This is a genomic window from Pontibacter sp. 13R65 (assembly GCF_047525655.1).
In the GTDB taxonomy this organism is placed as follows: Bacteria; Bacteroidota; Bacteroidia; order Cytophagales; family Hymenobacteraceae; genus Pontibacter.
The window spans coordinates 1-57,671 of the sequence record NZ_JBLIQL010000003.1 but is presented as its reverse complement, the minus strand read 5'-3'; the positions used below and the strand labels follow the sequence as shown (position 1 = coordinate 57,671).

The 57,671-nt window shown below is 46.3% G+C and carries 49 protein-coding genes (1 of these 49 running past the window's edge); 20 read left to right on the top strand and 29 right to left on the bottom strand.

Annotated features, from left to right (window positions below):
* On the bottom strand, positions 1–2,454 hold the 5' end (the start) of the coding sequence (locus ACMA1I_RS04765) for a PAS domain S-box protein (RefSeq protein ID WP_337067147.1). Its footprint begins 2,787 nt before the window's first position; the window shows 2,454 of its 5,241 coding nt (coding positions 1–2,454); its start codon is at positions 2,452–2,454; its stop codon lies off the left edge, out of view.
* Between the two features lie 166 nt (positions 2,455–2,620).
* On the opposite strand from ACMA1I_RS04765, the gene ACMA1I_RS04760 reads away from it, so the two are divergent.
* Positions 2,621–3,712, top strand: a complete 1,092-nt coding sequence (locus ACMA1I_RS04760; RefSeq protein ID WP_337067146.1) for a glycosyltransferase — start codon at positions 2,621–2,623, stop codon at positions 3,710–3,712.
* Entirely contained in the window at positions 3,697–4,614 is a 918-nt protein-coding gene (miaA, locus tag ACMA1I_RS04755) for a tRNA (adenosine(37)-N6)-dimethylallyltransferase MiaA (protein ID WP_337067145.1), read from the top strand. The genes ACMA1I_RS04760 and miaA overlap by 16 nt, the downstream gene beginning before the upstream one ends.
* 268 nt (positions 4,615–4,882) lie before the next feature.
* Here miaA and pfkA read toward each other — a convergent pair whose 3' ends face one another.
* Together pfkA and ACMA1I_RS04745 are read right to left on the bottom strand one after the other, a co-directional pair.
* Positions 4,883–5,854 (bottom strand): 6-phosphofructokinase, encoded by a 972-nt coding sequence (gene pfkA / locus ACMA1I_RS04750; protein ID WP_337067144.1) that lies wholly within the window; start codon positions 5,852–5,854, stop codon positions 4,883–4,885.
* Positions 5,855–5,866: 12 nt separating this feature from the next.
* Positions 5,867–6,157, bottom strand: coding sequence for a hypothetical protein (locus tag ACMA1I_RS04745; protein WP_337067143.1), 291 nt, complete (start codon positions 6,155–6,157; stop codon positions 5,867–5,869).
* A gap of 43 nt (positions 6,158–6,200) precedes the next feature.
* Here ACMA1I_RS04745 and ACMA1I_RS04740 point away from each other — a divergent pair, with 43 nt between their 5' ends.
* Both ACMA1I_RS04740 and ACMA1I_RS04735 read left to right on the top strand, forming a co-directional pair.
* The gene (locus ACMA1I_RS04740) at positions 6,201–6,626 is read left to right on the top strand and encodes a TerB family tellurite resistance protein (protein ID WP_337067142.1); all 426 of its coding nucleotides are present in this window, start codon (positions 6,201–6,203) and stop codon (positions 6,624–6,626) included.
* Between the two features lie 10 nt (positions 6,627–6,636).
* Positions 6,637–6,966 (top strand): hypothetical protein, encoded by a 330-nt coding sequence (locus ACMA1I_RS04735; RefSeq protein WP_337067141.1) that lies wholly within the window; start codon positions 6,637–6,639, stop codon positions 6,964–6,966.
* A gap of 287 nt (positions 6,967–7,253) precedes the next feature.
* Here the strand turns inward: ACMA1I_RS04735 and ACMA1I_RS04730 are convergent, their stop codons facing one another.
* From ACMA1I_RS04730 to ACMA1I_RS04720, 3 genes are all read right to left on the bottom strand, one after another.
* The gene (locus tag ACMA1I_RS04730) at positions 7,254–7,823 is read right to left on the bottom strand and encodes a hypothetical protein (RefSeq protein WP_337067140.1); all 570 of its coding nucleotides are present in this window, start codon (positions 7,821–7,823) and stop codon (positions 7,254–7,256) included.
* A gap of 45 nt (positions 7,824–7,868) precedes the next feature.
* Entirely contained in the window at positions 7,869–9,626 is a 1,758-nt protein-coding gene (locus ACMA1I_RS04725) for an SLC13 family permease (RefSeq protein ID WP_337067139.1), read from the bottom strand.
* A 289-nt stretch (positions 9,627–9,915) separates the two neighbouring features.
* A complete protein-coding gene (locus ACMA1I_RS04720) occupies positions 9,916–11,103 on the bottom strand; it encodes an aspartate aminotransferase family protein (protein ID WP_337067410.1) in 1,188 nt (395 codons plus the stop codon).
* A gap of 630 nt (positions 11,104–11,733) precedes the next feature.
* On the opposite strand from ACMA1I_RS04720, the gene ACMA1I_RS04715 reads away from it, so the two are divergent.
* The 4 genes from ACMA1I_RS04715 to ACMA1I_RS04700 all read left to right on the top strand — a co-directional run bounded on the left by ACMA1I_RS04715 (position 11,734) and on the right by ACMA1I_RS04700 (position 19,268).
* Positions 11,734–14,496: a cation-transporting P-type ATPase gene (locus tag ACMA1I_RS04715; protein WP_337067137.1), complete on the top strand. Its 2,763-nt coding sequence runs from the start codon at positions 11,734–11,736 to the stop codon at positions 14,494–14,496.
* Positions 14,497–15,417: 921 nt separating this feature from the next.
* On the top strand, positions 15,418–17,769 hold the full coding sequence (locus ACMA1I_RS04710) for a TonB-dependent receptor (RefSeq protein WP_337067136.1): 2,352 nt from the start codon (positions 15,418–15,420) through the stop codon (positions 17,767–17,769).
* A gap of 24 nt (positions 17,770–17,793) precedes the next feature.
* Positions 17,794–18,711, top strand: coding sequence for a DUF4249 domain-containing protein (locus ACMA1I_RS04705; protein WP_337067135.1), 918 nt, complete (start codon positions 17,794–17,796; stop codon positions 18,709–18,711).
* A gap of 176 nt (positions 18,712–18,887) precedes the next feature.
* Positions 18,888–19,268, top strand: a complete 381-nt coding sequence (locus tag ACMA1I_RS04700; protein ID WP_337067134.1) for a hypothetical protein — start codon at positions 18,888–18,890, stop codon at positions 19,266–19,268.
* Between the two features lie 65 nt (positions 19,269–19,333).
* Here ACMA1I_RS04700 and ACMA1I_RS04695 read toward each other — a convergent pair whose 3' ends face one another.
* Both ACMA1I_RS04695 and ACMA1I_RS04690 read right to left on the bottom strand, forming a co-directional pair.
* The gene (locus ACMA1I_RS04695; protein WP_337067133.1) at positions 19,334–19,471 is read right to left on the bottom strand and encodes a hypothetical protein; all 138 of its coding nucleotides are present in this window, start codon (positions 19,469–19,471) and stop codon (positions 19,334–19,336) included.
* Between the two features lie 34 nt (positions 19,472–19,505).
* Complete coding sequence (locus ACMA1I_RS04690) at positions 19,506–20,033, bottom strand: hypothetical protein (protein ID WP_337067132.1); 528 nt, start codon at positions 20,031–20,033, stop codon at positions 19,506–19,508.
* 171 nt (positions 20,034–20,204) lie between these two features.
* On the opposite strand from ACMA1I_RS04690, the gene ACMA1I_RS04685 reads away from it, so the two are divergent.
* The gene (locus tag ACMA1I_RS04685) at positions 20,205–20,393 is read left to right on the top strand and encodes a hypothetical protein (protein WP_337067131.1); all 189 of its coding nucleotides are present in this window, start codon (positions 20,205–20,207) and stop codon (positions 20,391–20,393) included.
* A 100-nt stretch (positions 20,394–20,493) separates the two neighbouring features.
* On the opposite strand, the gene ACMA1I_RS04680 is transcribed toward ACMA1I_RS04685, so the two are convergent.
* Entirely contained in the window at positions 20,494–21,573 is a 1,080-nt protein-coding gene (locus ACMA1I_RS04680; RefSeq protein WP_337067130.1) for an MBL fold metallo-hydrolase, read from the bottom strand.
* Positions 21,574–21,933: 360 nt separating this feature from the next.
* Between ACMA1I_RS04680 and ACMA1I_RS04675 the strand changes: the two genes are divergently transcribed.
* The 3 genes from ACMA1I_RS04675 to pepE all read left to right on the top strand — a co-directional run bounded on the left by ACMA1I_RS04675 (position 21,934) and on the right by pepE (position 23,701).
* Positions 21,934–22,164, top strand: coding sequence for a hypothetical protein (locus tag ACMA1I_RS04675; RefSeq protein WP_241738986.1), 231 nt, complete (start codon positions 21,934–21,936; stop codon positions 22,162–22,164).
* A 149-nt stretch (positions 22,165–22,313) separates the two neighbouring features.
* Entirely contained in the window at positions 22,314–22,562 is a 249-nt protein-coding gene (locus ACMA1I_RS04670; RefSeq protein ID WP_337067129.1) for a hypothetical protein, read from the top strand.
* 419 nt (positions 22,563–22,981) lie between these two features.
* On the top strand, positions 22,982–23,701 hold the full coding sequence (gene pepE / locus ACMA1I_RS04665) for a dipeptidase PepE (protein ID WP_337067128.1): 720 nt from the start codon (positions 22,982–22,984) through the stop codon (positions 23,699–23,701).
* An 83-nt stretch (positions 23,702–23,784) separates the two neighbouring features.
* Here the strand turns inward: pepE and ACMA1I_RS04660 are convergent, their stop codons facing one another.
* The 10 genes from ACMA1I_RS04660 to ACMA1I_RS04615 form a co-directional block, all read right to left on the bottom strand.
* Complete coding sequence (locus ACMA1I_RS04660; protein ID WP_337067127.1) at positions 23,785–24,234, bottom strand: hypothetical protein; 450 nt, start codon at positions 24,232–24,234, stop codon at positions 23,785–23,787.
* Between the two features lie 7 nt (positions 24,235–24,241).
* Positions 24,242–24,670 carry a hypothetical protein gene (locus ACMA1I_RS04655; protein ID WP_337067126.1) on the bottom strand — a complete coding sequence of 143 codons (429 nt, stop codon included), beginning with the start codon at positions 24,668–24,670 and terminating at the stop codon, positions 24,242–24,244.
* A 55-nt stretch (positions 24,671–24,725) separates the two neighbouring features.
* The gene (locus ACMA1I_RS04650; RefSeq protein WP_337067125.1) at positions 24,726–25,265 is read right to left on the bottom strand and encodes an RNA polymerase sigma factor; all 540 of its coding nucleotides are present in this window, start codon (positions 25,263–25,265) and stop codon (positions 24,726–24,728) included.
* A 122-nt stretch (positions 25,266–25,387) separates the two neighbouring features.
* On the bottom strand, positions 25,388–26,104 hold the full coding sequence (locus tag ACMA1I_RS04645; protein WP_337067124.1) for a hypothetical protein: 717 nt from the start codon (positions 26,102–26,104) through the stop codon (positions 25,388–25,390).
* A gap of 206 nt (positions 26,105–26,310) precedes the next feature.
* Positions 26,311–27,270: a transketolase family protein gene (locus ACMA1I_RS04640; protein WP_337067123.1), complete on the bottom strand. Its 960-nt coding sequence runs from the start codon at positions 27,268–27,270 to the stop codon at positions 26,311–26,313.
* 89 nt (positions 27,271–27,359) lie between these two features.
* Positions 27,360–28,757 (bottom strand): vWA domain-containing protein, encoded by a 1,398-nt coding sequence (locus tag ACMA1I_RS04635; protein WP_337067122.1) that lies wholly within the window; start codon positions 28,755–28,757, stop codon positions 27,360–27,362.
* Between the two features lie 72 nt (positions 28,758–28,829).
* On the bottom strand, positions 28,830–29,687 hold the full coding sequence (locus ACMA1I_RS04630) for a transketolase (RefSeq protein ID WP_337067121.1): 858 nt from the start codon (positions 29,685–29,687) through the stop codon (positions 28,830–28,832).
* 634 nt (positions 29,688–30,321) lie between these two features.
* Positions 30,322–30,774 carry a thioredoxin-dependent thiol peroxidase gene (gene bcp / locus ACMA1I_RS04625; RefSeq protein ID WP_337067120.1) on the bottom strand — a complete coding sequence of 151 codons (453 nt, stop codon included), beginning with the start codon at positions 30,772–30,774 and terminating at the stop codon, positions 30,322–30,324.
* A gap of 5 nt (positions 30,775–30,779) precedes the next feature.
* On the bottom strand, positions 30,780–32,675 hold the full coding sequence (locus ACMA1I_RS04620; protein ID WP_337067119.1) for a M23 family metallopeptidase: 1,896 nt from the start codon (positions 32,673–32,675) through the stop codon (positions 30,780–30,782).
* Entirely contained in the window at positions 32,662–33,273 is a 612-nt protein-coding gene (locus ACMA1I_RS04615; RefSeq protein WP_337067118.1) for a fumarylacetoacetate hydrolase family protein, read from the bottom strand. Before ACMA1I_RS04615 ends, ACMA1I_RS04620 begins: the two co-directional genes overlap by 14 nt.
* Before the next feature lie 695 nt (positions 33,274–33,968).
* On the opposite strand from ACMA1I_RS04615, the gene ACMA1I_RS04610 reads away from it, so the two are divergent.
* Positions 33,969–34,766, top strand: coding sequence for a M48 family metallopeptidase (locus tag ACMA1I_RS04610; protein WP_337067117.1), 798 nt, complete (start codon positions 33,969–33,971; stop codon positions 34,764–34,766).
* Positions 34,767–35,084: 318 nt separating this feature from the next.
* Positions 35,085–35,684: a hypothetical protein gene (locus ACMA1I_RS04605; RefSeq protein WP_337067116.1), complete on the top strand. Its 600-nt coding sequence runs from the start codon at positions 35,085–35,087 to the stop codon at positions 35,682–35,684.
* Positions 35,685–35,809: 125 nt separating this feature from the next.
* On the opposite strand, the gene ACMA1I_RS04600 is transcribed toward ACMA1I_RS04605, so the two are convergent.
* Entirely contained in the window at positions 35,810–36,622 is an 813-nt protein-coding gene (locus ACMA1I_RS04600; protein WP_337067115.1) for a 3'-5' exonuclease, read from the bottom strand.
* 20 nt (positions 36,623–36,642) lie between these two features.
* The gene (locus ACMA1I_RS04595; protein WP_337067114.1) at positions 36,643–38,022 is read right to left on the bottom strand and encodes a UDP-N-acetylmuramate--L-alanine ligase; all 1,380 of its coding nucleotides are present in this window, start codon (positions 38,020–38,022) and stop codon (positions 36,643–36,645) included.
* A 156-nt stretch (positions 38,023–38,178) separates the two neighbouring features.
* Here ACMA1I_RS04595 and dnaB point away from each other — a divergent pair, with 156 nt between their 5' ends.
* Positions 38,179–39,756 (top strand): replicative DNA helicase, encoded by a 1,578-nt coding sequence (gene dnaB, locus ACMA1I_RS04590; RefSeq protein WP_414703871.1) that lies wholly within the window; start codon positions 38,179–38,181, stop codon positions 39,754–39,756.
* 358 nt (positions 39,757–40,114) lie between these two features.
* Here the strand turns inward: dnaB and ACMA1I_RS04585 are convergent, their stop codons facing one another.
* On the bottom strand, positions 40,115–40,699 hold the full coding sequence (locus ACMA1I_RS04585) for a nitroreductase (protein WP_337067113.1): 585 nt from the start codon (positions 40,697–40,699) through the stop codon (positions 40,115–40,117).
* 300 nt (positions 40,700–40,999) lie between these two features.
* On the opposite strand from ACMA1I_RS04585, the gene ACMA1I_RS04580 reads away from it, so the two are divergent.
* The gene (locus tag ACMA1I_RS04580) at positions 41,000–41,635 is read left to right on the top strand and encodes a DinB family protein (RefSeq protein ID WP_337067112.1); all 636 of its coding nucleotides are present in this window, start codon (positions 41,000–41,002) and stop codon (positions 41,633–41,635) included.
* Positions 41,636–42,060: 425 nt separating this feature from the next.
* Here the strand turns inward: ACMA1I_RS04580 and ACMA1I_RS04575 are convergent, their stop codons facing one another.
* Positions 42,061–43,791: a phospho-sugar mutase gene (locus ACMA1I_RS04575; protein WP_337067111.1), complete on the bottom strand. Its 1,731-nt coding sequence runs from the start codon at positions 43,789–43,791 to the stop codon at positions 42,061–42,063.
* A 172-nt stretch (positions 43,792–43,963) separates the two neighbouring features.
* Entirely contained in the window at positions 43,964–45,058 is a 1,095-nt protein-coding gene (gene hppD / locus ACMA1I_RS04570) for a 4-hydroxyphenylpyruvate dioxygenase (protein ID WP_337067110.1), read from the bottom strand.
* A gap of 144 nt (positions 45,059–45,202) precedes the next feature.
* Here hppD and ACMA1I_RS04565 point away from each other — a divergent pair, with 144 nt between their 5' ends.
* Both ACMA1I_RS04565 and ACMA1I_RS04560 read left to right on the top strand, forming a co-directional pair.
* Positions 45,203–45,601, top strand: coding sequence for a hypothetical protein (locus ACMA1I_RS04565; protein WP_337067109.1), 399 nt, complete (start codon positions 45,203–45,205; stop codon positions 45,599–45,601).
* Positions 45,602–46,380: 779 nt separating this feature from the next.
* Complete coding sequence (locus ACMA1I_RS04560; protein WP_337067108.1) at positions 46,381–49,785, top strand: ThuA domain-containing protein; 3,405 nt, start codon at positions 46,381–46,383, stop codon at positions 49,783–49,785.
* A 191-nt stretch (positions 49,786–49,976) separates the two neighbouring features.
* Here ACMA1I_RS04560 and ACMA1I_RS04555 read toward each other — a convergent pair whose 3' ends face one another.
* The 5 genes from ACMA1I_RS04555 to ACMA1I_RS04535 all read right to left on the bottom strand — a co-directional run bounded on the left by ACMA1I_RS04555 (position 49,977) and on the right by ACMA1I_RS04535 (position 55,379).
* Positions 49,977–50,654, bottom strand: a complete 678-nt coding sequence (locus tag ACMA1I_RS04555) for a TetR/AcrR family transcriptional regulator (protein WP_337067107.1) — start codon at positions 50,652–50,654, stop codon at positions 49,977–49,979.
* Positions 50,629–51,360 (bottom strand): carbonic anhydrase family protein, encoded by a 732-nt coding sequence (locus ACMA1I_RS04550; protein ID WP_337067106.1) that lies wholly within the window; start codon positions 51,358–51,360, stop codon positions 50,629–50,631. The genes ACMA1I_RS04555 and ACMA1I_RS04550 overlap by 26 nt, the downstream gene beginning before the upstream one ends.
* A 95-nt stretch (positions 51,361–51,455) precedes the next feature.
* Complete coding sequence (locus ACMA1I_RS04545) at positions 51,456–53,021, bottom strand: SulP family inorganic anion transporter (protein WP_337067105.1); 1,566 nt, start codon at positions 53,019–53,021, stop codon at positions 51,456–51,458.
* A 414-nt stretch (positions 53,022–53,435) separates the two neighbouring features.
* A complete protein-coding gene (trpS, locus tag ACMA1I_RS04540) occupies positions 53,436–54,410 on the bottom strand; it encodes a tryptophan--tRNA ligase (RefSeq protein WP_337067104.1) in 975 nt (324 codons plus the stop codon).
* Positions 54,411–54,581: 171 nt separating this feature from the next.
* Positions 54,582–55,379 carry a queuosine precursor transporter gene (locus ACMA1I_RS04535; RefSeq protein WP_337067103.1) on the bottom strand — a complete coding sequence of 266 codons (798 nt, stop codon included), beginning with the start codon at positions 55,377–55,379 and terminating at the stop codon, positions 54,582–54,584.
* 484 nt (positions 55,380–55,863) lie between these two features.
* On the opposite strand from ACMA1I_RS04535, the gene ACMA1I_RS04530 reads away from it, so the two are divergent.
* Both ACMA1I_RS04530 and ACMA1I_RS04525 read left to right on the top strand, forming a co-directional pair.
* On the top strand, positions 55,864–56,694 hold the full coding sequence (locus ACMA1I_RS04530; protein ID WP_337067102.1) for a hypothetical protein: 831 nt from the start codon (positions 55,864–55,866) through the stop codon (positions 56,692–56,694).
* A gap of 33 nt (positions 56,695–56,727) precedes the next feature.
* Positions 56,728–57,333, top strand: coding sequence for a hypothetical protein (locus ACMA1I_RS04525; protein ID WP_337067101.1), 606 nt, complete (start codon positions 56,728–56,730; stop codon positions 57,331–57,333).
* Positions 57,334–57,671: the final 338 nt, after the last annotated feature.

Here is a 57,671-nt window from a genome sequence, read left to right as displayed (position 1 = left end):
GCTTATGGCAAGGTTGGCAATGCTGTAGTATACCTTTTGAAGCCGTTCTGCCTTAATACGATCGGTAATGTCGTGCAGAATAGCGCGGGTAGCCACCGGTTTTCCGTCTTGCCAGCTGCAGGTAATACTACCGATCAGGTGAACAGGCTTGCCTGCCTTGGTCAGGAAAACAGTCTCAATTTTATTTACATGCTCGCCTTTATACAGGTTCCGCAGTTGGTAAATCAGCTTAGCCTTGTAATAAGGGTGCACAATGTCGTTTAGCGAAAGGGTCTCTATATCAGAGTCGTTGTAGCCGAGCCGGTCTTTCCAGGCTTTGTTCACAAATATAAATTTGTTGTCGGCCGAGATATTCTGTATGAGGTCATGCGCATTGTCGAAGAGGTCTTGCAGACGGATCTTGTTATCCTTCAGTGCCTCCATGGCAATGCGTTTGTCGGTCATGTCTTTGCCAACACTGGTTATGCCTCGTATTTCGCCATCGGGTCCGTACTCAAACATGCAGTCCCAACGCAGGGTTTTGAGCTGACCCGATTTCATAAGCAGGTCCCGCTCATAATAAGTGTTGAGCTGCTTTGTCTGGATTGATCTCTTAAAATCCTGCCGCCTTTTCTCCCGCTCATGTTCAGGTACCAGCAGGTCGTGGTAGTTTTTGCCAACCAATTCCTCCCGCTCATATTCCAGGTATTTAAGAAAATAGTCGTTGGAGTACACAATGGTGCCGTTCACATCCATGCTAAAGTACACTAAACTTACTTTCTCCAGAAAACTGCGGAAGTGCTCCATGGATTCGTGCACTACCTCTTCACGGCGCTTGGCCAGCTGCACCAGCTTGCGTTGGGTTATGTCGCGCTTAAAGGCCTGCACATAGTAATGCCCGTCTATCTTTATGCGGTTCAGGGTAATTTCTGAGTCGAAAAAAGTGCCGTCTTTTCGAATGTTTTTCCACTCAAAAGATACCGGTGCATCAGAAGCCAGTGCCTTTGCCATAAACTGGGCTGTTTTTTTTGCAGAAGGTACTCCATCTGGCTGCACCTCCGGGGAAAAGTCTTGTGGGGAATGCCCGATCAGATCTTCTCTTTTGCAGCGGAACAGCTGAGTAGTTTTTTCGTTGCAGTCTACGATGTTGCCATCTTTATAAAGCAGAATAGCGTCATAAGATGCCTCAAAAAGCATTTTGTATTTATCTTCTGAGTGGATGAGCTGCTGCATGAGCTCGTGCCGCGACAGATAGTTGCCAATGGCATTGCCAATAAAATCCAGCATGGAGATAAAAGAGGGAGTTGTTTTAGTTCCTTCCTCAGGCCAAAGCACCAGTAGCGCCACCAACGACTTTTCTGTTGAAATTGGAAGTAAGGTAATATCGCGCTTGATCTCCTTTTCCAGATTGGAGCAAATAACTCGGATGGCATGGCGTTTATCAGGCGTTAATGTCAGGTTGGCTATGGCTGTGTCTAAGGCAAAAGAATCGGGTAGGGAAACATCGCTTGCCTTTCCTGCAGAATACGATAAGATTGCCTGCTCATCGTCTGGGGAGTAGGTATAGACGCAGCCTCCCACCATATCTGATTTGAGCAGCAACTCTTCAATGGTGGAGTTTAATACCTCCTGCTCGCTATTGGAGATAGAGAGGTTGGTGATCAGGTGGTTTACGAATTCGAGTTGGTGGTTGCGAAAACGAATTTCCTGTTCCGTGCCAACCAGCTCAAACAGGTTTCGGGCAGAACCAAAAATAACCTCCTGCTGATCGAACTCTCCTTTCTGCAGCACTATTTCGATCGGAAGCAGATCGTTGGTTTTCTCAAGCAGCCACCATTCAAACTTCTGTGGCCCTTCCTCCATAGTTTGCTGCAGTTGCCCCCGCAGGCCCACCCGCTCGAACAGGTTCAGGTTAAAAGTCTTGAAAATGGAGTTGCCGATTAGGTCCTCTTTTCGCTGGTGAATTAGCTTTAGCGCACTCCTGTTGATGTCTATAAAATTACCAGAACTATCGAGTATAAAAAGTGGCTCCGTACTGTATTCAAACACATAGCGGTAATTGTCATTATTGGAGACAATGTCTCCACCTTCTTTAGATGGAACAATATCCACGCTAATAAACATCTCGTTCTCGTAGTGGAGCAACTGGCACCGGTACTGGCCCATGTGCAAAGTAGGTGTGCTGGAGATAATGCCACTGCTGATCTTTCGCTTCTGGTTAAGCTCTTTCAGCAGATTGGCAAAAGCTCCTTTGTTGCTGTCGCACAGTATGTCTTGCAGATGCTGAAGTTCTTGTTCTTGGGTTTCAGAGGCGAGTAAGGTATGGGCAGCGCAATTGGAGGCAAGTACGTGGCCTGCCAAATCGGCCACGAGCAAAACCTGGTCGGGTTTTGATAGCTGGGTAATTACCTGAAGCAGCTTATTTGCCAGCTGAATTAAGTGTTCAGAAACTTGCCTGTTATTTAATTGGGGCATATTGTTAAGCTCGAGCGTTTATCCAGTGCGTTTGTTTACCACTGTTAGTTACGAAGTTTACGATATTAACTATAAATTAGCAAAAAATTACGAAGGGGCTATTTCTGAAGAATAGTTTCTTTTCGAGATCTAACATTACGGGAGACCTGTTGGTGCCTGGCCTTTTATGAAGAAAATCTGCTTTGCTGTTACCACTGACCTTAATTACGACCAACGCATGCAACGCATTTGCGGATCTATGGTAAAGAGAGGATACGCAGTGGAATTGGTAGGCAGGGTTTTGCCAGTTTCGCTACCACTGCAGCCACAGGCTTATGGTCAGCACCGGCTAAAGTGCTGGTTTAACAAAGGCAAGCTCTTTTATGTTGAATTTATGCTTCGCCTTTTCTTCTACCTGTTAAAGCAGCGGTTCGATGCCTACTGTGCCATAGACCTGGATACTGCCCTGCCAGTTTACTTTATATCGAAGTTAAAGCGAAAACCTTTTATTTATGATGCGCACGAATACTTTCCGGAGGTGATTGAGGTGGCAGACCGTAAAAAGGTTAAGGCTGCCTGGACTGCAATTGAAGGTTATATTATCAGAAGAACCCGCTTTGCCTATACCGTTACAGCTTCTATTGCCGATGTTTTCCGGCAGAAATACGGGACACATTTTGAAGTAATCCGGAATATGCCGCCATTACTGCCTTACACAGAACCATCTAAAGAGCCTGCTACCATTTTGTACCAGGGTGTTGTAAACGAGGGGAGGGGGCTGGAGCAACTGCTGGAAGCTATGGTGGAAGTAGACGCAAAGCTCATTATTTGTGGCCATGGAGATATTTTTGACGAACTCGTGCAACTGGCAAACTCTTTGGGAGTTGCTCATAAAGTAGAGTTCAGAGGCAAAGTGCTGCCTGCCGACCTGCTGCTGATAACGCGCCGCGCAAGCATAGGAGTAATGCTCCTTGAAAACAAAGGCTTAAGCTATTATTTCTCCCTGGCAAATAAGTTTTTCGATTACATACATGCGGTTACACCTCAACTGGTTATCAACTTTCCGGAGTATCAGCGGCTGAACGCAAAGTATGGTGTAGCGCTGGAGAGTAGCCTGGCGGTAAATGAAATCAGGGAGAAACTGCAAAGGCTGCTTTCGGACCAGGTGCTGTACGAGCAACTGCAGCAGAACTGCCGGGAAGCCCGCCTGGAACTGAACTGGCAGGAGGAAGAACAGAAACTCTGGCGTTTTTATGAGCAAATATGGACAAGCCGGTAAAATTGAAATACTTACTTGTAGTAGTAGGACCTACCGCCGTAGGCAAAACAGACTTGTGCGTGCAGCTTGCCAAGCACTTTAAAACCGTCATCCTATCAGCCGATTCCAGGCAGTTTTACAAGGAAATGTCTATAGGTACGGCAAAGCCTAGCCTGGAGGAGCAGCAGGGAGTACCGCATTATTTTGTCGATTCGCACAGCATCAGCCAGGAGTACAATGCCGGAGCCTACGAACAGGATGTGCTGCACCTGCTCGAAAAGCTGTACCAGGAACACGACCTGGTAATCTTAACGGGCGGATCGGGACTATATGTGCGGGCTGTGCTAGACGGGATGGACGACATGCCAGATGTTTCTCTGGAAATAAGGCAGCAGCTTTCTGACCTGTACGAGCAACAGGGGCTGGCACCTTTGCTAGAACAGTTGCAACAGCTCGATCCAGCCTATTACCAGCAGGTAGATCATTCAAATCCGCAGCGGGTTATCAGGGCATTGGAAGTTTGCCTGGCAAGCGGTCAGCCTTACTCTTCGTTTAGAAAACAGGAACGGCCAGAACGGCCTTTCCGCAGCATTAAAATTGGGTTGAACCGCGACAGGCAAGAGCTTTACCAGCGCATAGACCTGCGTATGGACCAGATGCTACAGCAAGGGTTAGTGGAGGAGGCGCAAGCACTTTACCCATACCGGCATCACAACGCGCTGCAGACAGTTGGCTACAAGGAGATTTTCGACTTCTTAGACGGCACCACCGATTGGGAAGAGACGGTACGCCTGCTCAAGCGCAATAGCCGCCGATATGCAAAACGTCAGCTAACCTGGTTTAACAAGACGCCTGAATACGCCTGGTTTCATCCGGAGCAGTGGCAGGAGATACTAACTTTTATAGATCAGGCCAGACAGTAACATAAGATAAAATATCTCTGGAAGGCCATTTTCATTAGCGGAATTTAAGTTGGTAGCTAATTGCAGTAGGGTAGTTTAATCAGCTATTGGTAAAGCTCATTATTACGGCAGTACTGCGTCTACATCTAAGCCAGGTGCCGCATTAGCCTAGTGCAGCAAGTGAGGAAAGAACCTTTTAACTTGCAGCGTTTTGATGTTTAGCTTCTATTCGGTTAAAGCAGAATCAAATAAAAAGCCCTTCCTGTTTTAGGGGAAGGGCTTTTTGTTACTAAACAGACAGAACTTCTACCATTTTGGTAAAGTTCGGGTTAATCAGTTTTCGTTTGGTGAAGGTTTCTTCAAAAGGGGTATACACCAGTTTTGAGTTAATCAGGCCGGCCATTACACTTTTATGGCCTTCCAGCAAACCTTCTACGCAGGCAATACCCAAGCGACTGGCCAGCAGGCGGTCAAATGCCGTTGGAGCGCCGCCACGTTGCACGTGCCCGATAATGGTTACGCGTGCATCCATATCAGGAAGGGCTTCCTGAACTTTGGCAGCTACTTTCATGGCACCGCCCTCTACTTCGCCTTCTGCAATGATAACAATAGAAGAAGTTTTGGAGCGGTTCCAGCCTGTACGCAAAGCCTCAATAATGCTCGGAATGGTGGTTTCGGTTTCCGGAATCATAACGATTTCAGCACCGCCACCAATGGCGCAAGGAATGGCGATATAGCCCGAGTCGCGGCCCATTACCTCCACAAAAAACACGCGTTCGTGGCTGTCGGCAGTATCTCGGATTTTGTCGATAGCATCGAGGGCTGTGTTTACGGCTGTGTCGTAGCCAATAGTATAGTCGGTTCCGAAAAGGTCGTTGTCGATGGTGCCGGGTGCACCCACCGTCGGGATGCCGAACTCATCGTAAAACAATTTGGCGCCGGTAAAGGAGCCGTTTCCGCCAATGGCCACCAAGCCCTCTATGCCAAAATTCTGTAATTGTTCGTATGCTTTTTGCCGGCCTTCCCGGGTCATAAATTCTTTGCTTCGGGCAGATTTTAAAATGGTGCCGCCTCGCTGGACAATGTTGCTGACAGAGGAAGATTCCATTTTAAATATTTCCCCCCTGATCATGCCGTTGTAGCCGCGCCTGATGCCATAAACCTCAATGCCTTTATATACAGCTGCACGGACTACGGCTCTGATACATGCGTTCATGCCGGGTGCGTCGCCTCCAGATGTAAAAACTCCAATTCTTTTCATGGGAGAAACGATTTAGTAATTAATAGTTTGGTTGATGTAGATTTGGTATGTATAGAGGAGTTGGTCTCTTAAATTTAAGCCAGCAATTTGGCAAAAAATATCGGTAGAAGTAAATATCGGTGCATTTTTATTTAAACTTAAAAAAAGGTTAATAAGTATCGCTCCAAAAAATAATATTAGCCGTATGAAAGCCTGTTGTAGTATGTTGCCTTGTATTGGCACAGCCTTCTGGTATTTGGCAACGCTCCACCAAGTCTTAACCCCTTGTTTTGTATAAAACTGATGCCTTTTATGTCGTGTCATTTTTGTATACTCGTAACCTAAAACAATTTATAAAGAGCAGATTATGTTTGGTTTTTTTGAAAGTGAGGAGACAAAAAGATTAAAGAGCCATATAAAAAACCTAGGTGCTCTGGCAAAAATTGACGGACACGTAGACCCCGACGAAATGAATTATATCGTTTCCATCGGGACCCGGCATGGCCTTAAAGCCAACGAGGTACAGGATATCCTGTCTAACCTGGACAGAGTAGAACTAAAAGCACCCGCTAACGACACCGAGCGCTTCGATCAGATCTACGATTTAGTGGAGATGATGTTAGCCGATGGCATTATAGACGAGAAGGAAATGGAGTTTTGTACTAACATGGCCTTGAAGCTGGGGTTCCGGAAATCCATTGTAGGCGTGCTGGTACGGAAGATTTCTATTGGCGTGAAAGACGGCATGCCACGCGAGATGATTCGGCAGGAGGCACAGGCATTTTTATATTAAGCTAAACTTCATGAAACGACTTCGGGTACCTATTACCGTTATTGTGTCGGCTTATGGCAGTATTTTGCTCTTGCTTGCTGCCATCTTCCTGATGCGCGACCAGACGCTCCATAGTTTACAGACCACACTGCCCCTTACCTTTCTGATGCGTTTTGGGGCATTCTGGTTTATCAGTTTTTTGCTGGCAGTTATTATTTACCTGGTTAACCTTAACTTAAATTACATGGGCATTCCTGCTACTCAAAGAAAGCACGGTACGCGCCTTGGAACCTTTGTGTTGGGTGCTGGTTCCCTCTTTCTGATGGTGGCGCTCCTGCTGCTGACTTATCTAAGTTTTTAAGTTTCAGCTTCTTTAGCGGAACGCTGCTATCCTTTTATTTAAAATTATTCTAATGAAAAAGCCCTTCCGGAGCATTTTTGCATAAAATTAAGCCTGGGCCTTTTCTACTACATTGCTGCCCCTAAAATCATGAATAATTTCTGATTTTGAATTTAGTGCAACCATAAGTAGTGCTACTCAAATTATTCAAATGAAAAGGGCCTTCCGGAGCCTGAAATTACGTTTAATAGTGCAGCTTATCCTTGGTTGATCTCTAAGTTCTGCACATAATTTACTGCCGGCTTTTTTTAATCTTCGGCTTCGTAAGCTATAAACTGGCCACCTTCATAAAGAAATATGTTCACCTGATTATCGAGGCCAATGGCAATGGCTTCTTTGGCAGTTTTCAGAACCTTGTTTGTTTCTGTGTTTCGGATGCTTGTTCCCGGTTCTGCCAGGTAGAGATAATAAAGGCTTTTCAGGTTGCCACGCTCATTAAAGAGGATGTCTTTTTTGAGTTCGTGCAGCTGCCAGGCCGAATCCTGTTGTGTAAAAGCCAGCATCAGTACCTGTTCCTCGTGTCGAATCTGAAGGGCCAGGTCCTGTGTGTTGTCATCATCAAACTGACCTTTTACGAGTAGTGGTCCCTGCTTTTTGTTTTGCACCAGTTTCTGCACCTCTGCTACCAGTACGGGTTGCCTCCAGCCGGGGTATTGCCGGGCAAGAAGCGAGTTAACTTCTTCTGGCAACTCCAGGTCATCTGCAGAACTGGTTGTGCTGGCAGTACTGCCTTTTGTAGTGCCGGCCTCTTCGGAACTTGATCCGCAGGCAAGCAGGAGCAGCATAACAGCAGGCAAAAGTTTCAAAGTAACCTTCATGGAAATCATTTTAGGGTCTATCTTACTGAAGTCTCGAGACGCTGGTTACATTGGCCAAAACACCGGCACCAACAGAATTATGGCCGTTAGTAGCAGTAAGGTAAGGGGAGTGCCGATCTTTATAAAGTCAAAAAACTTGTATTTACCGGGTGTATACACCAAAATACAAGCAGGCTCGAAGGGCGTTACCAGCGAAACAGAAGCAGACAACATAATGGCGATAGCAAAAGATCGTGGATCAGCGTCCATCTCCAGGGCGGTGCGTATGGCAACGGGCACAATTACCAAAGCCGCCGCTGCATTAGACATAGGCTGTGTCAGAATAACCGTAAGCAACACAAAACCTGATAACACGGCCAGTTTGCCCCAGGACCCCAACAAGTCTACAATGCCTACGGCCAGAAAATCTGCTGCACCTGAATTTTCCATGGCAGTACCAAAGGCCGACATACCACCGATAAGTATGAGCAGGCGCCAGTCTATGGCATTATAGGCCTTGCTCGTGCTGATGCAATTAAGTAAAATACTAATAATGGCCGCAGACAAAAATGCAATGGAAAGAGGTAAAATATTGAGCGTACCTGCCAGAATTGCCAGCGCAAAGCAAGACATAGCCAAAATTCCTTTCCGTTTTTTGAACAACACTGGCGCAAAAGAATCGAGTAAGGCCAGGTTGCGGGAGCCCCTTAGCTGCTCCAGACGCTCGGTGGCACCCTGCACCAGCAGCACATCGCCTAACTTCAGCCGTATGCTACCTATTTTGCTACGGAGCGTTTCGCCATATCGCGAGGCAGCCAGCACCACCAGTCCGTAGCGGCGCAGAAACTCCGACTCTTTTACGGTTTTCCTGATCAAGTCCGATTGCCGCGTTACCATCACCTCCGCCAGCCTTACGTTATCGGTTACCAGGTCCTGTTCCAGCAGCACGTCGGCCATTATCTCAATGCCTTTGGTTTCCTTCACCCGAATCAGGTCGTCTATCTCGCCTTCTACAAGTAAAATATCATTCTCTTGTATGCGGGTTCTGAAGTCAGGCAGAAAGTTATCTTTGCCGCGTATTACGTTTATGATTCTGAAATTAAGTGTAGCCAAGTCGGAAGCATAAATGAGCTGCCCCACCAGCGGCGAATCTGGCATGACCAGTATTTCGGTCAGGTACTTCTGTAATTTATACTCTTCTGTGAGCTGCTGATCTGAATGATCTGGTAACATGCGCTGCCCAATGGTCATCATATAGGCCACGCCGATCAGGAAGATGACAAATCCAATGGCTGAAATCTCGAATAGCCCCACCGGCTCCATACCCGATTTGGCAATATAGCCGCTAACTGCCACATTAGTGGAGGTGCCGATAAGGGTACAGGTGCCCCCCAGTATGGCGGCATACGCCAGCGGCATGAGCAGCTTAGACGGACTCATATTTATTTTCTTAGACAAGCCGCTTAGTGGCGTAACAAACATGGCCGTAACGGTGGTGTTGTTCATAAACGCCGACACTATACCGGTTACCATCATCACTACAAAAAGCATGAGGTTAGTGCTCCTGGTTGCCAGGCGCACCAGTTTTACCACCACAAAATCGAGAATACCGGTTTCTTCCAGGGCGGCACTTAATATAAAAATAGAGGCTATTATAATAATAAAGTCGCTGCTGAAACCGGCAAAAGCCTCTTCTGGCGTTACAATACGCGCAGCCGCCAGAATTACCAGCATGATAAGCGTAACTATTTCCACTGAAAGTTTTTCTGTGGCAAACAAAATTACCGCTATCAGCAGCAGTGAGAGCACAAGGGCTATTTCCATAAAAGCGATAATAGTGAAGAGGTGCTACGGCTTGTATGCAATGTGTAGCTTGGGCTTTTACGTACACATTTCTTTCTGGATTGCCTTCTTCCGGAATTTTGTTCGTTGGAATTGCTTTTGTAGCAGGATTGGTGCTGCGCCCGGGAAATGCTTATAAGAATTTTGGTTTACGCCAGGCAACGGAAATAGCGTTTAAACCCTTGGGAATGAAAGGTGAAAAAGGCTCCGGAAGGGCAAATTCATTTAAATAATCTGAACGGGGACCCTTCCGGAGCTTGTAGTGCCTGCCTTATCCTACGGCTTCTGTGATAGATCGGAGCAGAATGGCACAGGCTTCTTTAATTTGCTCTTCGGTAATAGTAAGCGGAGGGGCAATGCGCATGGAGTTGTCGCAGAACAAGAACCAGTCGGTGAGCACGCCATTCAGGATGGCCTGGTCTATAACAGCCTTCAGCACCTCAAACGACTCAAATTCTGCTGCCATCATTAAACCACAGTTTCTTATTTCTTTTATGCGTGGGTGCACCAGCAGGCTCTTAAAGAGTTCCGCTTTTTGCTGCACGCCTGCCGGAAGCTGCTCCTCCAGAATTACCTGAATAGTGGCCAGAGACGCCGCACAACTAACAGGATGACCGCCAAAAGTGGTACAGTGGCCCAGAACAGGACTAGTCTTGAAAGCGGCCATAATTTCCTGCGGGGCAATAAAGGCGCTAATGGGCATACCGCCTCCCATACCCTTGGCACAAACTAAAATATCTGGTTCAATACCAAATTGCTCAAATGCCCAGAAGGTGCCGGTGCGGCCAAAACCACATTGTATTTCATCCAGAATGAGCAGCGTGCCGGTTTGGTTGCATCGCTCGCGGAGCTGCTGGAGGTAACCAGGCTGCGGCACCCGCACACCAGCTTCTCCCTGCACAGTTTCTACAAGCACAGCGGCAGTGCGTTCGGTAATGTGCTGCAGATCGTCCAGAGAATTGTGGTGTATATGGCGCACGTCCGGCAACAAAGGCCTGAATGCATTTTTAAAGCTCTCGCTGCCGTTCATGGAGAGAGAGCCCTGGGTGGAGCCATGGTAGGCATTGTAGCAGGAAATTAGCTCGGTGCGGCCGGTGTGCCGCTTGGCCAGTTTCAGAGCACCTTCCACGGCTTCTGATCCGGAATTCAGAAAATAAATGTTGTTCAGGTGAGGCGGCAAGGTCTGCGTTAAGGCATGGGCCAGTTGCGCCTGCGGCCCCTGCACAAACTCGCCATACACCATCAGGTGCATGTACTTGTCGAGCTGGTCGTGTATGGCGCGCACCACCCGCGGGTGCCGGTGCCCCACGTTGCTCACGCCAATACCCGAAATTAGGTCGAGGTAGCGCTGCCCTTCGCTGCCGTACATGTATACTCCTTCTGCTTTTTCTATCTCTATCATCAGAGGGAAATCTGATGTCTGCGCTACGTGTTGCAGAAACAATTGTCGCTGTGAAATCATAGTGCAAAGGTAACTAATTGCAAGGAATAACGCGGTGTAGTCTCCAGCACACACAGCAGTAACTATGTTTTCAGCTTATTTCTGTGCTAATGAGTTTTTATCTTTTTACATGTTTTAGGTAACCTGGAGACATCTGGCTTCGTCCAAAAGTAGGAAAAATATAAAAAAGGCATGTTTGGGTGCTATGGCAGGTGGTGCTTTTTATTTTGCGGGGGTAACAGTTTTATATAAGCTAGTTTGTGAGTAAAATATTGATAATCTGATGTATGTGGTGTGGGGCTAGTTATGCTTTCGGTAATAATCAGATGGTTGGCAAGTCATTTTTTTAAATGAGAAATATCATTTATACCAGTTGATTTTATGCCGACCTTGCAAATGCTCCTCTATTCACTGCCTTTCGCGTTAGAGGAGAGGTGAGCAACGGCTAGCATAGGTTCTGTTAGACTCCGCTCACAACTTGCTTAGATAATTTCCCGGAAAATCTAGTATGCCCGCTTCAGGGTAGCTGCATCAGCAGCAGCAGTAGCAGGAAGGTCGCGCAAAGCTACACTGTTTAATGTGGTGTTAATGTCTTCCGCCTAACTTCATGTAAATCCAAGCTAATTCTGACTATAAATCATCAACAAAATGAATGTAACAGAAGAAAAACGAACGACTACTCTACCTTTTCAAACCGACAAGCAGTACGACTGGCACCACCTGGAAGCACCAGAGGTCTTAGACCTGATGCAAGTGTCTGCTGATAAGGGGCTCAGTAATGAGGAGGTGGAGAAGCGGGTCGAGGCATATGGCCGCAACGTCATGACTCCGAAAAAGAAGCAAAGCGCCTTTGTGCGGTTTATGCTGCAGTTTCATCAGCCGCTTATCTACATCTTACTGGCTGCCACAGTGGTCACTATTTTCCTGAAAGAATACATCGATTCGGCCGTTATTTTTGCCGTGGTGTTTATCAATGCTATTATCGGCTATATACAGGAGTCGAAGGCACTGGAGGCGATTGATGCCCTGGCCAAAAGTATGACGGCCAAAGCGCAGGTTATACGGAACGGCAAAAAGCAGAACATTGATGCCCAGGAGCTGGTGCCAGGAGATATCATCCTGATGCAGTCTGGCGATAAGTTTCCGGCTGATGTGCGGCTAATACAGCAACGCGACATGAAAGTAGACGAATCGGCGCTTACCGGCGAGTCGGTGGCGGTAGAGAAAAACACCGAATCTGTGCCTGCCGATGTGGTACTGGGCGACAGGCTTTGCCTGGGCTTTTCGTCTACGGTCGTAACTTATGGGCAAGGCAAAGGGGTGGTAGTAGCTACGGGCGATCATACCGAAGTAGGTAAAATTCAGAAATCCATTGCCAGTGCCCAGGACCTGGAAACACCGCTTACTAAAAAGATTACAGAATTTAGTCACCTGCTGCTCTGGGTTATTTTAGGCTTATCGGTTGTTGTTTTCATTATTGGCCTGGTGCGGGGCGAGAGCATCGGCGATAACTTTATGGTGGCTGTGGCCCTGGCGGTAGGCGCTATTCCGGAAGGCTTACCGGTCGCCGTTACCATCATGCTGGCCTTGGGCGTTTCTAAAATGGCCAAACGGAAGGCCATTATCCGGAAGCTGGTAGCTGTGGAAACGCTTGGCAGCACCAACGTTATCTGCTCCGACAAAACCGGAACCCTTACTGAAAACCAGATGACGGTGCAGCAGGTAGCAGCCGGAGGCAAAGTGTACGAAGTAAATGGCTTGGGCTACCGGCCAGATGGCGAAGTAATGGAAAACGGTAAAGTAGTAGATCTTTCTTCAAATAAAGCCCTTGAACTTTGCCTGAAAGCAGGCATGCTCTGCAACGACAGCACCATAAAAGAAAAAGACGGCCACTGGACCATAGAAGGCGACCCAACAGAAGGAGCCCTGATTGTAACGGCTCGCAAAGCGGGTTTTGAGGAAGAAAACCTGGAAGAAGAATATCCTCGGCAAGATACCATTCCGTTTGAGTCGGAGTACCAGTACATGGCTACGTTGCACGGTGGCGCTAACCCTTCTATTTTTATGAAAGGCTCGCTGGAGGCGCTGCTCGACCGTAGTTCCAAACTCATGCAGCCAGACGGAAGCCTTATAGACCTGGATAAAAAAGTGGTGCAGCAACAGGTAGAGAAAATGGCGGCTGAAGGTTTACGCGTACTGGCCTTTGCCATGGCAGAAGCTCCCGCCAGCATGCAAAGCATAGACCACAGCGATACCGAGTCTGATCTTGTGTTGCTGGGGGTGCAGGGCATGATAGACCCTCCACGACAGGAAGCAGTAGAAGCTGTAAAGCTTTGTCAGCAGGCCGGGATTGATGTTAAAATGATAACCGGTGACCACGCCATTACGGCGGCGGCTATTGCCAGCCAGATCGGGTTGCGGGGCCGGAAAGAGAACGGAAAGCTAGTAGCCATAACCGGGCGGGAACTACAACAGATCGAAGACAAGGAGCTGGAGGATGTGGCAGAGAACACCTCTGTCTTCGCCCGGGTGTCGCCAGACCAGAAGCTACGCCTCGTAAAGGCCTTACAGGCACGGGATAAAGTGGTAGCCATGACCGGAGATGGGGTGAACGATGGCCCGGCTCTGAAGCAAGCCAATATCGGTATTGCCATGGGGATTACGGGTACCGATGTAGCCAAAGATGCCTCCGATATGGTGCTCACCGACGACAACTTCTCCTCCATTGAAGGAGCCGTAGAAGAGGGGAGAGGCGTGTTCGATAACCTGACCAAGTTCATTGTCTGGACTTTACCTACCAACCTGGGCGAAGGCCTGGCTATTTTGACGGCCGTTTTACTAGGTACGCAGCTGCCCGTGCAACCCGTACAGATTCTTTGGATTAACATGACCACGGCCGTTTTGCTTGGCCTTACGCTGGCCTTCGAACCCAAAGAGCCCGGCATAATGGATCGTCCGCCAAGACCTTCAAATGAACCAATCCTGACAAAAGACCTGGTGTTTCGGACCTTGCTGGTTGGCGTTATTCTTTTGCTGGCCTCGTTTGGTTTATACTTGTATGAAAAAGACCATGGTGCTACTATATCTGAGGCACAAACCGTAGCAGCCACCGTATTTGTGGTATTAGAAGCGGCTTACCTGCTCAACTGTCGCTCCCTTCTAAGACCAATGCGGGATGTCGGATACTTCTCCAACATGTGGGTATATTATGGTATAGGGGCCATGTTATTCTTCCAGGCCTTGTTTGTTTACCTGCCCATTATGAACACCTTGTTCCATACCAGCCCACTGGATGGTATGCAGCTCCTTCGCATTTTTGCCGCCGCTGTGTTGCTGTTTATCATTGTTTCTGTCGAGAAGCACTTGCGGTTCAGAAGTAACAGGAAAAAGGAGGAAAACAAAGCCTCATAATTAGCTGCAATAGCTTTTTAGGTGTGCAGAATGCCATACAGAAAAGGCTGCCGGAGGGATCCGGCAGCCTTTTTTTGATAAAGAAAGCAGGTTTCGTGCTCATGCGTTTTTATAGAAGTAAGCCCTTAGGCTAAAATAGGCTTTTTGTCTCCGGAAGGCTCTTTTTATTAAAAGAATTTAGTTGTGCGGTAGGTTACAATTAATTGACTCTACATGCACCTGACTTTTGTCATCCTGGAAGGATCTTGTGGGCGAGATGCAAAAGCAGTGGCTAGCGGCTTGTTTGTTTAAATTCCTCACTACCTCGCTAGTGCGAGCTTGTAGCTCGTACTTTCATGCCAACAGTTTAACTTTCTAGCGTGGGCAAGAACCTTTAGCAAAGGCTATTGATCATTTAGTTTAAGTTTGCATAGGTTCTGTTTACCTCTTCATCAGGCTGAATCTATTGCATAGCTCGCTTTCTTGTTCTTTTTGTCTTGATACAAAAAGAACCAAAAAAATCAAGACGATTTTGAACTCGCTGAACGCTCAAACAAAAAATCGTCATTGGTGCACCTGGCAAAAGTATTTACCCTAAAGCTCCCTGCCGCAATACATTGCTTAAAATTAGTTACTTTCTTGTTCAGTATAATTCTTGCAATGAGGTAAGCTTTCCGAGGGAATTTTGTTTGCTCCAATGACCTCACAGTGTCTTTCAGACCTGCGAGCGTCTGCTGCAATAGCTTCGGCTGTAATTTCTAATTTTGAATTAGGCGTAGCCTGTAATTCTTCTAATGAAAATGGCCTTCTGGAGGCCTTTTAGCTGCTTAGAGGCTGTGGGTAGTTGTGTTTTGAATAATTTAAGTATTTAACTGGATAAATATGGCATATATATTGTAGATTCAATATCTATTCCACCTGTTTCTATCATCCGGTTATATCATGAGAACACTTTTTACTTTTTTGCTGCTGCTGAGCAGTGTCGGCGCATTATTTGCCCAGAGCAAGCACACCGTGAGTGGCTATGTGCACGAAAAGGGGAGCGGAGAAACGCTGATTGGAGTAGTGGTTTACCAACCGGGCACCAGCAACAGCGCCACCACCAATACCTACGGCTTTTACTCCCTCACCTTGCCAGCTTCGGATTCTCTGGCTCTCACCTTTGCCTTGGTCGGTTACATGCCGGTGGTTCAGAAAGTAGCGCTGAAGCAAAGTTTAGAACTTAACATAGAGTTGCAATCGAACGCATCTCTCGGCGAAGTAGAAGTAATCGGGAACCGGGTGCAGCGGGTAAGCGAGTCGGTGCAGATGAGTTCGATCGACATCCCGATTTCCCAGATCAAAGACATTCCCATGCTGCTCGGTGAGAAAGATGTGATGAAGGTGCTGCAACTCATGCCAGGCGTGCAGAAAGGCAGCGAAGGCAACAGCGGCATTTATGTGCGCGGCGGTGGCCCGGATCAAAACCTGATCATTCTCGACGATGCCACTGTGTACAATGCCTCACACCTTTTCGGATTTTTCTCGCTCTTTAACGGCGATGCGCTTAAAAGTGTGGAACTGACGAAAGGTGGATTTCCGGCTCGCTATGGCGGGCGGCTTTCGTCTGTAATCGAACTTAACATGAAAGAGGGTAACAAGGAAGAACTGCATGGCGAAGGTGGCATCGGTCTTATTTCATCCAGGCTTATGCTGGAGGGGCCGATCAAAAAAGGCAAATCGTCTTTCCTGATAAGTGGCCGCCGCACCTATGCCGATATAATTGCCCGCCCCTTTATGAACCTCGAAGATGGCACGGCCGGCTACTATTTCTACGACCTCAACACAAAACTGAATTACGACTTTGGCCAGAAAAACAAGCTCTATTTGAGCGGCTACTTTGGGCAAGACCGTTTTTACTATAACGAAAAGTACAACAGCAGTAAAATGAGGGGCGGCCTCGATTGGGGCAATGCAACGGGCACCCTGCGTTGGAACCACCTTTTCAACGACAAGCTTTTTGCCAACACCTCGCTTATTTTTAGTCGCTACCGGTTTAAAATTAATGTGAAGGAGGAGTTTAGCGATGGTGACAAATATGAGCTACAGTACTTTTCTGGCATACAGGATTTGTCCTTGAAATATGATGTCGATTACATGCCTAACCCGCAACACGCTATCAGGGCAGGTTTCCAGACTACATTTCACCGGTTTCAGCCAAGTGCCCTGGTGGTAAAAGACACAGAACTGAATCAGCTCGAGCGGGAAGGCAAAAACATAGACGGGGTACAGTCGGCGGTGTACATCGAAGACACATTTAAACCCATGCCTGGTTTGCGCCTGAATGCAGGCTTCCGGTTGAGTCACTTTGCTGCCAAAAGCAAAAGTTACTTAATGCCAGAACCTCGCTTGGCTGCTGCATACAACATCTGGGACGATTTTGCAGTGAAGGCCTCTTACGCCCAGATGAACCAGTACGTGCACCTGCTCAGCAACACCGGCATCGGGTTGCCAACCGACCTGTGGGTGCCAACTACGGATCTGGTGGCACCACAGCAATCGCGGCAGGTAGCAGCAGGCTTTGCCAAAGATTTCAAAGAGAAAGACATTGCCCTTACAGTAGAAGGGTACTACAAAAAATCGCAGAACATTATCGGCTATAAAGAGGGTGCGAGTTTTATGATGATAGATGACCCTGAGACGGCAGAAGAAGTGAAGTGGGAAGACAACATAACCAGTGGCCAGGCTTGGTCTTATGGCGCAGAGTTCTTGCTGCAGAAGAAGGTCGGCCGTTTCTCAGGCTGGATTGGCTATACTCTCTCCTGGACACAGTTACAGTTCGACTCGCTCAATTTCGGGCAGAAGTTTTACGCCCGCTACGACCGCCGCCACGACTTTTCTCTGGTAGGAATCTATAAACTTAGCGATCGCGTTACGTTTTCCGGCACCTGGGTGTACGGAACCGGCAACGCTATTACCATGCCTGTTGGCCATTTTGATGCTTACCCCAATAATCCTTCTAAAAGCAACCATGGTGGCTCTATGTATTGGCAACGCGCATCCGACTACGGCGAGCGAAACGGCTATCGTATGGCAGCTTACCACCGAATGGATATAGGCGTGCAGTTTCATAAACCGAAACGATGGGGTGAGCGCACCTGGGAGATCAGTTTTTACAACCTCTACAGCCGCAAAAATCCTTTCTTCTACTACTTATCGGAAGAGTACAGCAACGGGAACCACAGCGAAACCAAGCTAAAACAAGTGTCTTTGTTCCCGATAATACCATCGGTTAGTTACGGATTTAAATTTTAATAGCCGCACCTTATTCTGCACCTCATGAAACCCACTTTCTTCCATAAAACCAACATAGGACAGTTGTTGCTGCTCCTGTTCAATGTTTTCGCCTTGTCAGCTTGCGAAGAAGATGTAACCAACATCAAGGATCTGGACTTAAGCCCTAAGCTGGTAGTTACTTCCTTTATTTCGCCACAAGACTCTCTTTTGATCGTGCGGTTACAAACTACCCAGCCCGCCATTGGTAAAACGCTCAGCGACGAGGAACGAAAGGTAAAAGATGCCACTGTTACGATGTCGGATGGAGCCAAGACAGTGGCGCTGGCCTATAACACAGGCATGAACCGCTACCAGACAGAAGCCGGGAATTTGGTGCTTGCCCCGGGCAGAACCTATACCCTAAAAGTAAATACGCCTGCCGGCTCTACTGCAGAAGCCTCGTGCATTATACCAGATCCTGCCAACGTGCAGATTACGGAGATGAATTACACCAGCACCCGTGAAACAAACGAATACCAGCAGCAGGATTACTACCGGTACGAACTGAACTACAAATGGCAGGATGCACCTGGCGTAACTAATTACTACCATGCGCTCGCTTACATGAAATACAAGGTGCAGCTATGGCCCCAAACAGTTGACCATGTAAATGATATTTACCCAGTTCTGAGCACTGGCAACCTGGTCAAAGACGAAAGCGCAGTAAACAATATGTTGCAGTCGCCGACCTTTACACTCCACGGAAACCAGGATGGCCCTGTACCCAAGCCCTATTACCTGCACGCGTACCTTATGGTAACAGACCGGCATTACTATCTGTACCATAAATCTATTCTGGAGCAGCAGGATATAGATGGTAACCCTTTTGCAGAAGCTAAGTTTATTTATTCCAACATGGTAGGCGCTCTGGGTGTGTTTGGAGCGTATTACCGGCTGGAGGCATCAAAAGAGATCAGGTAAGGACGAGAGAGCAGGTAATTGGAGCCGATTTGCCAGGTTAGCCAAAAGGTAGATTAAAAGAAAGATTGTACAGATAGCTCAGTTTTTACGTTATAGGAAAATGGCGCTTACTTCCGATGCATTAGATTCGGATTAGGGCTACGTATAATGAACTATGAAATTTAAACTAACTACCTATGGCGACCAGCACATCGTATGATGATTTACTAAATACCAAGCAAAAGAAACTGGCCTTTTTCCAGAATATTCTTTTAGTGGCCATTGCCGACAGAAATGTGGATGAGCAGGAAAGTGACTTCCTGGTTTCGCTTGGCAATCAGTTACAGCTATCAGAGGAGGATACTCTGCCCATAACTGATAACCTGTCTGTGCTATCGTTTATTATTCCGGAAGACGGTTTGCAAAAAACGGTAGAGTTGCAAACGCTTGTAATGATGATGTTACAGGATGACGAACTGGAAGAGCGGGAATACAACTTGTGTCTGGAATATACCCGCCGGATTGGGTATAGCAAAGACATACTAGACGATATGATAGCCCAATTAAGAAAGACTTAATTAAAAATGCAAAAGGCGAGGAGTGTTGTAAAATGCTCCTCGTTTTTTTGCCAAAGTTCCGCTTTTTAGCAAGATACGAAATCCTGAAACCAAAAACCTGTGTCGTAAGCTGCCTCAGTGTCAGCAGAAACACCGTACTGCATCAGCACCTTTTCTCCCAGCTCGAACTGTACCGGGGCCTCAAAAAGGGGGCTGTTAAGCACAAACGTATGAAGTTTCCGTTCTCACCGCAAGGGTCTACACCCGCCGGTAAATCTTCCAGAAAGCGTTCATCCAGCAAGCGTCCTGTAAACGACTTATCGAGCAAGCAATTACACTTACTACCACCGCCTGAAAGCCTTGTTCCAGAAACTCCCGAACCAAACGCTGAGTAGGGCTATTCCACCATAAAGGAGAAACAGCCTGAAGCCCTACTTTTGCCAGTTGCTGCTCCCGGTCGTTGCGCAGGTCCTGCAGGTTTATATCCCCGAATTTGTCATACCTAATACCTTCCTGCTGCTGCAATGTGTGCAGGGTGATTTCAGTAATGTTGTTATAAGTATCAATATTGGCATCTTCGGGCAAGAACATTTGCTGAAGTGGCAAACCCATTTGCCTTGCCTGTTGCTCCAGTAGGTGCTGTCGGACTCCGTGCATGGTAATGTGCTGGGTAGTGCTGCCGAGTATGGTCAGCAGACAATCAATGGTATAGGTGCCACCTTGTAAAATCCGGCGCAGACACAAGGCAGAGTCTTTGCCGCCACTCCAGTTAAGCACACTTTTCATATAAATAACTTTATATTGAAGTTCGAAATTAGACTTTCTATCAAAGGGGGCAGTAGCCGGTGGAGAAATTTTATGCCTTCCGCCAGCCAGCACTAACTCAGAATCGTAAAATGTGTAAGAGCTTTAGCAAAAAAGCTTCTGAATCTGGATTAAAAAAAGAAAGGAGAAATTATGCCACAAGGAGATAAATCTGCTTATACAGATAAGCAAAAGCGAAAAGCAGAGCACATTGAAGAAAGCTACGAGAAAAGAGGCGTGAGCCGCGAAGAGGCAGAAAAAAGAGCCTGGGCCACTGTAAATAAACAAGATGGCGGAGGTAAAAAAAGTGGCTCGGGCAGAGCCAGTCATAAAAAAGATTAAGCTGGCTTAAACTTCACTTTTATACTCTTCAAAATCGAAGATCTTACTTAAGTCCCTAAAAAGAACGGGACCTGATGTACTACATCAGGTCCCGTTCTTTTTAGGGATAATTGTTAGTGTAAGCGTTCGGATTGTCTTCTTCTATAGTAACGGCATAAGGTGCTCCGGAAGTAGGTCTGTTGTGGTACAGGATGTTCTTGCGGGTGGCAGCTTGTTTTTTTTGTTTGTTCCAAAGTACAAGAGCCACTCCTGCGGCAGATAGTAACCCTACGGTGAGCAAGGTTTTGCCTATAGGGTTGCCTACAGGCGGTGGCACCGTTACCACGCCCTGCTCATTGGCAATAGCGGGTTCGGCTACATACCGACCTTGTTTAGGCACAGCCATTGCTCTGAAGTTCGAAGCTAATGCACGTAACTGTTCTTGCAGGTCTTGCCCCTGAATGGGCATACCGTGGCCAGTAGCCGCTATTTCCGGCTGCAGGCTAGCTAATTTTTCTACCGATCGTTGTGCACTTATCCAGTCGGGGGTAAAGTAGGCCGGTGGACCATGCACCTCCCGCTTCTGTGTCATAACCGACGTTACAGACTCCCCGTGTCTTGTTACAAAGGCATCGCCTGCCAGCAATACGCGGTCGTATTCTCTGTAAAAAGAAACGTGGCCTGGCGTATGGCCAGGAGTTTCGATCCACCTCCAATCCGGTAGACCTGGAATGGTGCCATCGTCTGGAAGGAGCTCAATGTTAGAGGTAATATCAATTGGTTTTTTAGGATACATAAACGATAAATATGCCATACCTCCACCGCCAACGCTTGGGTCGGGTGGTGGGTAGTTCGACAAACCAGTTAGGTAAGGCAACTCCATATTGTGAGCATACACAGGCACATCCCACTCCAGAGCAAGCTCTTTTAGTGCACCCACATGGTCGAAGTGGCCATGGGTGAGCAGAATGGCCTTTGGCCAGTTGAATTTGCCGAAAAGCTCCTCGGCCGCCTTCTTGATTTTAGAGGCTGAGCCATACATGCCGGCATCTACCATAACCCAGGAGTCAGCTTCGCCCGGAACAGATGGCGCTTTAATAAAATAGAGGTTAACAAATACTGTTTTCAATCCCCACACGCCTGGGGCTACATAAAAAGTATGCTTGCTGCCAGTATTTGTCAGATCATAGTTTGTTTGCATGAGAATGTGTCATTTTATTAAAAAATTATGAACCGCAACGGCTTTTATTACGGCTCAGAAACGAAAGTGGCTAAGACTTATGCCGGTTCTGGGGCAAAACTGACAATATATTTTTGCGAACATGATTTTTGATATCTAATATATTTTTCGTAAATATCAGTTGTAATCAATTCAGTAGTAAACTGCCTACCAAAGAACCAAGTGCCTTACTCCAATACAAAGATCGAGGCACAGTATTTGAGAGGTATGTTTCTAAAGAATTTACAATTTAACCGATCAATATTTCCTGCCTTACAGGAATTTTTTATCTTTCTGAAAAGTTGAATAGATATGGTAAACTTATTTGTACCCCCAAGCTATATGATGGTTTACGCAAAGTGCGTAGATGCGTCGCGACCAACGTTCGAACCAGAAGAGTGGATTGAGGAAGGCAAAGTATACCCGGTAAAGCACTTCACGGAGCCAATTAACCAGGGCGAAGGTTTTGCGGTTACAATTCTGGACGAAGATGGCGTAGAAATTCACCCATCGTCTTCACACTGGAGTTTTGCTTCGCATCGGTTTGAACTTTACACCCTTCACCTGAATTAAATCAAAATCAGGATATCTACGTTTAAACCTAAAAGGCTGCTCTGGCAGCCTTTTTTGCTATTATATAGGCAAAGCCTGTAGCTGCTACTGTTTAAATCTAAGTGAGCAACGTATGCGAGACTATGGGCTTAATGAAAAATTAAAATTTTATGTTCAGTGCAGAAGAGTTTAACAACCTGCCCCCACTCATGCAGGCAGAACTGGTGTTGCAGGAGGGGCATTATCTGCATCACCGGATTAAGGGTTGGTGTAAAATAGATTTATATTGGCTTTATGATTTTTACGTGGAGCTGTGGTTTTTCTATGATCTGAAGAGCATCGGCCTCGTACGTGCTTTAACCAGTCATAGCGCCCTGGAGCCTTACCTGGAAACCATTCATCTGAAGGTAAAAACCTAATACTCTTCTAACTGCAGAATCATAACTCATGTGGTGAACATGCCTCACACTTACTGATAGGTAATTGAATCTGAAAAGTTAAACTGCAATATCATAGTCTTATGCCTGGTACCGGCTTCTCATCTTAAAGGCCTTAGCAGTAACAGGTAGCTTTTGCCTCCGGAAGGCACATTTTATTAGAATAATCAAGTGGGCGCATACCCCTCTAAGTTGAAAGCTAAGGATGGCTCACAAGAGGAGAGGAGATTATTAAAAACTAGCACTGATCCCCTAGGATCTAAAGCGTGAAAAAGCCTCCGGAAGGCCTTTTTCATTAGAATAATTTCAGCCTATAGGTATAGCTCGCGCAGGTGTGACTAAGTAAGGCCTCGTCCGCAGCAGAAAAATATCTAACTTGCGCCATCATTATATTTACAAGTATGAGCAGAAATTTATTGTTGGTAAGTACCTCCACCACCCACGGTACCGCTTATCTGGAACATTGTGAAGCAGAGATGAGAGCGCTTTTCGAAGGCAAAACAACCGTTCTTTTCATTCCTTTTGCGAGGCCAGGCGGTATTTCGCACGCAGCCTATACCGCTAAAGCCAAAGAAGGGTTCGACCGGATCGGGATTGAATTGAAAGGAATTCATGAGTTTAAAGACCCGGTAGCGGCGGTACAGCAGGCAGAAGGTATTTTTATTGGCGGTGGCAACACCTTTTTGCTTTTGAGACAGCTGTATATGCAGCAACTGGTAAAGCCTATACAGGAGCGTGTACAAAAAGGGATGCCATATATGGGCACCAGTGCCGGTACCAATGTTGCCGGTCGCACTATTGGTACTACCAACGACATGCCTATCGTTTTTCCTAAAACTTTTGATGCGCTGCAGCTGGTGCCTTTCAACATTAACCCACATTACCAGGACCCTGAGCCAGACTCTACACACATGGGCGAAACGCGCGAAACCCGCATACAGGAGTTTCATGTGCATAACACGCAACCGGTGGTTGGCCTGCGGGAGGGAAGCATGCTACAGGTAAAAGGCGAAAAGCTGCAACTGTTGGGCCCACATACAGCCCGGGTGTTTTTGCAGGGCCTGAAGCCTCAGGAATTTAAACCGAGCGAGGATATAAACTTTTTATTGGAAGCTGTTTAACCGATCTTCCAACCCATCAACAACAGCAGAGGCCGCTTTCTATAGAAGGCGGCCTCTGCTGTTGTTGATGGTAATAGTATGTGCTATTGGTGCTGTGGTTTGTGGTCGAGCTTTTTGAGGAGCATTTTTGTGAACTCACGTTCTCCTTTGTAAAGCTGTGCGAGCTGCCTGGTTGAAATAACACGCTGGTATTTGGCAGCGTATTCCTGCTCCAGATTCAGCTCTTTTTGCTTCATTACAAACAAGTCCTCTACCATGGTTTTTACCTCCTGGTCGCTCATCTCCTCTATCTTTTTGCGGTGGCTCCCTTTGTAGGAGTGGTATATTTCGCGGCGCTTGTTTTCAAACTCTTTGTAAACAGGCCAGAATTTTTGTGCCTGGTCTGGGGTTAAAGCCATTTTATCTGTCAGAAAAGCGACTTTTGCACTTTCCACGTTTTCGCGCCTGTCTTTCTCATTATCGGTCTGAGCCATGGCGGTAGTTCCGGCCAGGCAACAGATAAAGAGAAGTAAAAGGGTGATATACTGTTTCATGGGTGTATTAATAGTTTAAATTACTCAGTTGGTAATATTCCAACTCCTTTTCAGCCGTTTCCGGACTAATGTTTATAAAGTCGGAGGTTAGCTCCTGCTTGGTCAGGTTAAGTTCTTCAAAATCTGATGTTTCGAGGTCTACATAGGCAGTACTTAGATAAGCTACAATTTCGGTGTCGGCCAGCACGGTAGCGTAAGCGTTTATATCGACCTGCTTTTGTTCCTGCTGCATATTTAAAAAGAACACGCTTCCGAACAAGAGCAACAGCACAAGTGGTGCCAAAGCTAAGCGCACCGGTTTCCAGTAAGAGAATGCCGGGCTTGCCACACCCGCTCCCTGGTGGGCAGTTCGCTCCATTACCTGCTGGGGGAGGCGGTCGAAGTAGCCCTCAGGCACCTTGTAAATATTATGTTTAGGTATATTATTTAGCTTCATCTCTCGTCACATTTACCTCACTCTATTTTGTTAGATAGAAAAAGGTTGTAATAGTTTAATCGTTTTTCAGAAATTCCTCTATTTTTTTTGCGGCCAGGTGGTAAGAGGCTTTTAAAGCACCTACCGATGTGCCCAAAATTTCTGAAATCTCTTCATATTTAAGTTCATCGTAGTAGCGCATGTTAAAGACCAGGCGCTGCTTGTCGGGCAAACGGAGCAACGCCTTCTGAAGTTTAAGCTGTATCTCATCGCCGGAGATTTCCGGGGAGGTATCTATTTTGTTTGCAAGTTCTTCGGTGATGTCTAGTATGGGCAGAAAAAACCGTTTACGTTTGCTCGATAAAAAGGTAAGGCACTCGTTGGTGGCAATGCGGTACACCCAGGTGTAGAGTTGTGCATCCTGCCGGAAGTTCTCCAGGTTTTTCCAGACTTTAATAAAAACCTCCTGCGTAAGATCATCGGCATCGTCGTGGTCGATCACCATCTTCCGGATGTGCCAGTAAATTTTCTGCTGGTACTTCCGGATAAGCTGGTTAAACGCCATGTTTCGGCTGTCGGGGCTGGCGAACTTCTCTAAGATCTCGTTGTCTTCCACGGGGTGTCGGTACTGAGAGGGGTAGTGCTTCTAAATTTAAAGTGAAATGATTAACCGGTAAAAAATGATCAGGTACTAAATTGCTCTGCCTGCTGAACAAATGGTTTATGCCGGTTTTGTTCTTATTTATTTGTTCTGATAATAACAACGCCGTCAGCAAATTTCATGTCGCCATATTGCTTTACAGCCTCTTGGCCAAAGAGGGTTTTTCTGGTAAAAGTGCCTGGTTTGAGCTTAAGTTTTTGTAATCCGGTTCTGTCTGTGATGGTCCCATCTACATCATATAGCATAATTTCTTTCGGCTCTGTGCTGTACACCGTCTTTTCTGATGGCATATGCTCTTCTCCGTACAGCTTTACCTCCAGGTAGTTCTCTAAAAGTCCCTCATACATTGTGCCAGTAAAATCCTCAAAAGTGACGCTGGCTACTTTAGAGGGATTTATATCGGGAATTTCATTATGATGATAAAGTGTGCCGTTGTACCGCAACTTTGCTTTTTGCTCAAAGTACGTCAGAACCGGATGCGCTTTCTCTTTTACATCGATCTGCATGGTCAGGTGGTCTGGGCTTTCTTGTAGGCTCCTGACAGGTTTCATTATGATCTCTTCCGGCTTGAATAGCGACAGCACCTCTATGGAAGTCTTGTGTTCATCTACAATGGCCGAGAGGTCTGTAGATTCATATTTTTGAATTGGCTGTTTTGTGACGGAAACCCGACGAACAACGGTGTGCACTGTGTCGTTGTTTTGAGCCAGTGCAGCTGTTACCGGAACAGAAGCAGTAAGTACAAGCAGGTAGAGCCCTGTTCTGGTGCCTAGGAGCAAAGGAAATGGAGGCATACATTTTAAGTTACGGCACACACAAATTATTCAAATGAAAAGGCTCTTCCAGAGCTGATTTTAACCAAAAGAGGGCAGGGCCTCGGCTTTTAACGTTGAGCTTTACAGCCTATTGCCGGAGGAGTAGAAATTTATATTCTTTCAGCTAAAACAAAAAGAGGCTGCCCTTTGCTAAGGTACAGCCTCTTTTGATGTTCTGGTAGCGCTTACTGCTGCTTGCGGGCGATTACGCGCTCGGCAGCTGCTACTATGTCATTTTCTGTTAAGCCATATTTTTCCATCAGTTGGTCTGGGGTACCGCTTTCACCAAAAGTATCGTCGGTGGCAACGTACTCCATAGGCAGTGGCGTGTTGCGCACGAGCAACTGGGCAATGCTATCGCCAAGGCCGCCTAAACGGTTGTGCTCCTCAGCAGAAACCACACATTTGGTTTTTGCTACTGATGCTAATACTGCAGCTTCGTCGAGTGGTTTAATGGTGTGGATGTTTATAATTTCGGCGCTGATGCCTTTCTCTGCCAAAATATGGCCAGCCAGAATAGCTTTCCATACCAGGTGGCCGGTAGCGAAAATACTTACGTCAGTTCCTTCGTTGAGCATTACTGCTTTACCAATTTCAAATTTCTGATCGGCAGGCGTAAACACCGGAATTACCGGACGGCCAAAACGCAGGTAAACTGGGCCCTCGTAGTCAGCTATGGCGATGGTGGCAGCCTTAGTCTGGTTATAGTCGCAAGGGTTAATTACGGTCATGTGCGGCAACATTTTCATCATGCCAATATCTTCCAGAATCTGGTGGGTGGCACCATCTTCACCTAAGGTAAGGCCAGCATGCGAAGCGCAGATTTTTACGTTCTTGCCAGAGTAGGCAATAGACTGACGGATCTGGTCGTATACACGGCCTGTGGAAAAGTTGGCAAATGTACCTGTAAACGGAATTTTACCACCAATCGTCAGACCGGCTGCAATGCCCATCATGTTGGCTTCGGCAATACCGATCTGGAAAAAGCGCTCTGGGTTTTCTTTTATGAAGTCGCCCATTTTAAGAGAGCCCACAAGGTCAGCGCAAAGGGCCACCACATTTGGATTAGTCCTGCCAAGTTCCAGTAAACCTGCTCCAAATCCGGAACGGGTGTCTTTTTTCTCTGAATAAGAATACTCTTTCATTTGTATGATTGTTCTTAAAGGTCAGATGGAATTTGCATGTCGTGGCGGTTCATCCTGTACTGCTGATTTCCGTGACATGCTCCTTTCATTTATCTGTTGAAAATTTTTACGGTTGTTGTTGCGCCTGATCTTATCGTGAAGTCTTTCACATCGGTGTATTTACTCGCATGGGCGGATTTCATGCGGTAAACTAGTTTATAGTTGCCTGGTTGTAAGGCCAGGGTAGTTTTACTGCTTTGCTCTGGCAGGTTATGTATCCACTGCTGCGATCCGTCGTCGCTTATGCTGTAAATACTGCCGTAACCTTGCAGGTCAGTGGGTATGTTCAGCTGACCTGGTGCCGGTATGGAGATGGTAGTGGGTTGCCCCTGTTTTATCTCCACTTCTTTCATGTAAATCCGGGGCAGGGTGTGCAGCTCCAGATCGTATTTGCCCACCAGGTATTTGTGTCTACTCCCGAAATACTGCACGTGTAAGGTGCTTTCTGAACCAGCAAGATTTACCACCGCTGCCAACTGCCCATACGGCGACGGACCATCCTGGCGCAGGTAAAGCTCACCTTGCGGTGCCTTTACCGGAAACACATTGTGCCTGCCAGGCTTAATATGGAGGCTTCGCGCTACAACTGGCGGTGTGGTATGCACAACCAGGTCGTATGGCAACAGGGCATCAATATCGAGCTTATCAGATTTACCGGCCGCATCTTTGTAATGCACAAAATTGTACTCGGGTACACCTGTGAGCGCGTTCACAAACGTCATGTTCACGTTGCTTTCGGTTGGCCTGCCAGCCTCATCTACCAGGTCTACCGTTACAGTAGTTGGCGACAGGGTCTGGAGCACAATCTCGGTGAGCACGTTCTGGAACGTACGCACATCGGCTGCATTAAAATACTGCCCGATGCAATTAAGCTGTTGTACCTGCTCTGCCTCAATTCCGATTCCGATTACAAACGGCCTAAGGAAAATTCGCTTGCGTTGTAGCGCAAGGGAGGTTGCGCAAGGGTCGCCTTTACAGGATTCCAGCCCATCAGTTATCAGAATAACCACGTTACGGGCACCTTTCTCATCCGGAAAATCGTTCGCCGACTGCTCCAGCGAATACGTGATAGGTGTGTTGCCACGCGGCACAATCTGCGCCAGCTTTTTCTGTATCGCCTCCTTGTTGTTGGCGGCAAACGGAACTTCCAGGCGGGTATCTTTACACTCGTTGCGTTCCCGTCCGAACTGGTGGCCATACACACGCAGGGCTACCTCCAGGTTTTGGTACTGTTGCAACGAGTCTGTGAGCCCGGCCAGCAGTTTTTTGGCAACCTCCATGCGGTCGCTGCCTTCCCACTTGGCCAACATGCTGCCCGATGCATCGAGCAGAAAGAGAATACGCGTAACAGGCTGTTTCTGCTTTGGTTCCTGGGCAATGCATGGCCTTGCCGCTGCCATCAGCAGCAGTAGGCAAAAGAGGGCAATTATGCTACGCCAGTGTGTCATGCTGCCATTTCAGGACCTGTAAAACATGCAGAGCCAACCGGCTCAAGGCACAGCCGGCTCAGCCAGGTTTATCTAGTAATCAGAAGCAGCCTCTACAGCTAACTGTTGCAGGGCAACCTGCAATTGCTCGTCGTTAGGAGCTACACCGTGCCATTTATGAGACCCCATCATAAAGTCTACACCAAAGCCCATTTCGGTATTCATTAGAATAAGCACAGGTTTGCCTTTGCCAGTGGCCGCTTTTGCCTCTGCCAATGCAGGTAAAAGTGTTTCGAAGTTGTTGCCGTCTGCTTCCAGCACGTGCCATCCAAAGGCTTCGAATTTTTTGCGCAGGTCGCCATGCGAAAGAACTTCTTCGGTAGATCCATCTATCTGCTGACCGTTTAAGTCTACAGTGGCAATAATATTATCTACTTTGTTATGTGGGGCAAACATAATCGCCTCCCATACCTGTCCTTCATCCAGCTCGCCATCGCCCATCAGCACATAGACTAAGTTAGGGTCGTTGTTCAGTTTCTTGGCAAGCGCAGCACCAATGGCTACAGACAAACCTTGGCCAAGTGAGCCGGAAGCAACACGAATGCCTGGCAGTCCTTCTTCAGTGGCCGGGTGACCCTGCAGCCTGGAGTTCAGTTTACGGAATGTGGCAAGCTCGCTTACCTCAAAGAAGCCGGCGCGCGCCAGAGTGCTGTAGAAAACTGGCGAAATGTGGCCGTTGGAGAGGAAGAAGAGGTCTTCGCCTTTACCATCCATAGTAAAGTCGGTGCTGTAGTTCATTACGCTAAAATAAAGCGAAACAAAATAATCTGTACAGCCCAGGGAGCCACCCGGGTGACCGGAATTTACAGCATGTACCATTCGCACGATATCACGACGCACTTGTGACGCAATCTGCTTTAGTTCTTCAGTGCTTTTGTTGTGTGGATTCACTTCGATAGATTTCGTTAAAAATTATTAGTGTCAAAAATACAAATATTATTGTAAAGTGCTAACTATGAGACAAAATATGCGCTTTTTATTTGCATTATCTATTTGTTTCATAGCCAAATGACTTAAAATAGGTATTGCTGAAGCGGTTCAGCAACAGTTTAGTTCGTTCGTTAAATATCTGAATAACTTTGTTTTCCTACAATCTTATACTGAAAACTCTTAAAACTTTATCTGGCTGCTGCTTTAAATGACCCGCAGAAATAGCTTTTCGGTAGCTACAAGTAGAAAGGTAGCTACCAAGGTACCTCGCTAAACTTTATCTTGTTTTTATAAAGTATTGATACACAATTATAAAAAAAGTTGTGTTGCTCGGTTCTAATTTACCCTAAGGTTAGCTTTAATCAAACTCATTGCTGCAAAAACTAATTAGGGTTTGTATGCTTGCTAATGTAGTGAACCTACTTGAGGTGGCAAATCGCCACGAGTACAAAAAAAGAATCTCTTTCCTAACTACGTGTAGAAAAGAGATTCTTATATGGGTCAATTGTGCTGGGCAATGCAGTATCCAATTCTTCTAATGAAAGGGGCCTTCCAAAGGTATTTATTTGTGATTTAGGCTTAGGGTACTGTAATACTATTTCCCCAGAATCTGGGCGGTGTGGTCGGCAGTTTTTACTTTGGTAATGACTTCCTGAATAACGCCGTTTTCATCTATCACAAAGGTGTACCGCATGGTGCCCATGTACTTTCTGCCGTACATCGATTTTTCCTGCCATACGCCATATTGCTCCACAATTTTTTTGTCGGTGTCTGCTACGAGCGTAAAAGGAAGGCCAAACTTGTTGATGAACTTCTGGTGCGATGCCTCATCGTCTACGCTCACTCCCAGCACTTCATAGCCTTGCGCTTGCAGGGCGCTGTAATTGTCGCGCAAGTTGCAAGACTGTGCCGTGCAGCCAGGGGTGTCATCTTTCGGATAAAAGTAAAGTACCACTTTCTTGCCCCGGTAATCGCTTAATTTTACTGGGTTGCCGTTCTGGTCTTTGCTCTCAAAATCGGGTGCCAGGTCTCCTGTTTTCAGTTCCATAGGTTTTATTGAATAGTTGTCTTATAAATAGCCTCGTTTCCGGCAGTATCTCTTACAGTTAAAGTTACTTCGCCAACCAGAGGTTTACTTTTATCTAATTTTTCTGAGTAAATGGTAGCTGTTTTGTGCTCATACTTCATCAGCAGCCATTCGCCGTTTATGAAGGCGTTAAAGGAGCTGAGCCCGGAAAGGTCGTCGGATATCCGGAACCTGATCTGGGTTCTGCTTTTGCTCAGCAACTTTATCACCGGAGGTTTCTTGTCTTCCAATACTCTGAACTTACCCATGTTTTTGGTGGTAAAGGTGATGGAGTTTCCGTTCCAGGTGCCACCTACAAAACCCCGGCCCCGGCCAAGCCCCATAAAATAGACAAACGCTTTGGACTTGTCTACAATAGGAGTAGAGGGTGTAATGGTTACTTTTATAGATTGGTGCAGTGGTGTAAAATAGTCTCCGATGGTGTATACATCGCCTTCCAGATTGGTCTGCAGGTACAAAGTGTCGTACAGCGAGGCCTTCCCGAATTCAAGTTTTAAGTACTTATTTGAGAACTCCATTTCCTTGCCAGGTAGGATCGCCTTCTGGAAGTAAAGCGGTCTTGAAATACCACAGAAACTCATAGAATCAGGGAAGCCGGCCCGCAGGTCGTAAAGATTTACGGAAACTGAGTTTTTGGTGTAGCTCGGAACGAGCAGCATTTTCCGGTTGCCTTTGTAAAGCTCTACATTGCGCGGGGTGGCAGAGGTATCGGTGGCGCTAATCTTGAGAATATTGCCAATTACTTCGTAGCCTATATTAGGCTCTTTTACCTGCTTTGCCAGCGTCTGCGAAAAACCTGGTTTCTGGCCCTTCAGCACAAAATTGAGCGTAGACGTGTTGTCGTAAGAGTCTTTAGCTACAATGCGGATCTGGTAAGTGGAATCTGGGTGCACATTCAGGCGGCCCCGGTTCTCCGGAGCTGAATACAGCGGCAGGTCGTTACCATAATCTACAAAATTTTTCTGGAAGGTGCGGCCATTGCGTTTATACATGGTGTAATTAATGTGCTGCGACACCTGGCGCGACAATTCAAATGGTACCTTGTCTATATGGTGGTTGTAAATTTGCCGGTTGTTTACGAACACGGTAATGTCCTGTGTGCCGTTTTTGTTGTCAGCGCCATCGAGGCGATCTATGGTCTGTAGCTCCAGCCCCAGCAAGCCATGGCCATACACCGTGTCTGGCAAGATATAGGTGCCACCTGCCTTTTTAGGAATAAACTCTGCTCTGCTAAACTCCTGGTTAATGCGGCCATAAATATTTAAGGGCAGTATGCCTAGCGCATAAATTTCGGGTGGCGTGGTGTCTATAACCTCAGAGAAACCAAACTTAAGCGGGTTGTACAGTCGGTCTTCTTTATCGCGTACCTCAAAGTGTAGGTGCGGACCGCCTGATCCGCCTGTATTACCAGAGAGGGCAATTACATCTCCCTTCTTCACCGTGAACTGATCTGGTTTTGGAAATAGTTCTATCTCAAAGGTTCTTTTGTTGTATTGCTCCTGCAGTACGTGCTCGGCCAGAGGTTCGTAAAACGACAGCAGGTGAGCATAGGTAGTTACCAGCCCGTTGGGGTGGGTAATGTAAATGATATTGCCATACCCGTAAGTCGACATTTTTACACGCGAAATATACCCGTCTGCAGCCGCATGAACATTCAGGCCTTCCCGCTGATCGGTTTTAATATCGAGGCCGCCATGAAAGTGATTGGAACGGATTTCTCCCATTGTGCCCGACAAAAAGTTACGTTGCCCCGGTTTAATAGGAAACATAAAGTAGCCAGGCTGCACCGTAGGCTGCGCCAGAAGAGAAATGGAAGAAAGGGCAAAGGTTATTAAAAGGGGGAGGCGTTTACTTAACTTCAAAATCGAGCAGTTTTTTATCTTCTATAAATCCTTCTAATTTGTCGCCAGTTTTTACAGAAGCCACTCCTTCTGGTGTGCCTGTAAAAATAATGTCGCCGGTTTTGAGCGTAATAAAGCGGGAAATATAAGCCAGCATGTTATCGAAGGTGTTAAGCATCATGCTGGTGTTGCCGTTCTGGCGCAGCTCTCCGTTTACTTTCAGGCTGAAGTTAATGTTGCTGAGGTCGGGGAACTCACTTACCGGCAGAAACTCTGAGATAGGAGCAGAGCCGTTAAAGCCTTTGGCAATGGTCCAGGGCAGACCTTTAGCCTTTGCCTTAGCCTGAATGTCGCGGGCAGTAAAATCTATACCCAAGCCAATGGCATCGTAGTATTTACTGGCAAACTTACTGTCTATGTTCTTGCCTTCGCGGCAAATGCGCAGCGTAAGCTCAATTTCGTGGTGGATGTCGTTGGAGTAGTCTGGGTAATAAAAAGGCTCGTTGTTTCGCAATAAGGCAGTGTCGGGCTTAAAAAATATGACTGGCTCGTCAGGCACCTCGTTCTTCAGTTCTTCAATGTGTGCCGCGTAGTTGCGACCTATGGCTATAATTTTCATATCGGGAGTATCAATTTATCTGATTCCAAAATTAGCCTTTCTAACGTTTGATTGCAGTAAAAAATGTTAGAAATCAACAGAAAGTTTAGGCCGTTTATAGGAGATACTTTATTGTCCGCAAAGGCAAAACCTGCTACGACAGCCGCAAGGGGAGGGGATGTAGGTTGAAAATAGTACCATGTTGAGCCTGCAAAAGCTTAGTGTTAAAAGGCTTACCTATTAATTGAGTCCCCCGCTAATTTTAAACTCACTTTCCTGATCAGAAAAACTGTCAGCTATTACCTTGGCAAGTTGGCTCTAGAAAAGCCTCCGGAAGGCCATTTTCATTAGCAGAATCAAAAAACTATTTCAAGTAAAATATAGTAGTATGCTTCAATTGCAGCAAGAGCTGGTCCTAGCAGGCATGTTAACTGCCTCTCTCCATTTCATTGCGCTATAAGGCTGCATAAGTAGCAGTTAAGAAAGGATGTTCCGGCCGTCTCTGCGATTGTATTCAAAAACTATTTACATCAAAAATATCGTATACACCAACAATTATATTGTACTATAATAAGCGCCGGTAACAGCTTCTATAGCAACAGACGGTCATATTTTTTAGTATTTAATAACTTATATATTTAATTAGGAAAAAGCGGTTTTGTAGTTTTGGTTCAAAATTTGAAACAGTCATCTTAACCGTTTAAAAATTTAAGCATATGTTAAAGCAAATAGTCACTTTTTCGTTAGCCGTAGTAATGTTGGTAGCCTGTACAACGGTTCCCATTACAGGCAGGAGACAATTCAGTCTGGTGCCAGATTCCCAGATGATGGCGCTCAGCTATGATGCATACGACCAGTTTCTGAAGGAAAATAAACTCTCGAACGATGCCCAGGCTACTGCCATGGTAAAAAGAACAGGTCAGCGTATTCAGAAGGCTGTAGAGCAGTACATGGCCCAGAATAACTTATCAAATCAGTTGGATGGGTTTAAGTGGGAGTTTAACCTTATACAAGATGACCAGGTAAATGCCTGGGCAATGGCTGGTGGTAAAACAGTGGTATATACTGGCTTACTTCCTGTTGCTCAAAACGAAACAGGTTTGGCTGTTGTAATGGGGCACGAAATTGCGCACGCTATTGCCAAGCACAGTAGCGAAAGAATGAGCCAGCAGTTGGCTCAGCAGTTTGGTGGTGTTACCCTGCAGGCGCTGGCCAGTACACAACCTCAAACTACGCAGGCGCTCATTAACACCGTATATGGCGTAGGGTCGCAGGTGGGAATGCTGAAATACGGACGAAATCAGGAGTCGGAGGCTGACCACCTGGGATTAATTTTTATGGCTATGGCCGGCTATAACCCGCAGGAAGCAATTCCGTTTTGGGAGCGTATGCAGGCAAAAGCAGGAGGGGCCTCAACACCAGAGTTCCTGTCTACACACCCCAGCTCGGATACCCGTATCAGCAATTTGCGCAGATTAATGCCCGAAGCTCAGAAATACTACAAAGGTAACTAATAGGGGTAGTAGCGAGTTAACTACTGAATATTCAGGGTTTTGCACACTAGGTTTTAATCTAGAGCCTGCCTTACCATGGCCCGAAGAAGGGACTTGTGATAGCTGAATACTTGCTGCAAACTTATAAAACAGCAACTATAGCTTATTACAGCCATTTTTCGGGCCATTTTAAGTTTAATATTATATAAAACTAAATTAAGAATTTATAATACTATATTGCACTGTTAAGTTTTCTATATCAACATGACTATTCCTACCCTTATTCTAAACTGTGCTGTTGCACTGCGCAATAAAACTTTACTTTTTAGCTGTTGCTTCATGTTTTTTATGACGGCTGCCTGTACCAATAGCGAGGGCCTGCCTGAGGAAAGTGATACTGAACTGTTAGATGCCATTGAAGCTGAAGCATCAGCAGACACGGCTGGTGAAGTGGACATACCTGCTGCCAAAAAAGAGTATGATGGGCAATTGCTGGCACAGGTGGTATTCGACTCTGTAGACTATATCGTATCGCGTGAGCAGTTGCTGCAGCCTTTTATTCAGGAGTTTGGAGATGGCACAGTGGTAGATAAAGTAATGATTCGTAAGGTGCAGGACGATAAGAAAAGTGCTCCTGCTTATTATGTTGTTGGAATTGGCCTGCTGAATGGTGCCTTCCGCTCTATGGCCTTGCAACTGGATGTTGCCTCTGACAATAGCCTGTATCTTGGTTCGGCAGCAACAAAATACATCTGCAACGGTACTACCAGCTGTGGCTTCTGCCTTTTTATTTTTAAAGGGAACGAGATTATTGGATGCTCCTGCGATGGCGGCGACCCTTCAGATACAACAAATTGTAAACAGCAGATAACAGAAGGAAATACGTTATTAAAACGAGGGGTTAAACTAAGACGCTACCGCGACCTGACAGAAGGATAAGTGGCCTAAATAAGCTTCTCTATTCGTATAACTTACTCTAAAATCAAAAGAGGCTGCCGGAAGAACAAGGCAGCCTCTTTTGATTTTAGAGCTTGTGTGTTTTTAAACTAGATTTAAACACCTATTTAAGAAATGCTGCTCTGTAAATTCCGAAGCCTGATGCGCGTTAGCACTTTTTTTGTGTAAAGCGGAAAATCTCCTTTCATCATCCAGTCGTAATAGCTTGGCTCCTTTTTCAGGACCTCTTCTACCGGCACGTTGCGGTGCTTTCCAAAGTTAAAAACTTCTTCGCCGGCATTATTATACACAATTCGGCCCGATAGATCGGCCGTTTTCTGGAAGGTGAACTTGTGCAGCTGCGCCATGTCGTTCTGTACCGGATACTCCTCTACTCCCTCCTTTGTCTCCAATGGTGTGTTCTCGTAACGGTCTAGCTGCGCCATTAGAATATGGTAGGTAGCCACTGTGTCGGCCTCCGCACTGTGAGCGTTTTCGAGCTTTTTGTCGCAATAAAATTTGTAAGCGGCAGACAGGGTCCGTTGTTCCATTTGATGGAATACCCGGCACACATCCACAATATTTCGGTTCTCTATATCAAAGTCGATGTTTACGCGAAGAAACTCCTCGGCCAGCAACGGGATATCAAATTTTATCAGGTTATATCCTCCCAGGTCACAGCCTTTCATAAACTGCTCCATATCGCGAGCCACCTGCTGAAAGGTAGGGCAGTCTTTTACATCTTCATCGTAAATATGATGAATCAGACTCGACTCCAGCGGAATAGGAATAGTAGGGTTAATGCGACGGGTTCTTAAAATTTCTTCGCCATCAGGCTTTATTTTAAGCACACTTATTTCCACAATTCTGTCTTTGCAGATGTCGGTGCCGGTGGTTTCAAGGTCGAAGAAAATAATGGGGCGTTTGAGCTTCAGTTTCATAAAGGAGCCAAGGTTTAAAATTAAAGAATTGCCTTAAGAAGCGACTCCAGGTTAAGATTATTAAAAGTGCCTGAGCTCATGAGCAGCAGGTTGGTATTAGACCAGTTTTGGTTATGCAGCTCCTCTTCCAGCACGTCCGAATCTGTAATAACTTGAATGCGTGAGTTGCCGAAGCCTGCTTTTATTTCTTCTTCCGTTAACATTTCCATGCGCTTGTGCGCAATGGTAGCAGGGTTAAAGTATACGATTGGTTTATCAGCCTGGTCTAAAGCAGCTTTGTATTGCGGCAAGAACGCTTTGTTGAGGCTGCTGAACGTATGCAGTTCCAGGCAGGCTACTAAATGGCGTTGCGGGTACTGCCGTTTTACAGCTTCTGTGGTGGCTTTTACTTTAGAAGGAGCGTGAGCAAAGTCACGGAAAACAACAGACTGGCTGTTTTCCCCTATATTCTCCAGGCGTTTGGCGGCGCCTTTAAACGTGCGCAAGGCTTCGTAGAAATCATGGGCTTTTACGCCCAGCTTTTTGCAAACCTCTTTGGCTGCGCTGATGTTGCGCAGGTTGTGCTCACCAAAAAGCTGGATTTCCACATCACCTTCCTTCTTGGTATGTAAGATGGTTTTGCCATGCCTGATGCTGTGCTCATGCACGCCATAGCCAACATAAGCTACTGTTTCGGGTGTTCTAGGTATACTCACCAGCTGGGCTTGCTCATCGTCCTTATCATAAATAAGGGCACCGGCTTTTGGAGTCATTTCGGCAAAAATCCGGAACTGCTCCCTGTACACATCCTGGCTTGGGAATACATTGATGTGATCCCAGCTAATGCCACTGATAACACCAATGTGGTGGTGGTACAAGTGAAATTTTGGTACACGCTTAATCGGGTCAGATAGGTATTCGTCACCTTCGATAATAATGATTGGGGCATCTTCGGTGAGCTTTACCATGCGGTCGAACCCCTGAAGTTGTGCTCCAACGGCATAATCAAATTTTAAATGCTGGTGTTGCAGCACGTGCATGATAAGGGACGTAATAGAGGTTTTGCCGTGGCTGCCCCCTATAACTATGCGCTGTTTGTCTTTGGCCTGCTCGTAAATAAATTCAGGAAATGAGAAAATGGGTAAGCCGAGCTCTTGCGCTTTTAAAAGTTCAGGATTATCTGGGCGCGCATGCATTCCCAGAATAACCGCATCTGGTTTAGCATCTAACTTCTCAGGGAACCAGCCTTCCTGCTCCGGCAGTATGCCGGCCGCTGCCAGTCTGCTTTTGGCGGGTTCAAAAATTTCGTCGTCAGAGCCGGTCACCTTTAAGCCTTTATCATGCAGGGCCAGCGCCAGGTTGTGCATAATGCTCCCCCCAATTGCAATCAGGTGAATATAATTAAATTCCTTTCTCTCCATATGTCGTGCAGGTATTAAAGCAATCTCACAAATTTAGAATTCATTCCCTAAATAAAAATAGGGAACAGGTAATATGTTGATATCTTGCCGGCGAATGTGGATTACTCTGGCGGCTTTGTGGATTAATAAAAAGCTAACATGTTTAAATTTGTAGGTATGGAGGAGATGAAAATGAACGTGAGGCCGGCTACTAACCGGAACAACTGGACTAAAAAAGCACCAGCTGTGTCGGAGCTTGGAAAGATGCCGCCACAGGCCATCGACCTGGAGGAAGCAGTGTTAGGTGCTCTTATGTTAGAGAAAGATGCCCTGACAACGGTAATTGATATCCTGCGCCCGCAAAGCTTTTATAAAGAGTCACATCAGCGTATTTTTAAGGCCATTCTGGCGCTGTTTGATAAATCAGAGCCTATCGACATCCTTACAGTAACGCAAGAATTGCGGGAGATCGGAGAACTCGAACTGGCAGGTGGCGCTTATTACGTTACGCAGCTTACATCGCGGGTAAACTCCGCAGCCAACATTGAGTATCACGCCCGTATTATCTCTGAAAACTCAATTAAGCGGGACCTGATTTCTATTTCTTCTGAAGTACTGACACGTGCTTTTGAAGACACCACCGACGTATTTGACCTGCTCGATAGCACTGAAGCAAAACTCTACGAGGTTTCGGAGTCGAACATCCGGAAGAACTTTGACGACATGCGCTCGCTCATGCACCAGGCTCTGAAGGAACTGGAGGAGAAGCGGAAGCAAACCGATGGTCTGACAGGGGTGCCAAGTGGCCTGACCAACCTGGACCGTGTAACTTCTGGGTGGCAGAAATCGGATCTTATTATTCTGGCTGCCCGCCCCGCTATGGGTAAAACGGCCTTTGTACTTTCCTGCCTGCGAAATGCTGCTGTAGATTTCAAGAAGGGCGTGGCAATCTTCTCGCTAGAGATGTCGTCGTTGCAGTTGGTAAACCGCTTAATTTCTTCGGAAGCCGAATTGGATTCTGAAAAAATTAAGAAAGGAAGCTTGGAAGAGTACGAATGGGCTCAGCTGAACCATAAAATATCCAAGCTTACCGAAGCCCCTATATTTATTGACGATACCCCGGGGCTTTCTATCCGTGAACTTCGAACCAAATGCCGACGTCTGAAAGCGCAGTACGACATTCAGATGATTATTATTGACTACCTGCAGCTAATGAGTGGCAACGCCGATGGCAAGGGTGGAGGTAATCGTGAGCAGGAAATCGCCTCTATTTCGAGGGCGCTTAAAATGCTGGCAAAGGAACTGAGCGTGCCGGTAATTGCGCTCTCGCAGCTAAGCCGTGCGGTAGAAACGCGTGGTGGTGATAAACGCCCCATGCTTTCGGACTTACGTGAATCGGGTTCCATAGAGCAGGATGCTGATATGGTACTCTTCCTGTACCGCCCGGAGTATTACGGCCTCACCGAAGACGAGATGGGCAATCCCACGGCTGGTATTGGCGAGGTTATTATTGCTAAACACCGTAACGGTTCCCTGGAGAACGTGCAGCTGAAGTTTATTGGCAAGTACACCAAATTTACCAACCTCGACAACGACTACAGCAGTGGTAGCGATGGCGGATTTAACGCGCTCCCCAACAGCACCTTCGATGCTGAATCTCCTGGTTCTATCAGGTTAGGCAGCCGCATGAACGATGGTGGCGACAATGGTGCCGGTGGTTTCCCTGCCTCCAATTTTGAAGAACCTCCTTTTTAGATGTTAGATACTAGATGCTAGATTTAAGACATTAACAAGAAAGCCGATGCAAGTACTTGCATCGGCTTTCTTGTTAATGGTAATAATGGTAATATATGTAAGTCAACCCTTGACAAGATTTTGATGAAAGGCCGTTGGGAGGCTGTTTTTACTCAAATAATTGCAAAACTGCCTTTGGAGAATTTCTCGTGGCGCTGAGCTAAAAAACTAATTTACTGATAATTATTCTAATGATTTTGGCCTTCCAGAGCGTTTTAGCTAAATTATTTCAAGGGTACAGCTAATTCTTTCTGCTCCTTTATTCAAGCCTTGTGTTTTATCTGTTCCATCACTCCTTCAAAATTCAAACCTTTAGCCACTACATCCACTGCACTTTTTGTGCAAGAGGAACAGTTCTTTTACCATTTCCAACAGGTTTATCGGAGTAGCCGAGGTAGAGGATGCCAAGTACCAGGTCTTCTTCGCCTAATTGCAGATATTCTTTCATGGCTGGTTTGTAGGCCATGCCGCCGGAGCCCCAGTAGCTGCCTATTCCTAAGGCAGTTGCACCAAGCAATATGTTTTGGATGGCGCAGGAGGTGGCAGCAATTTCTTCGAGGGCAGGTATCTTGGGCAAGTCACCACGTTGCATGTAGGCTACGATGAGGTGCGAAGCTCCGTCGCCCATGTGCAGCAGCTTCTCGTAGTTAAAGAGCATAAAGCTCTCTTCTGGGGTATTGGCTTTATAAAGATCAGCGTGTGCCTGGCAGAAGTCTTTTACTTTTTCGCCTGCATATACTCTAAACCGCCAGGGTTCTGTGTGGCCGTGCGTGGGTGCCCAGTCTGCTAACTGCAGGAGTTGCTGTACCTGCTCATTTGGTATTTGTCTCCCGTTCATCTGAGCAGGTTTAATGGTTCTCCTGTTCTGAATTACCTGGGCTATTTCTGAAAATCTATCGTTCATGTGTTAATTCGGATTTTAAAAGCGCAAAGATAAGCAATAGCCCAAAAACAGTTAGCTCCTACTCCCGTATCATTAGAAGCATTGGAATGTATTGAGGTAAGCTGAAATTTTTATTAAAAAGCACTAAAACGCTTTTTAACCAAACCGTTACTTACTCCATATCCTTCCAAAAGAGCTAACCAGCACACCCTTCCCCCAGCTAGTACCTATCAACTGCTATAGTAGAAAAATTTTCGTTGCTTGTTCCTCTTTTTACTGTCTCTGACAGTTCTGTTTCGTAAACCTGATAAACCGACTCCTATGAAAAAGCTAACCAACCACTTAGATCGCAGGTGCTTTATCAGGACCACAGCTACCATTACTGCAGGTATAGCTGGCTTTGGGTTAATTTCTCAAGAAGGCTGGGGTATGGACAGAACACAGGAAGAAATTAACATTATAGGTCCTAGAAAGGGTTTTTCTCCCCATATCGGGACGCTCGTTTCTATGATGAATTGGATGCGAATGGCTTTGCTCCAATCTGTGCAGCAGATGAAAGTAGAGGAATTGGATTACCTGCACGACCCAAAGTCAAACACCATTGGGGCGATGCTGCTGCACTTGGCAGCCACAGAAAGGTTTTATCAGGTTAACACACTGGAGGGAAAAACCTGGGATGCAAAAGAAAGGAAGCAATGGGATGCTCCACTTAATCTTGGAGATGAAGTCAGAAAATCCATCAGGGGCCATAGCCTCGACTATTACTTAGATGTGCTGAGAGAAACACGCGAAAAAACTATCGCAGAATTCAGGAAGCGCGACGACTCCTGGCTATTGGCAGTCGACAAAGATTGGCCTTGGGGACCGACGAATAATTACTGTAAGTGGTTCCATGTTTGCGAACACGAATCGAACCACAACGGGCAAATAAAATGGATCAGAAACAGACTGACTTAGGTCGATGTTGATGTTGTCCATTTACAAGCCAAACCCTCTCTTCCCTTTTCATAACGTTATTCATGCAGCCTTATCTGGAAGCCTCAGATCGGTTAGACTTGTGTACACTTTATTTTTGGATGCTCTGAGCGAAGCTATACCTCTGCTACCATCCTAAAAGAACAGTAAACCTGGCCCATTATAACCTTAGTGGTGCCAAATTTAAATTAACCAAACGCTCACGTTTTACAAATAGAATTGTCAAGCAAATGTGGGTAAGTTGAAAGGTGCTATGCAGACATAAAGGGAGCCTTTGGTAAAGTAATACATTGAGAGTGATTTTATTCTTACCCCTAAACGGCATTAGCCTAAACTGAAGTTGCAAAAAAACAGCCTGTACCACTTTACTAGCGATACAGGCTGCTGATAATTTATAATACGGACTTCTATTTCAACTTCAGGTCAATCTGAATTTGCTCAATCTTCTGGTTTAGTTTCTGCTCTGTGGCATCAAACTCTGCAGCGGAGGCAAGTGGCTCTTTTACGCTGAAGTAGAACTTGATTTTAGGCTCTGTGCCAGACGGACGGGCAGAGATTTTGCTGCCATCTTCGGTCAGGTACTGCAGCACATTAGAGCGCTCCATGTCTATAGTAACTTCCTCGCCGGTTTGCAGGTTTTTCTGTACGCCGGTTTTATAATCGGTAAGGAGCACTACCGGTGAGCCTGCAATAGTTTGTGGCGGGTTGCTGCGCATGTCGGCCATCATCTGCTGAATTTCTTCGGCGCCGCGCATTCCTTTTTTCGTGATGGAAATCAGTTCTTCTTTGTAGAAGCCGTGCTGGGTGTAAACTTCCAGCAGCATCTCGAACAGCGTCTGGCCTTTATCTTTGGCTACGGCTGCCATTTCAGCAATTAGGGCGCAGGACGAAACAGCATCTTTATCACGAACGAAATCGCCAGCCAGGTATCCGTAGCTTTCTTCGCCGCCGCCAATGTACTGCTCCTTGCCTTCCAGTTGCTTAATGAGCTCGGCAATGTATTTAAAGCCTGTTAAAGTCTCATACATTTTTACACCGTAGCTATCGGCCAGCTCTTTAATGAGGTCGGTGGTTACAATGGTTTTTACCACGAACTCTTTGCCAGTAAGCTTACCGGCTTTTTGCCAGGCCAACAACAGGTAGTTTATCAGTAAGCTGCCAGTTTGGTTACCGTTCATCAGCACAAACTCCCCTTTATGGTTTTTAACGGCTATGCCTACTCGGTCAGCATCAGGGTCGGTAGCCAGTACAATGTCGGCATCGAGTTCGGCTGCTTTCTGCATGGCCAGGTTCATAGCGTCTTTTTCTTCCGGGTTCGGATAAACCACCGTCGGGAAGTTGCCATCAGGTGTTGCCTGCTCCTCTACCACGTGCACATTGGTGAAACCAAAACGCTCAAGCACCGCCGGAACCAGTGTAATGCCAGTACCATGAATCGGAGTGAAAACAATTTTGAGGTCGTGCTGACGCTTGATAATGTCCTGCGAAATGGAGAGGCCAAGCACTGCCTGCAAATAGGCTTCGTCTACCTCTGCTCCAATTAGTTCAATATTTGCGGGGTTGGCCTCAAACTTGACATCGTCGATAGAAGTGATTTTGTTTACTTCAGCAATAATGTTTTTGTCGTGTGGAGCTGTTACCTGACCACCGTCGTTCCAGTAGGCTTTGTAGCCGTTGTACTCTTTTGGGTTGTGAGAGGCTGTAATTACTACACCGCTTTGGCAACCAAGGTGCCGAATAGCAAACGATAACTCAGGAGTAGGTCGTAGTGCCTCGAAAAGGTAAACCTTGATGTCATTGGCTGAGAAAATGTCGGCTACAATGCGGGCAAAGGAATCGGAGTTATTACGGCTATCGTGTGCAATGGCCACCTTTACCTGCTGATCGGGAAAGTTTTGCTTCAGGTAATTGCTCAGACCTTGTGTAGCCATGCCGAGTGTGTAGCGGTTCATGCGGTTACTGCCAACACCCATAATGCCACGTAAGCCACCTGTTCCAAACTCCAGGTCTTTGTAAAAAGCATCGGCCAGGGCATCTTCCTGATTGCTGTTCAGCAGGGTTTGTATTTCGTTTTTAGTGGCTTCGTCGTAATTTCCAGTAAGCCAGGCTTCTACTTTCTGGCGGATTGCTGTTTCCATGTTTTATCTTAAAAGTGCTAAATATGCTATGTTATATGGAGTAACCGGCTAGCGGCAGGCGAAAAAAATCACCTCCGTTCTATGTGTCCACAAAAACCGAGGTGAAAGATTCAGCTCCTCAAATTAAAAAAAATCTGGGTTTAATTTACAGGCCGATTACTTTAATTTTTGATTAAAGGTTGCCTCTAAGTTCCTGTTCGCGTTCAATAGCTTCAAATAAAGCTTTAAAATTACCTTTCCCAAACGATTTGGCTCCTTTGCGCTGAATAATTTCATAAAACACAGTAGGGCGATCTTCTACGGGTTTGGTAAAGATCTGGAGCAGGTAGCCTTCGTCGTCACGGTCTACCAGAATGTTCTGCGCCTTCAGGGCCTGCATGTCTTCGTCTATAGTTCCGACGCGCTCAAACAGGTCTTCGTAGTAGGTTTCGGGCACATACAAAAACTCGATGCCACGGTGCCGCAACTCCGATACGGTGTGCAGGATATTGTCGGTGGCGATGGCAATGTGCTGCACACCAGCTCCGCGATAAAACTCCAGGTACTCGTCTATCTGCGACTTTTTACGCCCCTGTGCCGGTTCGTTTATCGGAAATTTAATGTAACCGTTCCCATTCGATACCACCTTCGACATCAGGGCAGTGTATTCGGTGCTGATGTCGCTGTCGTCGAAGGTGACGAGGAGGTTAAAGCCCATTACTTTCTCATAAAACGCCACCCATTCGTTCATTTTGCCCAGCTCCACGTTTCCAACACAGTGGTCTACATACTTTAGTCCCACGGGCTCCACCTGCAGGGTAGAGGTGCGGGCGACAAAGCCAGGCATAAAAGGTCCGCTGTAGTTGCGCCGCTCCACAAAGGTATGGATAGTGTCGCCGTAGGTGTGAATTGAGGCCAGCTTTACCTCACCATGCTCATCTGTTAAAGTTTGAAGCTCGCGGGCTGGTCTGGCTCCCCTGGCTACAGTTTCCCTGAACGATTTTTCGGCATCATCTACCCAGAGTGCCAGCACTTTTACGCCATCGCCATGCTGCAGCACGTGTTTGGCAATGTCGGAGTCAGGAAGGAGGGAAGTGGTAAGCACCAGCCGGACTTTTTCCTGAGCAAGCACATAAGACGCCCTGTCGCGCACACCTGTTTCAGGACCGGCATAAGCCACTAATTTAAAACCAAAGGCAGTCTGATAAAAATGGGCGGCCTGTTTGGCATTCCCTACATAAAATTCGATGTGGTCGGTGCCATTTAGGGGAAGGATATCTGTAGACATAGGCTTTAAAGAATTTGTGCGATGAAAGTAAATTACTAGTTTTACGCAGTATTCCGGATAGGTGTAGCAGAAATTAAATTATCAAACTGAATATTTGCAATTTCTGAGACATGTTAACAACTTTGTAAAAAATCACGAATAACTATGAACGCAACTGCACTAAATAACTCCCTTGTAGCCATTATACAGAAGAAGGAGGAGCTGAACGCACTAGATTATAACGATGCGCGCTACGACGACATTGAGGAGGAACTGCACGACCTGGAAGATGACTTTAACGAAGAGTACGGTGATTTTCTGGAAGATGTGCTGGAAGATGTGCATGCTAAATTAAAATCAGATACAGATCTTTTGCTACCAACAGCTTATGTTTCCAGCTCGCTGGATGTGGCATCGGTAAATAAAGACGGAGAAAAAGAAGGTGTTTGGGTTGAGTCAGATGAGTTTCCGGGAGTAGACATGCGTTTGGTGCTGGTTGCCAACCCTGCCCGCTTTATGGTGCTGATCGGCGAACAGGCCCGTGAACTCTGGAAATCAGAATAAAACTAGATTAGAAGATAATTATTTAAAGCCGCACTTCCCGATTGCATGGAAGTGCGGCTTTCTGCTTTTACTACCCTTGCGAGAAGGTTAAACAGCCAATCTGGGTTTTATATTGTTTCTTTTTATATTAGATCATCCTCCATTACACTAGGTATAGCTTTCGAGGATGCCTCACATCAATTATTCAAATGAATTTGGCCTTCCAGAGGCTTTTCAGAGATTTTAGACGCTAGATGTTGTGCTTAGTAAATCCATTTGCATTACTATAATTCTGCTTCGCCAGACGACACTCCCAGGAGCTGTGTAGGTTGCGAGGGCATTTTCCTGCTCTCATTTTAATCTAAATATTTAACAATCAACAACGAACAACCAAATTCTGCTAATGAATAAGGCCCTCCGGAAGTGTTTAGCAGATTTTAGAAGTTAGGGTAGCATCCGGTTGGTGGCTTTGCAAAGCGGTAGGGCCTGTTGTGAATGGTGGAGCTTATAAAGCCGAAGCAGTAAGAAACTTTCCTGAAGCATACAAACTAGTTTTAGGAATTCCTAGTATCTTGGCTCTCAGTTTAAACATCATCGTGGACTTAAGCAACAATGGTTACAAAGCCCCACGTTATCATCCTTATTTTTACCTTCGGAAGGCTTTTTTCATTAGAATAATTTTCAGACAGCCATCACGTCCGGAGGAGATTCTATGCATCAGCGATTGTAAGGAATGCTATATTTAAAAATTATAAAAACGAATGTAAGTTCGTAAAACCCCTGTTATTGAACTCTATTAAATGAAATCACCTTTATTTTCGTCCTCTTTGCCAAGGCTGCTGCTCCTCTGCTGCCTCATTGTGTTTGGCTCCTGCAACAGCAAACGGTCTGGCCCGCCCCGAATTCTGGTCTTCGGTAAAACAAGCGGCTTCCATCATGCTTCTATTGCGGCAGGAAACGAGGCGCTCCTGAAGCTGGGGCAGCAGAACGGCTTTGAGGTAGACACCACCACCAATGCTGCTTACTTCCACGAAGATTCTTTAGGGAAATACGCTGCTGTGGTTTTTCTGAGTACTACCGGCGATGTACTTAACCAATACCAGGAGGCCGATTTTGAGCGCTACATACAAGCAGGTGGGGGTTTTGTAGGCATACATGCAGCCGCAGATACAGAGTATGACTGGCCCTGGTACGGCAACCTGGTAGGTGGTTGCTTCGAGAGTCACCCGAAGGTACAGCAGGCTTCCATTTTGGTAAAGGAGAAATCGCATGCTGCCACCAAACACCTGCCAGACCCCTGGCAGAGAACCGACGAGTGGTACAACTACAAAAACCTGAACAAGCAGGTAAAGGTGCTGCTGGCCCTGGACGAAAAATCGTATGAAGGTGGCAAAAATGGCAATAACCACCCCATTGCCTGGTACCACGACTATGATGGAGGTCGCGCCTTTTACACGGGCTTAGGCCATACGGACGAAAGCTACCAGGAGCCTGATTTTCTGCAGCACCTGCTCGGTGGCATTCAGTATGCCATAGGCGACAACCAGGAGCTAAAGTACAAGAACGCTAAAACGGAGCGCGTGCCTGCCGAGGAGCGCTTTGTAAAGACAGTGCTGACCCAAGGCGGCTTTACAGAGCCCACTGAAATGGCCGTTTTGCCCGACTTAAGTGTGCTGGTGGTGCAACGCAGAGGCGAAGTGATGCTCTTCGACCAGGAAACCCAGCAGGTAAGCCAGGTGGGAGCTTTGCAGGTATACCACAAAGCCACTGTGCCGGGTGTAAATGCTGAAGAGGGCTTGATGGGCCTAGCAGCAGACCCTGATTTTGCCAAAAACAACTTTATATACCTCTATTACAGCCCCGCTGACTCGTCTGTAAATCGCTTGTCGCGGTTCGTGTTCAAAAACAAACAGCTAGATCTAGCCTCCGAAAAGGTGGTGCTGGAGGTGAAGTCCCAACGCAATATCTGCTGCCACACCGGAGGCTCCATAGCCTTTGGACCCGACAACATGCTCTACCTCTCCACCGGCGATAACTCCACGCCATTTAACGAGGCCGGGCAGCGTTACGTAAACCACGGTTTTGCTCCCCTCGACGACCGCCCGGGCCACGAGCAGTACGATGCCCGCCGCTCAGCTGGCAACACCAACGACCTACGCGGAAAAATCCTCCGAATCAAACTAAATGAAGACGGCACCTACACTATCCCTGCCGGTAACTTGTTTCCTGAAAATACAGCCAAAACCCGCCCAGAAATTTATGTAATGGGCAACCGGAATCCCTACCGTATTTCAGTGGACCCAAAAAACGGTTACCTCTACTGGGGCGAGGTAGGGCCCGATGCCAACAAAGACAGCCTGGAGGTGCGAGGGCCACGAGGCTACGATGAGTTTAACCAAGCACGAGAGGCAGGGTTTTTCGGGTGGCCGCTTTTTGTAGGCAACAATTACTCCTACCACCGCTACGATTATGGTACAGGCAAAACTGGTCAAACCTTTGATCCGGCTAATCCGCTGAATGAATCGAGAAACAACACTGGTTTGAGGGAGTTGCCAGCTGCGCAACCGGCCTTTATCTGGTACCCTTATGCTGCCTCCAAAGAGTTTCCGCAGCTTGGAACAGGAGGACGCACGGCAATGGCTGGCCCAACTTACTACACCGATTTGTATCCGAAAGAAACAGCTTACCCAGCTTATTACAATGGCAAAGTCTTTATTTATGAATGGGTTCGGAACTGGATAAAGGTGCTGACGCTGAAGGAAAATGGCGATCTGCAGAAAATGGAAACGTTTATGTCGGATACACCTTTTAGTGCCATGATGGATATGGAAGTAGGCCCCGATGGCAGAATATATGTGCTGGAATACGGCAAAGGGTGGTTTACGGCCAACCCTGATGCTGGCCTGGCACGCTTAGATTATATTTCCGGTAACCTGCCGCCACGCGTTCATACTTTTACTGTAGATAAAACAAGTGGCAAAATACCGCTCACTATCACGGCTAAAGTAGCTGCCTCTGATCCTGAAAAAGAACCTTTGCGCTACCTCTGGACAATTGGAGATGTTAAGAAAGAAACTAAAGAACCCTACCTGGAGCATACTATTGAGAAAGGGGGCAGCCATGTGGTGCGGGTAGAGGTGCTGGATAAGCAGCAGGCATCGCGGCAGAGCGAAGAAGTAAAAGTGTATGCCGGCAATACACAACCCGAAGTTGCCATTAAGCTAACCGGCAACCAGAGCTTTTATTTTGCTGGCAAACCAGTGCAATACGAGGTGCAGGTTAAAGATGAGGACGTGCAGGTGAAAATGGAAAATCTTTTTGTTTCTCAGGATTTTATCAGAGGCAAGGACTTGGCCGGGGCTAACCTGGGGCACCAGGTACTTTCTGAAACCGTAGTAGGCCGCAACCTGATGAATGCTTCTGACTGTAAAAGCTGTCACAAGTTAGATGAAAAGTCTATCGGGCCATCTTTCAGAGAAGTAGCCGTGAAATACCAGAAAGAGCGCGATGCCCAGGCCTATCTGACAGATAAGATATTAAAAGGCGGCAGTGGAGTTTGGGGGCCCAACCCTATGCCGGCTCACCCTACCATGGATCCGGGAGAAGCCCGGCAGATTGTGCAATGGGTACGGTCATTAGCAAACGAAGACAGCAAGAAACCGTCCTTGCCAGCTAAAGGCAATGTAGTGCCCCCTGCCTCTGCAGAGCAAGGACAGCCCTCTGTGTTAAAACTAACAGCCACTTACACAGACAATGGGGCTCCGGGTGCTCCGCAGCCCCTAACAGGAGCTTATGTAGTTTACCTGCGGAACAGCGCCTTGGATGTAAGCGAGTTAAAGCAGGTGAACGCTTTTGCCAGTAAAGATTCTCTGGGAAGTAAGTATCTTATTTTTCCGGCAGGAGAAGGTTGGGTAAAATCTCCAGGAATCGACCTTACCAACATCAGCAAAATAGAAGTGGCAGGTTTTGGGACTGGTGTAGCTACAGCCTACCAGGTTGAGGTACGGCTAGGGCAGATAAATGGTAAAAAAGTAGGGGAGGGGCAATTAAACTTTGGTGCAAACAAGCAGAAAACTACAGCTACCCTATCGCTGCAGAATGCAGCAGGGAATCAGTTACAGGAGGTTTACCTGATCTTTAAACCTACAGCAACAGCCGAGGATGGTAAAAGGCCAATGCTGAAAACAATAACCTTTTTGCCTTAGTTAACCAGTGACATAATTACTTAAACACAGAAGAGGCTGCCTTAAGTAGGCAGCCTCTTCTGTGTTTAAAACCATAAGATAGATAGGCAAATTGCCGACCTAACTTATGGTTTTAAACACAGAAGAGGCTGCCTTAAGTAGGCAGCCTCTTCTGTGTTTAAAACCATAAGATAGATAGGCAAATTGCCGACCTAACTTATGGTTTTAAACACCAGTTCTGTCAGAAACTCAACCAACTGCTCGTCTTTGCTGTCGGAGATGTTGGTGAGGGAGGGCAGGTGCAGCGAAAAAAACTTTTGGTAATGCGCCGTTTCAGCCACTGTAGAAACCAGCGAAGCCGGAAACCTGAAGCTCGGGTTTATTTCCAGAATAATATCCGACACGCGCTTGCAGAAACGCTTGTAGCTGAAAAAAAAGCCTTCGCGGTTATTGTCATCCACCTCTTTTGTAAGGTAAACTTTGGCCGACTCGGCTACCACAATCCGTTGCAGCGCCACTTCATCTATGTGCTGGAAATCCATGTCGCGCTCTACTTTGCCCGACAAAATGCCGATGGCAATTTTAAGCCTTTCGGTAGCAGACGGAATATTATGTGAGGCAAACACAAGCCGGTATTCCAGCCAGCTCCAGTACCAGGAGACCAGGTAGGAGAGCAGCATGTGCTTGCTCTCAAAATACCGGTAAATAGTTGCTTCTGTTGTTCCGATTCTGGCAGCCAGTTTTTTAAATGTTAAGGCCTCCAGCCCTAGCTCATCAAGAAGTAAAATGCTTTGTTCTATAATTTGCCTTCCCTTGTCCGAAGATTCGGGATCTTTGAGGTAAACTTTATTGTCGACCTTAATACTAATATTTGTTGCTAGATTTTTCATTCATTGATTCACTTGCCTGCAGGGAGTGTTCATAAAATTCCACTTCACCTGTTTCTACATCGTACATACCGCCTGCAATGCCAATCTCTCCGTTTTCGATCATCTCACTAATAATGCTGCTTCTGGTTTGAATTTCGTCTATCATGTTATGTACATTTCGTTCAGCAACCAGCTGCACAAACTCAGCATTAGTAGATTTCTTGCTTCCATCATACTGAATTTCTTCTACCGATGGCTTGATTTTATTTACAAGTCCTGTTAAAAATCCGAGTTCCACGCTATCACAGGCCCCTTTAATGGCGCCGCAATTGGAGTGGCCCAATACCACTATCAGCTTAGCGCCTGCCACTTTACAGGCAAATTCCATACTTCCCAGAATATCTTCATTCACAATATTGCCGGCGATCCGGACACTGAAAATATCCCCAAGGCCCTGGTCAAATATCAGTTCTGCGGATGTTCTGGAGTCGATGCAACTCAGCACAATAGCAAATGGGTGCTGCCCCTGTGAGGTTTCATTTACTTGCTGCAGGAGATTTCGGTTAACTTTGAGGTTGTTAACAAATCTTCTGTTGCCTTCGGTTAGTAGTTCTAATGCTTTTGCAGGGGTAAGTTGGTCCTGTAACTCTTTGGTCAGTGTTCTCATGAGTATAACTTTTATTTTTATAAGGTTAATTATGCAACTAGTAGAACGTTGCCACGGCATGGTGCACAGCAGGAGGCCTTTAGGAAAGCTTCTAAAGCTCTAGGGCCACATTCTCTTTATCTGGTTAAAAAACTGCCAGGTGAATCATTCTTTAATCAGAGCAGTATCTTCTCTTGTTTAAAAGCTTTGGTGTCGTCTACTTCTTTAATAGTCAGGTTAATATTTTTGGTTTTAGCAGTATCTTTAAAATCTTCTATGAGTTCTTTTACATCCGGGTCCACATAGGCAGAGCTCGAAAAGTCTATTTCGAGGTCCACGTTTTCAGGGAGTTTTCGGAGCGTCTGCATAATATTGCCTTTGTTCAGAAAAGAAATTTCTTCGGCCAATAGTATATAATATTTCTCTCGCGGACCAGCCTCTTTATCCTTGTACAGGTAGTGAGAGACTTTATAGTTGTTTCGCAGAATGTTAATAATAGCTACAGCCATGCCAATGCCAATACCTGTTAAAAGATCAGTAAATACAATGGCTACAATGGTTACCAGGAAGGGCAAAAACTGATTCCAGCCGCTCCTGTACATGCTTCTGAAAAGCGAAGGTTTTGCCAGTTTGTAGCCAACCACAATCAGAATAGCTGCAAGGCTCGATAGCGGTATCATGTTAAGAATTTGAGGAACCAGCACCACGCAGCACAAGATCAGAATGCCATGTATTAAGGCCGACAGTTTGGTGCGGCCTCCAGACTGAATATTGGCCGAGCTCCTGACAATTACCTGGGTTAAGGGCAAGCCACCGATCATCCCGGAAACCATGTTACCGACACCCTGCGCTACCAGCTCCCTGTTGGCGGGGCTAATTCTTTTGTAAGGGTCCAGCTTATCAGTAGCCTCCAGGCAGAGCAATGTCTCTAGGCTGGCTACTATGGCAATAGTGCCGGCCAGGAAGAGCACATCGTAGGTAAGTACCCGGCTAAAGTCTGGTAAGGTGAACTGCTGTACAAACCCACTTAAACTGTTGGCCACAGGGAGTTCCACCAGGTGCGAGGTAGCGAGTGCTAATTGCGGAAAGTAATCGCGGAAGACAATGTTGAGCACAATACCCAGGACCACGACAACCAGTGGCCCCTGAATTAGCTGGAATATTTTATGCTTTCTGGTAAGAACCTGATCCCAGAATATAAGAATAACCAGCGAAAGAGCACTTATTAAAATGGCTCCTGGCGTTATATATTCAAAGGCTTTAAATAGGTCGGAGAAGGTAGTGCCTCCATCTGGCTGAATGTAATGAACATCTCCTTCGTAGTTGCTGTCGTAGCCGAATGCGTGCGGAATCTGCTTCAGGATAATGATAACCCCAATACCAGAAAGCATACCTTTAATAACAGCAGTTGGAAAGTAATAGCCAATACTACCTGCTTTCAGAAACCCAAGTGCTAACTGAATGGCACCAGCCAGCACCACAGCTGACAAAAACACTTCGTAGCTGCCTAGCCCTTGTATGGCTTGCAGCACAATTACTGCCAAACCTGCTGCAGGTCCGCTTACGCCTAATTGCGACCCACTGATGAGTGTAACAACAATGCCACCCACTATGCCGGCTATAATACCGGAAAACAGAGGTGCACCAGAGGCCATGGCAATACCCAGGCACAGAGGCACAGCCACCAGGAAAACAACAATTCCCGCTGGCAAATCGTGTTTGATTTCTTTCAGGCTTATCATAAGATTCCGGATTTAGGAGAATGCTTAAAAACGATAGCTTTGCTATAGCATTACAATGTAAAACTTTTTTTTACATTGTTTTACTTTTGTATTTAGAAAAATGTTAACCTGCAAAAATGAGGGGTAAAATACTCTAAGTAAAAGGGTTGGCTACCCAGGTTAAAAAGGATGTTCCCATCATGGCACCAGGCATACTAGAGCCTCCGGAAGGGCTATTTGATTAGAATAATTTACTTGTGCGGTAGCTCTCAGAGCATTCCATGTTATAAAAATTACTGTTTCAACCTTTACAATACTTGCCACCGCCACGACTAACTAAGGCGCATCGTCACTATAAAACAAAATGCCCCGGCAATTTTAAGAATTGCCGGGGCGGTCTGAACAGAAAGGTGAATAAAGATTGGAAGCTGCGGTTTAAAAGCCTAGCTTCTGGCGAACCCGCTCAAGTACTGGTGCGGCAATGGCTCTTGCCTTTTCGGCTCCTTCCAGCAGCTTTTTATCTATTTCGGGCAGGTTGTTGATGTAGTAGTTGAACAGCTCGCGTTCCTTGGCGTATTTCTGAACAATAACCTCGTACAGTGCCTGTTTGGCATGACCATAGCCGTAACCACCGTTTAAATAGTTTTGTCGCATGGCCTCCGCTTCTTCTGGCTTGGCGATAAGCTTGTATAACTTATACACTGTGTCGCTTTCCGGGTCTTTAGGATCTTCGAGCGGTGTGCTGTCGGTAATAATACTCATTACCGTTTTACGGAGTGGCTTGTCTGCCTCAAAAATATCGATGATGTTGCCATACGACTTGCTCATTTTTTCGCCGTTCAATCCTGGCACCGTCATAACAGATTCATCTATCCTAGCCTCGGGCAGCACAAAAGTGTCACCATAGGTGTGGTTAAATGAGCTGGCAATATCGCGCGTGATTTCCAGATGCTGTATCTGATCTTTGCCTACAGGAACAGTGTTGGCATCGTAGAGCAAGATGTCGGCTGCCATGAGCACCGGGTATGTAAAAAGCCCAGCGTTTACATCAGAAAGACCACGACGGCTCGATTTATCTTTAAAAGAGTGTGCATTGGCCAACATCGGGAAAGGCGCAAAGCAGTTGAGGTACCAGGCCAGCTCAGTTACCATCGGCACATCCGATTGGCGGTAGAAAATATGTTTATCTGTGTCAAAACCAAAGGCAAGCCAGGAGGCAGCTACTGAATAGGTATTATGACGTAAAACTTCCGCATCGCGAATGGCAGTAAGGGAGTGCAGATCAGCAATAAAAAACAGAGATTCCTCCTGAGATGTTCTGGAGAGTTCGATAGCTGGAATAATAGCACCCAATAAGTTGCCTAAATGGGGTCTGCCTGTGCTCTGGATGCCGGTGAGGTAACGTGCCATAGAGAAATCATCATTAGTTTAAGCTGCAAAATAAGCGAAATTTAATGATTAGGTGATTTGAAAATCCGGAAATTTAAAGTCGGCAGCTGATGCAGGCCCCTCTGGTAGGTAACCTGGCTCCTTCTAAACATGGTGGAGGGAAATGGCCTATCTACTATACCTCCTTACCTGTTAATGTACTGCTTCTTTTTCATCGGCGGCTTCTTGTATCAAAGCAGAGGCAGTTCTATGGCCAAGGTAGCCATCTATAATGTAATGTGCTACATAAAGCAGCGGTGTTAGGGCAATGGCCACAAAAAACTTATAAATGTAGTTAAGTCCTGCCACCGAAAGCACCTGTGTTAAAGACCAATTGCCAAAAAAGTAGAAGGCAATAAAGAGTACCACTACACTATCAACCAGTTGCGACACCAGTGTAGAGCCTGTTGCCCGGAGCCAGATTTTTTTGCTGCCTGTGTAGCGGCGGAGCCAATGAAAAACAGTAGCATCGAGGAACTGCGACACCATAAACGCCACCACAGACCCTAAAATAATTCCCATGCCTTGCCGGTAGATACTGTTAAAGGCGAAGTCTATGTTGAAGGGTTTTCCTTCGCTGTCTATGCTGTTTACTTCGAGCCAGAATTGTGCGGGTGGCAGCCCTGTAACCACTGTAATCACCAAAAAGGCATATAAAATCAGTACAACTGTTAAGATGCTTACTTTTTTTACACCTTCTTTTCCGAAATACTCATTTATAATGTCAGTAGTGATAAACACTACTGGCCAGATAATAACGCCGGCTGTAAGGTTAAAATCCAGCTTTGACCCCAGGATGCTGAGCTGTGCACCTGGAAGGCCGAATAGTGCCTCCCCAGAAAATATTTTAACCCCAATCAATTCCGCTAGCAAGGCATTGGCTATGAAAATGCCACTCAGTACTAAAAAGAGCTGCGTTCGTTTTTTTTCGGAGGTAGAAACTGTACTCATGGCCAATTGCTGGTTAAGATCTAACAAAAACGGCTATAACCACTGTGGTGAAGGTATGGCCGCGATCGTACTCATCAAAGGTAAAAATATATTGTAAAAAATGCAGGCTATACTCGAAGAAGGGCATAGACTTTATGGACACTAGAAGCCTCTGGATGGCCTTTTTCATTAGAAAAATTCGAAGCTTTCTGCTCTTGTTTTAAAGTAGCAGCAGGAATGATTTGCAGACACACCACAATAATCTTCATTAAGGCTAAATAGATGCAACTAAATCATAAATAATTGGATCTGTTAAATTAGTTATCAGACTCGGCAGAAATTTTAGTTGTTTAATGTGCTTACTGATAGATGATTATGAGGTTTTGGCCGTTTTTGACATGTTTGATAAGGCAAGATAGTAAGCAAAAATCTGAAAGGTTTTATAGATCTTGTAATTTTGTTTAAAAAATATTAAATTGGATAATAATAACAAAATAATAAACCTATGAAAATTAGTAAAGTAGTTTTAGTGGCACTTGTGCTCTCCTTAGGGCATCAGGGTGCCATGGCTCAGGCTGGCCTCCTGAACAAAGTGAAGCAACGCGGCGATGCTAAAGCCGATGAAGCACTGGATAAGTTGTTTGGAGGTAAGAAAAGTGCCGGCAACAACACTACCGGAAACAGCAGTGCCTCCTCTACCACGGAGAGCGGGAGCGGTGTAGTGTACGGTAGCAAAGGAGGCAGCCGTGCTACTAATAAAGGTGGCGAAGGGCTGGCCGCTACTATACCCGATGTAAAGCAACACCTTACGGAGGCTGAAACATCCTTTAAAGCCAGAAGTTTTGGCGAGGCTCGCTATGCGGTGCAGCAGGCTATGCTGGGGGTAGAACTCCAGATCGGACAAAAAATACTGGCATCGTTGCCGGAGGCTATTTCTGGCCTGAAAAAAGATGAACAGGTAGAGCAGGTAACCAGTATGGGCTGGGGCTGGGCCGGGCTTACCATCCTGCGCCAGTACACCAACCAAGACGACAAAGAATTTAGAGTTACAGTGGCCAATAATGCGGCCTATGTAAACATGCTGAATAATTACATGACCAGCGGAGGCTACGGACAAACAACAGGTGGACAACAGGATTGGAAACAAACCAAAGTGAAAGGTCACCGTGCCGTAATTGAATACAGCGATGGAGCTGGTTATAAACTTACTGTTCCGCTTGGTCAGTCTTCTATGCTCATGTATGAAGGCGTAAATTTTAAAAATGAGCAGGAAGTAATGGCAGCAGCCAACACCGTAGACATAGACGGCATTAAGAAAATGTTAGGAGAAAAGTAACAGCAGCACGCTACACTCAAAAAGAAATAACGAATGAAAAAGATACTGACCGGCATTTTTGCCTTTTGCTTACTTTCTCTCACCTGCTTAGGGCAGCAATTTAATAGCAACCTGGGTGAGGCACGCAACAATTACGCAGCAGGTAACCTCGTAGAATCCAGGGCGGCGATGGAGCAGATGCTCCGCGAGTTGGATGTGGAGATTGGCCGTGAGATTCTGAAGTTGCTTCCTGCTAAACTGGAAGCTTTGGATGCCAATACGAAAAATGACGAGGTAACAAGTGGAGGTGGTGGTTTAATAGGAGGCTTGTACATACATCGCACCTATGGCTCCGATCCTAAAAGCGCCAACCTCGACATTGTAAACAATTCACCGCTCATTAACTCGCTGCAGGCACTGCTTTCTGTGCCCTTTATTGCCGGAGCGGGCAATCCTGACCAGAAGGTGGTAAAAATAAGCGGATACAAAGCGCTACTGAACAAAATGAATGATGAAACGGCCGGAAAAACAAATTATGAACTCCAGATTCCGCTGCAGAACACACTTGTTACCCTTAAAGTAAACGACACCAAAGAAGATAACATCATAAAACTAGCTGGTACTATTCCGCTAGAAAAGATCTCACAAATGGCTAGATAGGACAAACAATATAAAAACAGGGAAAGAGCGGTAGGGGAGGCCATAAGCCTTTTCTATCGCTTTTCTGTTTTGGTAAACGAAGCTGCGCAACTAGCAAAGTATTCTCTGGCAATGGAAAATTGCTTTGGAATGGATTCTGAAAATAGAAGTTGCTGGTACCGGCAATTGGTAAGTTTATGCAAACGATGTTAAAGGCCTAAGGGGAAAATTCGCTTAATTAACGTGAACTCGGGAATTAATTTGGTTTAAGACAGGCATTTGCGCAACAAAAAAGGCTAAGGATTAGGTAGAAATATTGTCCGATGTTTCACCTAACTCCTTAGCCTTATGCACTTTAT

What these genes read in the sequence shown, in the direction of transcription:
- ACMA1I_RS04760 (WP_337067146.1), top strand. Translation starts at nt 2,621, where the DNA reads ATGAAGAAAATCTGCTTTGCTGTTACCACTGACCTTAATTACGACCAA.
- miaA (WP_337067145.1), top strand. Translation starts at nt 3,697, where the DNA reads ATGGACAAGCCGGTAAAATTGAAATACTTACTTGTAGTAGTAGGACCT.
- pfkA (WP_337067144.1), bottom strand. Translation starts at nt 5,854, where the DNA reads ATGAAAAGAATTGGAGTTTTTACATCTGGAGGCGACGCACCCGGCATG.
- ACMA1I_RS04745 (WP_337067143.1), bottom strand. Translation starts at nt 6,157, where the DNA reads ATGACACGACATAAAAGGCATCAGTTTTATACAAAACAAGGGGTTAAG.
- ACMA1I_RS04740 (WP_337067142.1), top strand. Translation starts at nt 6,201, where the DNA reads ATGTTTGGTTTTTTTGAAAGTGAGGAGACAAAAAGATTAAAGAGCCAT.
- ACMA1I_RS04735 (WP_337067141.1), top strand. Translation starts at nt 6,637, where the DNA reads ATGAAACGACTTCGGGTACCTATTACCGTTATTGTGTCGGCTTATGGC.
- ACMA1I_RS04730 (WP_337067140.1), bottom strand. Translation starts at nt 7,823, where the DNA reads ATGAAGGTTACTTTGAAACTTTTGCCTGCTGTTATGCTGCTCCTGCTT.
- ACMA1I_RS04725 (WP_337067139.1), bottom strand. Translation starts at nt 9,626, where the DNA reads ATGGAAATAGCCCTTGTGCTCTCACTGCTGCTGATAGCGGTAATTTTG.
- ACMA1I_RS04715 (WP_337067137.1), top strand. Translation starts at nt 11,734, where the DNA reads ATGAATGTAACAGAAGAAAAACGAACGACTACTCTACCTTTTCAAACC.
- ACMA1I_RS04710 (WP_337067136.1), top strand. Translation starts at nt 15,418, where the DNA reads ATGAGAACACTTTTTACTTTTTTGCTGCTGCTGAGCAGTGTCGGCGCA.
- ACMA1I_RS04705 (WP_337067135.1), top strand. Translation starts at nt 17,794, where the DNA reads ATGAAACCCACTTTCTTCCATAAAACCAACATAGGACAGTTGTTGCTG.
- ACMA1I_RS04700 (WP_337067134.1), top strand. Translation starts at nt 18,888, where the DNA reads ATGGCGACCAGCACATCGTATGATGATTTACTAAATACCAAGCAAAAG.
- ACMA1I_RS04690 (WP_337067132.1), bottom strand. Translation starts at nt 20,033, where the DNA reads ATGAAAAGTGTGCTTAACTGGAGTGGCGGCAAAGACTCTGCCTTGTGT.
- ACMA1I_RS04685 (WP_337067131.1), top strand. Translation starts at nt 20,205, where the DNA reads ATGCCACAAGGAGATAAATCTGCTTATACAGATAAGCAAAAGCGAAAA.
- ACMA1I_RS04680 (WP_337067130.1), bottom strand. Translation starts at nt 21,573, where the DNA reads ATGCAAACAAACTATGATCTGACAAATACTGGCAGCAAGCATACTTTT.
- ACMA1I_RS04675 (WP_241738986.1), top strand. Translation starts at nt 21,934, where the DNA reads ATGATGGTTTACGCAAAGTGCGTAGATGCGTCGCGACCAACGTTCGAA.
- ACMA1I_RS04670 (WP_337067129.1), top strand. Translation starts at nt 22,314, where the DNA reads ATGTTCAGTGCAGAAGAGTTTAACAACCTGCCCCCACTCATGCAGGCA.
- pepE (WP_337067128.1), top strand. Translation starts at nt 22,982, where the DNA reads ATGAGCAGAAATTTATTGTTGGTAAGTACCTCCACCACCCACGGTACC.
- ACMA1I_RS04660 (WP_337067127.1), bottom strand. Translation starts at nt 24,234, where the DNA reads ATGAAACAGTATATCACCCTTTTACTTCTCTTTATCTGTTGCCTGGCC.
- ACMA1I_RS04655 (WP_337067126.1), bottom strand. Translation starts at nt 24,670, where the DNA reads ATGAAGCTAAATAATATACCTAAACATAATATTTACAAGGTGCCTGAG.
- ACMA1I_RS04645 (WP_337067124.1), bottom strand. Translation starts at nt 26,104, where the DNA reads ATGCCTCCATTTCCTTTGCTCCTAGGCACCAGAACAGGGCTCTACCTG.
- ACMA1I_RS04640 (WP_337067123.1), bottom strand. Translation starts at nt 27,270, where the DNA reads ATGAAAGAGTATTCTTATTCAGAGAAAAAAGACACCCGTTCCGGATTT.
- ACMA1I_RS04635 (WP_337067122.1), bottom strand. Translation starts at nt 28,757, where the DNA reads ATGACACACTGGCGTAGCATAATTGCCCTCTTTTGCCTACTGCTGCTG.
- bcp (WP_337067120.1), bottom strand. Translation starts at nt 30,774, where the DNA reads ATGGAACTGAAAACAGGAGACCTGGCACCCGATTTTGAGAGCAAAGAC.
- ACMA1I_RS04615 (WP_337067118.1), bottom strand. Translation starts at nt 33,273, where the DNA reads ATGAAAATTATAGCCATAGGTCGCAACTACGCGGCACACATTGAAGAA.
- ACMA1I_RS04610 (WP_337067117.1), top strand. Translation starts at nt 33,969, where the DNA reads ATGTTAAAGCAAATAGTCACTTTTTCGTTAGCCGTAGTAATGTTGGTA.
- ACMA1I_RS04605 (WP_337067116.1), top strand. Translation starts at nt 35,085, where the DNA reads ATGTTTTTTATGACGGCTGCCTGTACCAATAGCGAGGGCCTGCCTGAG.
- ACMA1I_RS04600 (WP_337067115.1), bottom strand. Translation starts at nt 36,622, where the DNA reads ATGAAACTGAAGCTCAAACGCCCCATTATTTTCTTCGACCTTGAAACC.
- ACMA1I_RS04595 (WP_337067114.1), bottom strand. Translation starts at nt 38,022, where the DNA reads ATGGAGAGAAAGGAATTTAATTATATTCACCTGATTGCAATTGGGGGG.
- dnaB (WP_414703871.1), top strand. Translation starts at nt 38,179, where the DNA reads ATGGAGGAGATGAAAATGAACGTGAGGCCGGCTACTAACCGGAACAAC.
- ACMA1I_RS04585 (WP_337067113.1), bottom strand. Translation starts at nt 40,699, where the DNA reads ATGAACGATAGATTTTCAGAAATAGCCCAGGTAATTCAGAACAGGAGA.
- ACMA1I_RS04580 (WP_337067112.1), top strand. Translation starts at nt 41,000, where the DNA reads ATGAAAAAGCTAACCAACCACTTAGATCGCAGGTGCTTTATCAGGACC.
- ACMA1I_RS04575 (WP_337067111.1), bottom strand. Translation starts at nt 43,791, where the DNA reads ATGGAAACAGCAATCCGCCAGAAAGTAGAAGCCTGGCTTACTGGAAAT.
- hppD (WP_337067110.1), bottom strand. Translation starts at nt 45,058, where the DNA reads ATGTCTACAGATATCCTTCCCCTAAATGGCACCGACCACATCGAATTT.
- ACMA1I_RS04565 (WP_337067109.1), top strand. Translation starts at nt 45,203, where the DNA reads ATGAACGCAACTGCACTAAATAACTCCCTTGTAGCCATTATACAGAAG.
- ACMA1I_RS04560 (WP_337067108.1), top strand. Translation starts at nt 46,381, where the DNA reads ATGAAATCACCTTTATTTTCGTCCTCTTTGCCAAGGCTGCTGCTCCTC.
- ACMA1I_RS04555 (WP_337067107.1), bottom strand. Translation starts at nt 50,654, where the DNA reads ATGAAAAATCTAGCAACAAATATTAGTATTAAGGTCGACAATAAAGTT.
- ACMA1I_RS04550 (WP_337067106.1), bottom strand. Translation starts at nt 51,360, where the DNA reads ATGCCGTGGCAACGTTCTACTAGTTGCATAATTAACCTTATAAAAATA.
- ACMA1I_RS04545 (WP_337067105.1), bottom strand. Translation starts at nt 53,021, where the DNA reads ATGATAAGCCTGAAAGAAATCAAACACGATTTGCCAGCGGGAATTGTT.
- trpS (WP_337067104.1), bottom strand. Translation starts at nt 54,410, where the DNA reads ATGGCACGTTACCTCACCGGCATCCAGAGCACAGGCAGACCCCATTTA.
- ACMA1I_RS04535 (WP_337067103.1), bottom strand. Translation starts at nt 55,379, where the DNA reads ATGAGTACAGTTTCTACCTCCGAAAAAAAACGAACGCAGCTCTTTTTA.
- ACMA1I_RS04530 (WP_337067102.1), top strand. Translation starts at nt 55,864, where the DNA reads ATGAAAATTAGTAAAGTAGTTTTAGTGGCACTTGTGCTCTCCTTAGGG.
- ACMA1I_RS04525 (WP_337067101.1), top strand. Translation starts at nt 56,728, where the DNA reads ATGAAAAAGATACTGACCGGCATTTTTGCCTTTTGCTTACTTTCTCTC.